The organism is Sorangium sp. So ce381, assembly GCF_051473845.1.
Classification (GTDB): domain Bacteria; phylum Myxococcota_A; class Polyangia; order Polyangiales; family Polyangiaceae; genus Sorangium; species Sorangium atrum.
Window position 1 is genome coordinate 7,884,730 of record NZ_CP150336.1, and the last position, 57,671, is coordinate 7,942,400.

At 69.9% G+C, this 57,671-nt stretch carries 35 protein-coding genes (2 of these 35 only partly in view); 19 read left to right on the forward strand and 16 right to left on the reverse strand.

Annotated features, from left to right (window positions below; translation table 11 throughout):
- Positions 1–509: the 3' portion of an alpha/beta fold hydrolase gene (locus WMF29_RS29245; RefSeq protein ID WP_437323427.1), read on the forward strand. The gene continues 1,165 nt to the left of window position 1, outside the view; the window shows 509 of its 1,674 coding nt (coding positions 1,166–1,674); the start codon falls outside the window, past its left edge; it ends in the stop codon at positions 507–509.
- 265 nt (positions 510–774) lie between these two features.
- Here the strand turns inward: WMF29_RS29245 and WMF29_RS29250 are convergent, their stop codons facing one another.
- The 3 genes from WMF29_RS29250 to WMF29_RS29260 form a co-directional block, all read right to left on the reverse strand.
- A complete protein-coding gene (locus WMF29_RS29250; RefSeq protein WP_437323428.1) occupies positions 775–2,247 on the reverse strand; it encodes a protein adenylyltransferase SelO in 1,473 nt (490 codons plus the stop codon).
- A gap of 169 nt (positions 2,248–2,416) precedes the next feature.
- Positions 2,417–4,111, reverse strand: a complete 1,695-nt coding sequence (locus tag WMF29_RS29255) for a DUF1592 domain-containing protein (RefSeq protein WP_437323429.1) — start codon at positions 4,109–4,111, stop codon at positions 2,417–2,419.
- Between the two features lie 78 nt (positions 4,112–4,189).
- Entirely contained in the window at positions 4,190–5,386 is a 1,197-nt protein-coding gene (locus tag WMF29_RS29260; protein ID WP_437323430.1) for a hypothetical protein, read from the reverse strand.
- Between the two features lie 307 nt (positions 5,387–5,693).
- Between WMF29_RS29260 and WMF29_RS29265 the strand changes: the two genes are divergently transcribed.
- Complete coding sequence (locus WMF29_RS29265) at positions 5,694–7,556, forward strand: vWA domain-containing protein (protein WP_437323431.1); 1,863 nt, start codon at positions 5,694–5,696, stop codon at positions 7,554–7,556.
- A gap of 140 nt (positions 7,557–7,696) precedes the next feature.
- Here the strand turns inward: WMF29_RS29265 and WMF29_RS29270 are convergent, their stop codons facing one another.
- The gene (locus WMF29_RS29270) at positions 7,697–8,635 is read right to left on the reverse strand and encodes a LysR family transcriptional regulator (protein WP_437323432.1); all 939 of its coding nucleotides are present in this window, start codon (positions 8,633–8,635) and stop codon (positions 7,697–7,699) included.
- Positions 8,636–8,806: 171 nt separating this feature from the next.
- Between WMF29_RS29270 and WMF29_RS29275 the strand changes: the two genes are divergently transcribed.
- Entirely contained in the window at positions 8,807–9,250 is a 444-nt protein-coding gene (locus WMF29_RS29275) for a DoxX family protein (protein ID WP_437323433.1), read from the forward strand.
- A gap of 34 nt (positions 9,251–9,284) precedes the next feature.
- Here the strand turns inward: WMF29_RS29275 and WMF29_RS29280 are convergent, their stop codons facing one another.
- Both WMF29_RS29280 and WMF29_RS29285 read right to left on the reverse strand, forming a co-directional pair.
- Complete coding sequence (locus WMF29_RS29280; RefSeq protein WP_437323434.1) at positions 9,285–11,729, reverse strand: substrate-binding domain-containing protein; 2,445 nt, start codon at positions 11,727–11,729, stop codon at positions 9,285–9,287.
- Positions 11,730–11,925: 196 nt separating this feature from the next.
- A complete protein-coding gene (locus WMF29_RS29285; RefSeq protein ID WP_437323435.1) occupies positions 11,926–13,116 on the reverse strand; it encodes a hypothetical protein in 1,191 nt (396 codons plus the stop codon).
- Between the two features lie 1,271 nt (positions 13,117–14,387).
- Between WMF29_RS29285 and xylA the strand changes: the two genes are divergently transcribed.
- Positions 14,388–15,719: a xylose isomerase gene (gene xylA / locus WMF29_RS29290; protein WP_437323436.1), complete on the forward strand. Its 1,332-nt coding sequence runs from the start codon at positions 14,388–14,390 to the stop codon at positions 15,717–15,719.
- Here xylA and WMF29_RS29295 read toward each other — a convergent pair.
- The 4 genes from WMF29_RS29295 to WMF29_RS29310 form a co-directional block, all read right to left on the reverse strand.
- Positions 15,700–16,431, reverse strand: coding sequence for a DUF2306 domain-containing protein (locus WMF29_RS29295; RefSeq protein ID WP_437323437.1), 732 nt, complete (start codon positions 16,429–16,431; stop codon positions 15,700–15,702). The two genes, xylA and WMF29_RS29295, sit on opposite strands and share 20 nt — an antisense overlap.
- A gap of 130 nt (positions 16,432–16,561) precedes the next feature.
- A complete protein-coding gene (locus WMF29_RS29300; protein ID WP_437323438.1) occupies positions 16,562–17,218 on the reverse strand; it encodes a response regulator in 657 nt (218 codons plus the stop codon).
- Entirely contained in the window at positions 17,215–18,372 is a 1,158-nt protein-coding gene (locus WMF29_RS29305) for a sensor histidine kinase (RefSeq protein ID WP_437323439.1), read from the reverse strand. The genes WMF29_RS29300 and WMF29_RS29305 overlap by 4 nt, the downstream gene beginning before the upstream one ends.
- 194 nt (positions 18,373–18,566) lie before the next feature.
- Entirely contained in the window at positions 18,567–18,845 is a 279-nt protein-coding gene (locus WMF29_RS29310) for a hypothetical protein (protein WP_437323440.1), read from the reverse strand.
- Between the two features lie 283 nt (positions 18,846–19,128).
- Here WMF29_RS29310 and WMF29_RS29315 point away from each other — a divergent pair, with 283 nt between their 5' ends.
- From WMF29_RS29315 to WMF29_RS29325, 3 genes are all read left to right on the forward strand, one after another.
- Positions 19,129–20,550 carry a hypothetical protein gene (locus WMF29_RS29315; protein WP_437323441.1) on the forward strand — a complete coding sequence of 474 codons (1,422 nt, stop codon included), beginning with the start codon at positions 19,129–19,131 and terminating at the stop codon, positions 20,548–20,550.
- A gap of 390 nt (positions 20,551–20,940) precedes the next feature.
- Positions 20,941–22,023 (forward strand): FG-GAP repeat domain-containing protein, encoded by a 1,083-nt coding sequence (locus WMF29_RS29320; protein WP_437323442.1) that lies wholly within the window; start codon positions 20,941–20,943, stop codon positions 22,021–22,023.
- A 418-nt stretch (positions 22,024–22,441) separates the two neighbouring features.
- A complete protein-coding gene (locus WMF29_RS29325) occupies positions 22,442–23,347 on the forward strand; it encodes a hypothetical protein (RefSeq protein ID WP_437323443.1) in 906 nt (301 codons plus the stop codon).
- Positions 23,348–23,467: 120 nt separating this feature from the next.
- Here the strand turns inward: WMF29_RS29325 and WMF29_RS29330 are convergent, their stop codons facing one another.
- The 3 genes from WMF29_RS29330 to WMF29_RS29340 all read right to left on the reverse strand — a co-directional run bounded on the left by WMF29_RS29330 (position 23,468) and on the right by WMF29_RS29340 (position 26,710).
- Positions 23,468–23,605 (reverse strand): hypothetical protein, encoded by a 138-nt coding sequence (locus WMF29_RS29330; RefSeq protein WP_437323444.1) that lies wholly within the window; start codon positions 23,603–23,605, stop codon positions 23,468–23,470.
- A gap of 113 nt (positions 23,606–23,718) precedes the next feature.
- Positions 23,719–25,230, reverse strand: a complete 1,512-nt coding sequence (locus WMF29_RS29335) for a glucuronyl esterase domain-containing protein (protein ID WP_437323445.1) — start codon at positions 25,228–25,230, stop codon at positions 23,719–23,721.
- Between the two features lie 364 nt (positions 25,231–25,594).
- Complete coding sequence (locus WMF29_RS29340) at positions 25,595–26,710, reverse strand: glucuronyl esterase domain-containing protein (protein ID WP_437323446.1); 1,116 nt, start codon at positions 26,708–26,710, stop codon at positions 25,595–25,597.
- Between the two features lie 777 nt (positions 26,711–27,487).
- Between WMF29_RS29340 and WMF29_RS29345 the strand changes: the two genes are divergently transcribed.
- From WMF29_RS29345 to WMF29_RS29355, 3 genes are all read left to right on the forward strand, one after another.
- Positions 27,488–28,831 (forward strand): erythromycin esterase family protein, encoded by a 1,344-nt coding sequence (locus tag WMF29_RS29345; RefSeq protein ID WP_437323447.1) that lies wholly within the window; start codon positions 27,488–27,490, stop codon positions 28,829–28,831.
- 75 nt (positions 28,832–28,906) lie between these two features.
- Entirely contained in the window at positions 28,907–29,587 is a 681-nt protein-coding gene (locus WMF29_RS29350) for an HAD family hydrolase (RefSeq protein ID WP_437323448.1), read from the forward strand.
- A gap of 82 nt (positions 29,588–29,669) precedes the next feature.
- Positions 29,670–30,149, forward strand: a complete 480-nt coding sequence (locus WMF29_RS29355; protein WP_437323449.1) for a YbhB/YbcL family Raf kinase inhibitor-like protein — start codon at positions 29,670–29,672, stop codon at positions 30,147–30,149.
- 30 nt (positions 30,150–30,179) lie between these two features.
- Here the strand turns inward: WMF29_RS29355 and WMF29_RS29360 are convergent, their stop codons facing one another.
- Positions 30,180–30,473, reverse strand: a complete 294-nt coding sequence (locus WMF29_RS29360) for a hypothetical protein (RefSeq protein WP_437323450.1) — start codon at positions 30,471–30,473, stop codon at positions 30,180–30,182.
- 575 nt (positions 30,474–31,048) lie between these two features.
- Here WMF29_RS29360 and WMF29_RS29365 point away from each other — a divergent pair.
- The 3 genes from WMF29_RS29365 (at position 31,049) to WMF29_RS29375 (ending at position 33,339) form a co-directional block, all read left to right on the forward strand.
- The gene (locus WMF29_RS29365) at positions 31,049–31,444 is read left to right on the forward strand and encodes a hypothetical protein (protein ID WP_437323451.1); all 396 of its coding nucleotides are present in this window, start codon (positions 31,049–31,051) and stop codon (positions 31,442–31,444) included.
- 115 nt (positions 31,445–31,559) lie between these two features.
- Positions 31,560–32,348, forward strand: a complete 789-nt coding sequence (locus WMF29_RS29370) for a DUF5819 family protein (protein ID WP_437323452.1) — start codon at positions 31,560–31,562, stop codon at positions 32,346–32,348.
- 4 nt (positions 32,349–32,352) lie between these two features.
- On the forward strand, positions 32,353–33,339 hold the full coding sequence (locus WMF29_RS29375; RefSeq protein ID WP_437323453.1) for an HTTM domain-containing protein: 987 nt from the start codon (positions 32,353–32,355) through the stop codon (positions 33,337–33,339).
- Positions 33,340–33,415: 76 nt separating this feature from the next.
- On the opposite strand, the gene WMF29_RS29380 is transcribed toward WMF29_RS29375, so the two are convergent.
- On the reverse strand, positions 33,416–34,411 hold the full coding sequence (locus tag WMF29_RS29380) for a quinone oxidoreductase family protein (RefSeq protein WP_437323454.1): 996 nt from the start codon (positions 34,409–34,411) through the stop codon (positions 33,416–33,418).
- A gap of 81 nt (positions 34,412–34,492) precedes the next feature.
- On the opposite strand from WMF29_RS29380, the gene WMF29_RS29385 reads away from it, so the two are divergent.
- Positions 34,493–35,353 (forward strand): helix-turn-helix domain-containing protein, encoded by an 861-nt coding sequence (locus tag WMF29_RS29385; protein WP_437323455.1) that lies wholly within the window; start codon positions 34,493–34,495, stop codon positions 35,351–35,353.
- A gap of 98 nt (positions 35,354–35,451) precedes the next feature.
- Here the strand turns inward: WMF29_RS29385 and WMF29_RS29390 are convergent, their stop codons facing one another.
- The gene (locus tag WMF29_RS29390; protein ID WP_437323456.1) at positions 35,452–36,729 is read right to left on the reverse strand and encodes a PAS domain-containing protein; all 1,278 of its coding nucleotides are present in this window, start codon (positions 36,727–36,729) and stop codon (positions 35,452–35,454) included.
- 477 nt (positions 36,730–37,206) lie between these two features.
- Here WMF29_RS29390 and WMF29_RS29395 point away from each other — a divergent pair, with 477 nt between their 5' ends.
- The 5 genes from WMF29_RS29395 to WMF29_RS29415 all read left to right on the forward strand — a co-directional run.
- Entirely contained in the window at positions 37,207–38,292 is a 1,086-nt protein-coding gene (locus WMF29_RS29395) for a P1 family peptidase (RefSeq protein WP_437323457.1), read from the forward strand.
- A gap of 134 nt (positions 38,293–38,426) precedes the next feature.
- A complete protein-coding gene (locus WMF29_RS29400) occupies positions 38,427–44,444 on the forward strand; it encodes an AAA family ATPase (protein WP_437323458.1) in 6,018 nt (2,005 codons plus the stop codon).
- 128 nt (positions 44,445–44,572) lie between these two features.
- Positions 44,573–50,638, forward strand: coding sequence for a sensor histidine kinase (locus tag WMF29_RS29405; protein WP_437323459.1), 6,066 nt, complete (start codon positions 44,573–44,575; stop codon positions 50,636–50,638).
- Positions 50,639–50,798: 160 nt separating this feature from the next.
- A complete protein-coding gene (locus tag WMF29_RS29410; protein ID WP_437323460.1) occupies positions 50,799–56,843 on the forward strand; it encodes an AAA family ATPase in 6,045 nt (2,014 codons plus the stop codon).
- A gap of 212 nt (positions 56,844–57,055) precedes the next feature.
- On the forward strand, positions 57,056–57,671 hold the beginning of the coding sequence (locus tag WMF29_RS29415) for an AAA family ATPase (RefSeq protein ID WP_437323461.1). Its footprint extends 5,435 nt past the window's final position; the window shows 616 of its 6,051 coding nt (coding positions 1–616); its start codon is at positions 57,056–57,058; its stop codon lies beyond the right edge, outside the window.

Below are 57,671 nucleotides of genomic sequence, written 5' to 3' on the forward strand. Positions count from 1 at the left end.
TCTGCCCGCGGGAGGCGCTGGAGCTCGGCCAGCTCTACGAGGCCTGGCCGCGCTACCCGCACGACCGGTTCTGGAGCGGGTGGCCGGGCTCCACCGTGCCCATCCTGGCGATGAACGGCCTGCTCGACCCGCAGACGCCCATCGATCTGGCGGAGCTCTCGGCCGACGAGCTCACCGCGCCTCATCAGACGTTCGTGGCCGTGCCCTGGAGCCCGCACGGGGTCGCGTTCGAGTCCCCCGTGAAGACCGCCGGCGCGGCGCCGTGCGGCACGCAGATGATGGCGAAATTCATCGCGGACCCCGAGGCTCCCATCGATACCACGTGCCTCGACGACCTCGTACCTGTCGCGTGGGACGAGGACCCGGCCGTTGTCGAGGTGCTCTTCGGCGCGAAGGACATGTGGGAAAACACGGCTTCGCCCGCCCACGAGCTGCGGAGAGCGGCGCCGATCGACTGGGCCGCGGTCGCGCGCCTCGCGCGTGAGAGGACGCGCTGGCTCGGGCGGTGAATGACGCACGCCTCACTGGCCTGCCTGGCGGCTGAGCCCGTATCGCACGAACCTGCACCCCGCTGCAGGCCGGCGCTGATGGCGTGGACGCCGCGAATGGGCTCCATGAACGAACGCCCCCCACGCCGCGCGCCAGGAACGCGGCGCGCGCCTCGGGGTCCCGCAGCCTGGTCGAGCACTCTCCCGCGTCGAGCGAGTGCGACCGAGAGGACGCCATACCACCACCAGGATCGATTCCCTGCGATTCTTCACCCTTGAAGGATAATCAGGTCCCGCAGAACGTGTATTGCACACGCTCGTCCAGCTGCGGGGGCTCGCTCAGATGAGCGCTCTCCGGCTGATCGTCGTACGGTCGCTCGAGCACCCGCACCAGCGTCTCGAACGGCTCGAAGTCGTCACGCAGAATGGCCGCCTGGATGAGCGCCTCGATCCGGTGATTGCGCGGGATGAACGCCGGGTTGACGAGCCTCATCGCGCTCGCGCGCGCCTCGGCCGTGCTCTCCTCCCGGGCGAGCCGCCGGCGCCACGACTCGGCCCAGTCGCGGAAAGCGCCGGGCTCCGCGAACAGGGCGGCCACCTGCGTATCGGCCGCTGGATCCGCCGCTGAAGCGCAGAGCCGGCGAAAGAAGACCGTGTAATCGACGCCGTTCGACGCGAGCCGCTCCAGCAGATCCGCGGCGAGCGCGAGATCGCCCTCCTCCTCGCGCGCGAGCCCCAGCTTGGCCCGCAGGACGCGCTCGTGCGCTGCGACGAAGAGCGCGGAGAAGCGCTCCACGCGCGCGGTCGCCACGCGGATGGCCTCCTCCTCGCCCTCGGCCAGGAGGGGCAGGAGCGCCTCGGCGAGCCGCGCCATGTTCCACTGCGCGATGCGCGGCTGGTTCCCGAAGGCATACCGGCCGCCCCGATCGATCGAGCTGAACTTCTTCGCGGGATCGTACTCGTCGAGGAACGCGCACGGCCCGTAATCGATGGTCTCCCCGGAGATCGACGTATTGTCGGTGTTCATCACGCCGTGCACGAAGCCGACGCCGAGCCAGCGCGCGACAAGGGTCGCCTGCGCTTCGACGACGCGCTCGAGCAGCGCCAGGGCGTCATTGCCGCTGCCCACCGCCTCGGGGTAGTGCCGGGCGAGCGCGTACGACGCCAGGGTGGCCAGCGCCTCGCGGTCGCCCCGCGCGGCGAAGAACTGGAACGTGCCCACGCGGATGTGGCTCGCGGCCACGCGCGTGAGCACCGCGCCGGGGAGCACCTCCTCGCGATAGACCGGCTCGCCCGTCGTCACCGCGGCGAGCGCGCGCGTCGTCGGCACGCCGAGCGCCGCCATGGCCTCGCTCACGACGTACTCGCGCAGCACCGGCCCGAGCGCCGCGCGCCCGTCCCCGCCCCGCGAGAACGGCGTCCGCCCCGCGCCCTTGAGCTGGAGATCGCGCCGCTTGCCGTCCTTGCCGACGACCTCGCCGAGCAGGATGGCCCGCCCGTCCCCGAGCTGGCTCACGAAGCTGCCGAACTGGTGCCCCGCGTACGCGAGCGCGATCGGCTCCGCGCCCTCGGCCAGCGCGTTGCCCGCGAGCACCTCGGCCCCCTCCGCCGAGGCGAGCTGCTCCGCGTCGAGCCCGAGCACCTCCGCGAGCGCGCGGTTGACCTTCACGATGCGCGGCGCGCGGACCCGGGCAGGGGAGACGCGCGCGTGGAAGCGGTCGGGAAGGCGGGCGTAGGTGTTGTCGAACGGGAGCTTCATCGGCGAACCTTACGCGCGGAGGTGCCGCTGCTCAAGCCGCCGGAAGAGCCCGTCACCGGCTGCGCCAGGACGCCGCGGGAAGCCGTCGGCGCCGGCCTTCACGCCGATGGCGTTCGTCAGGTTGCAGAGGTACTCGCGGACAGGCTCTTCGTCATCCCGTATTCCCTCCTCAGTCTCCCGCGACGCGCAGGCGGAAAGAGTCCGTCTGGGTGAGATCGGTGAGCAGATCGAGGAGGGTATAGCCGTCGACAGACAGGCTGGCGCTGAGCCCGTCGACGTCGCAGGCGTCGTTCCCGTTGGGCGCCCGCCCGGTGGCAAAGGCGACCCACCGCTCGGCATAATGGCGCCTGGCGCCCGGATCGGCGGCGAGCTCGTTCATCAGCTCGATGGGTGACGTGATCCTCTTGACGTTGTTGGCGCCGAAGGTGACGTCGGCGGTCCCGTCGATGGCGCCGCCGAGCGGATCGATGGTCTGCACCTTGCCGACGGCGTCGTACCTCTCGAGCACGAAGCCCGGCGGGTTGACGTACGTGTCGTGGCATACCGCGCAGTTCGTCGAGGAGGTCAGCGCCTCGGCGACCTCACGCTCCGTGGAGAACTCGCCCGGAGGCCGCGGCGTCTCGCTCGCGCCGGGCACGGGGGCCAGGTTGACCCCGAGCAGCCTGGTGGAGACGAACGCCCCCCGAAGGATCGGGCTCGTGGCGTCATTGCGCGAGTAGGAGCTCAAGAATCCGACGCGGGTCAAGAAGCCCGGCCGCTCGTTCGGATCGAGCTCCACCCGCGTCAGCTCCGCGCCGTAGTCCGCCGCATCGAGCCCATAGAGCGGGGCGGTGTCCTGATTGACGTAACCGACGTTGCTCAGAAAGAGGTCCTTGAACGCCCCCCCCTCGAACGCCACATCCTCGAAGAGGGCGTCCATCTCTGCCATCATCGGAGCGACGACATCCGGGGAGTAGTCGGGGAACCGGGTCGTGTCGTGTTCGACCGCTCCCCAGCGCGAACCCGTGCGAATGTCCGCATAAACACGATGGAACTGGGCCACGACCGGCGCCGTCTTCTCGCGGTCCTGGATCATCCGCTGGGCCTGCGCCAGGATCTGCGCCTTGGTGGCGAGCTGACCAGCGTCGGCCGCGGCGTCCAGGATGTCATCTGGAATGGAATCCCACAGCAGGAACGAGAGCCTGGCCGCCACTTCGTGGCTGGAGAGCTTGATCGCGTCTCCTTCGCGGTCCTGCGTCAGCTCGGGGCGCATGAGGAACGAGGGCGAAGCGAGGAAGGCGAAGAGGATGGCCTCGGCGATCTCATCGGGCGTGCCCCGGGGCTCCACGGCGGTGAGCCGCAGCAGGCTCTGCACCTCTTCTTCGAGCAGAGGACGGCGGAACGCCCTGCGACCAAAGGTGATGATCGTCTCTTCCAGGCACGTCGGCGCCGCCGGATCACAGGCGAGGAACCTGGGTTTGTTCGGCCCGCCCATCACCTCGGCGGCGACGTGTTCGGCGGCCGCGAGATAGCCGTTCCATGCAGGGTCTGTCATGTCCCCCTCGAAGTCGGGGACGAGGAGCGCAGACGGCGGGAGGTCGCCGGCGCTCGCCAGCGTCGTCACGCCGAGCAGATCCCGCACCACCGCGTCGTATTGCCGATCGAGCAGGCGCGGGATCTGGGACGTCACCGGGATGCCGGGGAAGCAGGGGTCCCCCCCTCCGACGCCCGATCCCGCCCCGACGCCGGCCGCTGTGCCGCTGCCGCCGCCGCTCTGCTCGTCGGCGTCGGTGCCCTTGCCCAGGATCGTGATCCCGCACCCAGGGGCGATGAGCGAGAGCGCCGCGAAGCAGCAGAGCGAAGATACGGCGTGCAAGAGCCTCATGACAAAGCCTCCCGCCGTAGCAATCTCCGAGTCTCTCCCCGGGGATCACAATTTCGTCGCGCGCCGGGCGGCCGGTGATCAGAGCGAGAGACCGGCGCCGACGCGGAGCGTCCACGTGACCGCGGGCACCTCGTGGATGAGCTGCGCGGGGTTCTCGAACACGAACGATCGCCGCACCAGCGGAAATTCCGGTCCACCTTGCGCGTCGACCCGCACGAGGTCCCCGAGCGAGGCGGTCGCGCGCGCGAGGAGCCCGAGGCTGGCCCAGGGGACGGTGCCCTCCTCCACGTCGGAGATCGCCTTGCCGACCAGCCCGCTGCCGTGAAGGAAGCCGCCCTCCGCGCCCACGCAGGGCCCGAGCGAGAGCCGGCGTGCCGGGCGGAAGAGGTCCGCGCAGGCGTCGACCCGGCCGATCCCGCGCAGGAAGCGGGCGCCGCCCGGCCCGGCATCGACCGCGCCGGTGGAGGCCACCTCGGCAGCGACGCGGAACGCCGCGCCGAGGCCCAGATCGGCGCGCAGCTCGACGAAGGGCCCCCCGCCGAGCAGCGCCTCGGGGGCGACCCCGGAGACCGCGCTCCCCTGGAGGCCGAGCGTCCACGGGCGCTCCACGGGCCGTCGCGGCTGCGGAGAGCGCGAGGCCCCCGCGACGGGTGACGGCAGGCCGATCGGCGCGGTCACGGGGCGCGCGGCCGGGGGCGGCGAGGCCGGGGGCGGCGGCGCAAGCTGCGGCGGGCTCCCCGCGCCGGGCGCTCCTTCGGCGGAGACGCCGGCCGCGGCCGGCCGCGCAGGACCGCCTGGATCCGCGGCGGCGGGTGGAGCGGCGTCCGGCGCCCCTCCGGCGTCCGGAGCCTCGGACGAGCGCGGCCCAGCGGCCGGCGGTTGCGGATCGAGAGACGCGGTGGGGTCGACCCGGAGGGCCGTGATGAGCGCGAGGGCCGCGACGACCTCGCCGCACGTCGCGCCGTCGACCTCGCGGACACGCGCGTCCTCGCCCTTGCCGAGCGTGATCCGGCCACGGCTCCTGCCCTCGCTCGAGGTGATGCGCACGCGCACGTCGAGCGCCGCTTCGTCCGCCGCGGCGGCGCGGGCGCGGTCCGTGCGCGCTGTCACCTCGCGCAGGAACGCCTCGGCGTCGGGACAGCCGTCGTGCGCCTCGTACGCGATGCGCAGGCGCTGGGCCTCCGCCCAGGCGTCACCCCCCGTCAGGGCGCCTGCGAGCACGACGACGGCTGCGAGCCAGCGCGGGTGGAGCACGGCACTCTCGAACGCACGCACGGCGCGGGAGGGTACACCGAGCCACCATCCGCGGCGGCATTGCGGTGCATTGCGGTCATCGCCGCGCCCTTCTCGCGCTCGATCCCGGGCCATGTGGCGCCTCCGTGTGGCCCGGAGCCGTGAGGGCGCTCGGCTCCCCTCCTCGCCGGCGCGCGGCTGACGCGCCCCATCGCACATTGGCACACCTCGAATCGATTCAGGCCACTATGAGCCGAACACCGTGGCGCAACGAGGTGTCCATCGCCGGAATGATTGACGATTTACCTGGCACCCCCCGTGCGAGAGCGCACGGCCCGTGGAGGTGTTCATGGCACAGTTTCAGCGTACAGCGCTCGCTCTCATCATCCCCGCCTCGTTGTCGATCGCCTGCTCCTCGTCGAGCGACGCGCCGCCGCACGAGCCGCTCCAGCTGGGCGAGGCGCCGGCGGCGATCTGCGGCGGCGGCGCGACCCGCGAGGGGGACGGCTCCGGGCGCGACCCGGTGGCGGGCGTGGGCGCGGGCACGGGCACGGGCACGGGCGCGAGCGCAGGCTCGAGCGCGAGCGGCGGCTTCACGGACCCCAACGGCGAGCCGCCGGTGGGTGAAGGAGGCACCACGGGCAGCGGGGGTTCCGGGGGCAGCAGCGGCGGCTCCGGGGGCGGGTGCGCCGAAGGCGGGGCCGGCGGCGGCGGCGACGGCGACGGCGGGTGCGGCGACGAGGCAGGCAGCAGCGGCTCCGCCGGCGGCAGCGGCGGCTCGGGCGGCAGCGGCGGCTCGGGCGGTGCGGCGACCGGCGGCGGCGCAACGGCGGGCAGCGGGGCCGGCAGCTCACGGGACGCCGGGCCCCGGCTCACGCCGCAGGCCAGCGGCGGCTCGTGCGCGGGGGTCAACCTCTCCACGCCGCTCACGCTCTACCTCTCGTCGGACGACTCGAACTCGATGGCATCTCCGGTCATCGTCCGCCGCCAGATCGAGCGCGGCGCGCCGCAGGTCGACCCCTATGTCGTCCGCACGCACGAGTTCCTCAATTACTACCGGTACTCGTTCGCCCCGGCCGAGCCGGGAGAGCTCTCGATCGTATCGCAGCTCGGCTCCTGCGTGCTGACGGGCGATCTGGCGCTCCAGATCGCGGTGCAGTCGAGCCGGGCGCCCGCCGCGCGAGAGCCCATGACGATCACGCTCGTGCTCGACACGTCGGGATCGATGTCGGGAGAGCCGATCGAGCTCGAGAGGGCCGCCGTCCGGGCCATCGCGTCGACGCTCGTCGAGGGCGACGTCGTGAACGCCGTCACGTGGAATACGGGGCAGAGCCCCGTGCTCGAAGGCCACGTCGCCTCGGGCCCCGACGACCCCGTCCTCCTCGGCGTCGCGAGCGCGATCGAGGCCGATGGAGGCACCGACCTGAACAGCGGCCTCGCCGCGGGCTACGCGCTCGCCAACGCGCACAGGACCGCGGGCGGCATCAACCGCGTCGTGCTGATCAGCGATGGACAGGCCAACGCCGGTGTGACCGAGGAAGCGATCATCGGGGCGAACGCCGAGGACGCGGACGGAGAAGGCATCTACCTCGTCGGCGTCGGCGTCGGCGACGGCGTGAACGACACCCTCATGGACGTGGTCACCGACGCCGGCCGCGGCGCGTATGTCTATCTCGACAGCGCCGACGAGGCGAGGCGGGTCTTCGTCGACCGGTTCGCCGAGACGCTCCTCGTCGCCGCGCGCGACGTGAGGATCGAGCTGACGCTCCCGCCGTACTTCGGCATCCAGAAGTTCTACGGAGAGGAGTACTCGCCCGATCCGGCCAAGGTGCGCACGCAGCACCTCGCCCCGAACGACTCGATGATGCTGTATCAGATCCTCCGCCCGTGCGACCCGTCGCTGCCGAGCGCGAACGACCCTTACCGGGTCCGCGTCACCTGGCGCGACGCGACGACCGGCGAGGCCAGGGAGGCCGTGCAGCAAACCACGCTCGGAGGGCTCGGGATCGACGACGGCAACCTCACGAAGGCGGCGGCGATCATCGCGTATGCCGAGGCCCTCAAGCAGCTCGTCGAGCTCGACGCCGGAGGGCGCGCGAGCGCGCTCTCGGCCGCCCGGGAGACCGTCCTCGCCGCGAACACGACAGGCGCGGACGCCGATCTCCTCGAGATTGCCGCGACCCTCCAGAAGATGATCGACAACCAGCCATAGAGCTCCGAGCGTCGCAGAGCGGCGGTCACCCGCACAGGAGACGGGCCCAGATCGGCGTTTTCGGCGCGGAAGCGCACTCCCGTGCGCTGAGCACCGAAAACGCCGAGGTGGGCCCGTATCCGAAGCGGGTGGCCGCCGCTCTAGCAGGCGAGCCGCTTCACCCAGGCAAGGACGAAGTCGCGGAACACCACCACGTTCCGCGGCACGTGCCGCGCGCTCGGATAGACGAGGTACACCGTCCCGGCGCGCTGCGACCACTCCGGCAGCACGTGGACGAGGCGCCCGCTCGCCAGCTCGGGCGCGGCGAGGACGCGCGGGAGCGGCCCGATACCGCCCCCCGCCCGGAGCAGCGAGCGGATGAGCTGGAAGTCGTCGGTCGCGATGCGCCCGGTCGCCATCGCGTCGCGCACCGCGCGGGCGCCGTCGACGGGCTGCTGGCCGCGCCGTGCATCGGGGAGGAACACCACCCGCTCGTGGTCGGCGAGCTCCTCCAGCGCGCGGGGCATGCCGCGGCGCGCGAGGTACGAAGGAGCAGCGAAGAGCTGCACGTAGGAGTCGAGCAGCTTGCGCACGACGAGCGAGGAGTCCGGGAGCTCGCGCATCGCCCGGATCGCCACGTCGAAGCCCTCGCGCAGGAGGTCCACCCGGCGAGTGGACATGTCGACCTCCACCGACAGCAGCGGGTAACGTGCGCCGAACTCGACGAGCATCTCGCCGAGGAAAGACTCCCCACCATCCGGGGGAGCGCTCAGCCGTATCGTGCCCTGAGGCTGCCCCTGATAGGCGTCCAGCGCCTGCGCCGCGTCGCGGAGACCGGCGATGTGGGGCGCCACGTCGCCGAAGAAGCGACGGCCCGCGTCGGTCAGCGCCACGGCGCGCGGCGACCGCTGGAGGAGACGCACCTTGAGGCCGTCCTCGAGCCGCGTCACCGCGCGGCTCACCGTCGATTTCGGGACCCCGAGCTGCTCCGCCGCGGCGGTGAACGAGCCCAGCTCCGCCACCCTGGCGAACGCGGCGATCTCATCGAGCTGGGGCGCCCGGGCAGGGCGCGCTCGGGCTGCCGCGCGGGGGCTGGGCATGATAGGACCTCACGAGGGGTGGGCGGCGTCGGTCGAGGGCTCATGCCAGGTTGCGCCAGCGCAACGTTGAGTTGAGCCGTTGCACGATAGCACCGGGCGTCGCGAGGGCGCATCAGGAAAGGCGTGGGCGCTCCGCTCGGGAGAGCCCGCCACACCTCAGCGAGGCTCATCATGAACAACGTCAAGCGTTTCGCCCCCGCCGCTGCCCGCATCCTGCTAGGGCTCGTGTTCTTCGTGTTCGGGCTCAACGGCTTCTTGCATTTCCTGCCGCAGCCCCCGGCTCCGGAGGCCGCGGCCAGCTTCGGGGGCGCGCTCGCGGCGACCGGGTACATGTTCCCGCTCATCAAGGGGACCGAGGTCGTCGCAGGCGCGCTGCTGCTCTCGAACCGCTACGTCCCCCTCGCGCTCGCGCTCCTCGCGCCCATCGTCGTGAACATCGTCGCCTTCCACACGTTCCTGGCGCCGGGGAACCCGCTCGCGTGGTTCATCCTCGCCATCGAGCTCTACCTCGCCTTCGCGTACCGCGCCGCGTTCCGCCCGATGCTCGCGGCGCGCGTCGACGCGAGCGTCGGCGCGGAGCAGGGCAAGCTCCGGCCGGTCGAGAGCGCGGCTTGAGCCGCCCGACCGGCGCTCCCCCGCTCGGCCCCCGTCACCGCCGCGGTGAGCCCTGGTAAAGGATGCGGCCGCCGGTCTTCGCCAGGGCGTACCGGAAGCCGCGCGCCAGGTCGACGTGCGTGACCATCGCGCCGACGTCCAGGCCCTGGGCGACCATCATCTGCGCCGCTCCCGCGGTCACGCCGACGAGCACCGCCTCCGCGCCGAGCAGCGCCGCCGCCTGCGCCGCCCGGACGAGCTGGTTCGCCGCCGTGGCGTCGACCACCGCCATCCCCGTGACGTCGATCAGCACCACCTGCGCGTCGTGCTCGTGGATCTCCTTCAGCAGCGACGCGATGAAGCGGCTCGAGCGCTGGGCATCCATCGTGCCCACCACGGGCATGACAAGGATTCCATCGGCGATCGGCACCACGGGGCTCGACAGCTCATGGATCGTCCGGAGCATCGACTCCTGGAGCTCGTTGGCCCGCTCTAGCTCGGCGGTCCGCTCGGAGATCCGGCTGAACAGCCGGGCGTTCTCGATGGCCACGGCCGCGGTGCCGGCCACGCGCTCGAGGAACGGCACGTCGTCGCTCCCGCAGGCGTCCTCACGCTCGCTGCTCAGGACGAGGACGCCGACGACGCTGCCCCGCGCCCGCAGCGGCACGCCGACGAGCGTCCGCGCGCCGGCGTGCTCGCGGAGGAGGGAGGCGTCCTCTCGCCCGTCGTGCCCGGCCGGATCGATCACGATCGGGCGGCCGGCATCGAGCACGCGGCCGACAAGCGAGCGCGGCGAGAAGCGCACGCGGTCCTCGACGATGGGCTCGCTGCGCGCCGCCACGCCGATCAACAGCACCTCGATCGGCCGGCCGGTCGGGTCGCAATCGATGCGCCGGCTCGTGACGCGGCGGGCCGCGTCGAGCGCGAGGTGATCGCTGAGCGTCGTGGACCACGGCGTGTGCTCGAGGGTGACGCAATCGACGCCGGTATGGATGATGCGCGAGGCCGGCAGCTCCGCGAGGGTCGCCTCGACGCCGTGGGTGAGCATCCGGTGGACGATCTCGGCGGCGCGATACCCCATATCGTACTCGCGCTGCACGATCGTCGCGTGGATCGCGCCCCGGCGGAGCAGCGCGACCGTCGCGGAGAAGAGATCGAACGCGACGATCTTGAGCTCTCCGCCCCTGCCGATCTCCCTCGCGGCGCGGCCCCAGGCCGGCCCGCCGCCGCCCGCCACCCCGAAGGCGCCGGCGATGTCCGGCCGCTGCTGGAGGGCCGCCCGCGCGAGCACCGTCCCGAGCTCCTGGTCGTGGTCGTTGTCCTGGTGGGGGGGCAGCACGGTGAACTCCGCCCCTTCCATCGCCGCGCAAAACCCCTCGATGCGCTCGCGCGTGTTGATCGCGTCCTTCGTGGGCCGCTGCGGCGCCACGACCCCGCCGCTCGGCAGCAGCCGGCGCATCACCTCGCCCGCCAGCCTGCCCGCCGCCACGTTGTCCGTGCCGATATAAAGGGGGGCCCGGCTGCCCGGCACCGGCGGCGTGTCGACGACGACCACCGGGATACCCGCCTCCGCCGCCCGCCGGAACCCCTCCTCGGCCTCCTCGGGGGCGCCCGGAGCGATGATGATGCCGTCCACGCCCCGGCGGATGCCGTCCTCGAGGATCTCGCTCTGGCCTCCCGGGCCGCTGGCGGGGCCGACGCGGAAATCCACGGAGATGCCCAGGCAGCGCGCGGCGTCGACCGCGCCGTCGCGCATGTTGTGGAAGTACGTCATGGGGGCCGAACGCCGGGCCCGGAACACGCGGGCTTCCTGCTCGCCCGAAGCGGCCGCGGCGCCCTCTCCACCGCCGGCGTCCTCGACCAGCCACAGATCCACAGAGGCCCATTGCTGGTCGATCTGCACGCTCTTGATGCCGTGAGCGAGGGTGTCCAGGAGGTGGCGCGGCTCCACCGTGGTGCCCACCGCGTTCAGCACCTGCTCGAGAAGGCGAATCTCCTGTGCCAATCTCGCCTTCTCGTCATAGAGCCTGTGCCGCTCCAGCGCGGCCCCGGCGGCGTCCAGGAACACCTCCAGCATCGCGCGGCGCTCGCCCTGCGGAGGCTCGAGGGTCGCCTGCTCCAGGGCGAGGTAGCCTGCCGGCGCTCCCCGGACGACGACGGGCGCGACAAGCACCCCCGCGTCGGCGGGCACGGCCCCCTCCGCCGCGATCGCGAGAGGAAGGTGCGCTTCATACCACGCACGTGCGCTGACGACGCACATCCCGCCCGCCGCCTCTGGCGCCGCGCGCGGGGCGCGCAGACCGCTCTCGCTGGCGAGGCACGCTTCGGTCGAGAGGATCACCCCCTGCGGAGCGAGCGCGTCGAACCCCTCGAGCGCCCTGTAGACGAGGCGGTGCCCTTCGCAGAGGAGCAGGCTGCCGCGCGGCGCCCGCGGCGCGATCGCCATGGCCCGTCGCACGATCTGCTGCAATGTCGCGAAGAGATCCACTCCATGGCGCATACGGGTCCCGCTCGATCCGCCGTCACGACGCGCGACGCGGTGGTCCAGAAAGCGCGATCGACCACAGTTCTGTCAAGGTCGATTTGCCCCTCTCCCCAGGCGTGCGGGCCGGCTCGCGGCCCGCCGTCGGCGGCCGGGGGCGTCGCGGCGCGCGCCGCGTCGTTGTGGAGGTGGCGAGTCGCCCGCGCGGCGCGCGTTACTCGCAGGGCAGGATGCGCAGAACGCGGATCGAGGTGTTCGTGCTGCCGGGCGCGGCGAAGGCCACGCTCCCATCGGGGAACGCGACGAAGTCCTGGTAGCGATTGCCGAGCACGTCGACCTCCAGCGGCTCGCCCTCGGCCTCGCCGGTGGCGCGATCGCGCGTCTGCAGGTACAGCGCGCGCGCCGCGTCGTTGCGGGCGATATCGCCGGCCTTCGTCGTCGTCTCCCAGGCCGCGAGCATGCGGGAGCGGCCATAGGCGGCCAGGTGCGGAGCGCGGTGGTTCATACCCGCCTCGCTGGCGATCGTGAGGTCCTTGTCCGCGGCGCCGTCGGTGAAGTGGAGCAGCCGGACGTCCGCGAGCCCGTTCGCGCCCGCCGGCTGGCCCGAGCGGATATTGCTCGCCGTGAGCCAGTAGCCGCCGCCGGCCGCCGTGACGAGGTTTCCAAGGTTCGAGTAGGCGAGATCGACCGGATAGATGGTCTTGTAATTCGGCGCGAACGCGATGCGGTTGTTGTTGTCGGTCTTGCACACCGTCACGAACTTCCGGGCGCTGTCGTCCCAGAGGATGCGCTCGTAACCGCTGTGGCTGCATCCCCAGTCGAAGCCGTCCCGCTGCAGCTCCCCGCTCGCGTCGACGACCTTCATGCGATCGCCCTGATGGATGTTGATGCACCCGCCTTGCGAGACGCTGATCGCGGCGCCGAAATAGCCCGCATAGCGCGAGCCGTCGAAGGCGATGCGGCCGTGGTGCGCGTACCACCAGATCATGTACACCTCGGGCCCGGCGGGTCCGGTCGAGTAGGGCGGCAGCGCGGCGCTCGAGCTCGTGAGCTTCGTCGCCCAGGTCGCGCGCTCGCCGTCGAAGCGGACCATGTACATGTCGTGACAGGCGATCGGTGGGGACGGCGGCGTACCGCACAGGTTCGAGGGCGTTCCGCAATTCAGTGTCCCGCCGCCCTCGGCATCGCGGGTCAGCAGCAGCACGCCGCCGCTGTCGTCAGCGTAGAGGTCGGCGAAGTCGTTCGCCGGCAACCCGAACGAGCGCCCCGCGGCCTTGTCATCGGCGTCGAGCTGGAGGACGTGGACCTGTCCGTCGTCGCTCATCCATGCCAGGCGCGACCCGCCGGACGGAATCGGCGAGATGACGAGCGGCTTCAGCGCGGCCTCGTCTTCGTTGTTGATCACGCGGCCCCCGACGTCGACCTCGGTGATACGGACGCGGTCCCGGGTGACGCCGCACGCGCCAGGTCCCGGATCCCCGCCCGCACCTCCCCCGCTGGCGCCCGACGCTCCACCGCCAGTCGCGCTCGATGCCCCTCCCCCGCTGGCGCTCGACGCTCCACCGCCGCTCGCGCTCGACGCCCCTCCCCCGCTCCCGCTCGACGCTCCAACGCCGGTCGCGCTCGATGCCCCTCCCCCGCTCCCGCTCGACGCTCCACCGCCGCTCCCGCTCGACGCTCCGCCGCTCGCGCTCGATGTGCCTCCAGCACTGTCACTGCCCGACTCGCCGACGCAGCCCGGGGGCAGGGAGACGAGAACCAAAGACCAGATGATTCGCATGCATCGTCTCGACATCTCGCCACGCTACCGCGCTGACCGGCCCCTCATGGGGCAGAATCTCCGCTCGGCGCGGAGGAGCGCTCCCGGGCTCTCCGCTTCCTGTGCGGAGATCTCGCCGGCCGGGAAACCACGCCAGCACCCTGGACCAGAACAGCCATCGATGGCGGACATCCGCTCACCCACCGCCGCCCCATGATTCCCAGGACAGTCTCAGGCGCCCCAGAGCACCGACCGCCCCCTCGTGGCGCGGGTCCTGGCGAGCGTTGACACGCACACGCTGGCCTGGTAGGTGACCCAAGCGTCCGTGCGAGCGCGGCTGGTGGCAAAAGATGCGGGTGAGCTCTTGTCTCGCGAGGCGACCGACGCGCAACGCTTGGCCCCGCCCAGGCGCCGTCCACGTCGAGTTCCGCCGCCAGTCGCTTTAGTGCCATGTCGCTGTAAGAGACCACCACCGCGAACCGGCTCGCTCAGGACGGCCGGCGTCGCAGAGGGCGGCAGCACGAGCGCCTCGACGGATCCAGCGAGGGAAACGCAGGCACCCTCGGTAAGGTTTCGCGGCCCATCCGCGCGGGGCAGGTTGACGCGGCACAGCTAGCCAGAGTCGACGGTGCGAGGCCCCGGCGCCGGAGGCCCGCCCTAGCCTCCGACCCGGCACCATGTTATTGCTAGCCCGCCGATTCCGCCACGCGCGCAATTGATGCGCGCCGGTGGTTCGCCTGACTTGAGGAGCGCTGGAGCCACAACAAACGCAACATGCCTGGAAGCCCAACTCGGGCGTGGAGACGCCGCCTCCACCCTGGCCCGCAGACCAGAGCCCTGGGGCTTGCCGCGGACACCGTTGTCGAAAGCGCCCTCTGAACTAAGGCACACGCAAACCACGAGCTGGAGATCCGTTTATGACCGTTGTCACTGGAGACAGAGAGTACTTCCCGGGTGTTGGCAAGATCCCCTACGAGGGGCCCGAGTCCGACAACCCCCTCGCCTTCAAGTGGTACGACGCTAACCGCGTCGTTGCCGGCAAGGCCATGAAGGATCACTTCAAGTTTGCCGTGTGTTACTGGCACACGTTCTGCGGACGTGGGCACGATCCGTTCGGCCCGGGGACGATCAACTTCCCCTGGGATGAGGGCAAGGACGCGCTGGCCCGCGCTCGCATGAAGATGGACGCGAACTTCGAGTTCATCACCAAGCTGGGCGCGACGCACTACTGTTTCCACGACATCGACCTCGTCGAAGAGGGCGAGAACCGCGCCGAGACGTCGCGTCGCCTCCAGAGCATCGTCGAGTACGCCAAGCAGAAGCAGGCGCAGTCGGGCGTCAAGCTGCTGTGGGGCACGGCGAACCTGTTCTCCAACCCGCGTTACATGAACGGCGCCTCCACGAACCCTGATTTCTCCGTGCTGGCCTACGCCGGCGCGCAGCTCAAGGACGCCCTCGACGCGACCATCGCGTTGAACGGCGAGAACTACGTGTTCTGGGGCGGCCGCGAAGGCTACATGAGCCTGCTGAACACGGACATGAAGCGCGAGAAGGCGCACTTCGCCCGCTTCTTGACCATCGCTCGCGACTACGCGCGCTCGCGCGGCTTCAAGGGGGTCTTCTTCATCGAGCCCAAGCCGATGGAGCCCTCCAAGCACCAGTACGACTTCGACGCCGAGACCGTGATCGGGTTCCTGCGCCAGCACGGCCTGGACAAGGACTTCAAGCTCAACCTCGAGACGAACCACGCGACGCTCGCCGGCCACACCATGGACCACGAGATGCAGGTGGCCGCGGACAACGGCATGCTCGGCAGCATCGACGCGAACCGCGGCGACTACCAGAACGCGTGGGACACCGATCAGTTCCCCTACAACATCAACGAGACGGTCGAGATGATGCTCATCCTGCTCCGCAGCGGTGGGTTCCAGGGCGGCGGCGTCAACTTCGACGCCAAGCGCCGCCGCAACTCGAGCGATCTCATCGACACCTTCCACGGGCACATCGGCGGCATGGATGTGTTCGCCCGCTCGCTCCTCATCGCCGATGACCTGATCCGCAAGTCGCCGCTCGAGGCGATGCGCAAGGCGCGTTACGCGTCCTTCGACGGCGGCAAGGGCGCCGAGTTCGAGCAGGGCAAGCTGACGCTGGAGCAGCTGGCCGAGATCGGCAACGCCGGCGGTGAGGTCAAGCTCACGAGCGGTCAGCAAGAGCTGTACGAAAACATCGTCAATCGCTGGATCCGATAAGTCGAGCGATCGCGGGAACGACGGCCGGGCGACGCAGCTGCGCGCCCGGCTGTTTTTCTTTCCGAGGAGATGTCGCTCTCCTGCGGATGATCCGCTCCGCGACGGCGACGTTGATCACCCAGCCGGCGCCCATCAGGAGCGCTCTGACGCCCTCGCCCGGCACGCCGACGAGCAACACCCACGGTACGTGGGTCAGCACCTGAGTCCCCGCGCCCAGACCGATCGCATAGCCTCGCAGCATCCAGGCGCCGTGACCGACGAAGTCGCGCCGCCCGATGGCGACGAGGCCGAGCACGAGCGACGCGAACATGGCAGAGCCGAACAGCACCCGGAGGACGGCGAGGGCGTCGCCGTCCCCCTTGGGGAGCTCGTAGGAAGCCTGCATCCACAGACCCGAAGCGGCAGCGACGAGCCCCGACGGGGCCACGGCCCACCCGGCCATGCGATGCCAGCGAGGCTTCCGGCGGCGAAAGCCCGAGGAGAACTGGAACGCACCCAGGACCGAAAATACGGTTACACTGAAAATATGCAGGACGATGGGCACGGGCGCAGCGAAGAAACGGGCGTTGTCCGGGGTGACCTTGGCGCCGACGCTCAGCTCGGCCAGGCGGAAGGCGCCGGCCACTACAGGGACCGCCGTGAGGCCGAGCAGAAGCGCGGGTACGAGCCAGTCTCGCTTCGCCGAGGAAGTCGTGGTGCTCTCGTTCGTCATGCCGCCAAGCTAGGGACGGCCATGGTTGCGTCGCAATTGGCGCAAATGTCGGATCCGAGTCGGCCGATTGCCCGATGGGGCGACCGTACTTTCGGCCAGGTGCACCGCCACGTCGCCCCGGGCCGACGGGTCAGTTCCGGACGCGGCCGGTCTCGTAGGCCCAGATGGCGATCTCGACCCGGTTGCGCGCGCCGAGCTTGGTCATGAGGCTGGCGATGTGCGCCTTGACGGTGCTCAGGCTGATGTGGAGCTCGTCGGCGATCTCGGCGTTGGTTCGACCGCGGGCCACGGTGAGGAGGACCTCCTCTTCGCGGGCGGTGAGGGCCTCCCCGGGCTGCGCTCGCGGCAGCTGGGGCCTGGAGGCGGCGAACGTGGAGAGGAGGCGGGCGGTGATGCGTGGAGCGATCAAGGCGTCGCCGCTCGCGGCGGCGCGGATGGCCTGCGCGAGCAGGTCGGGACCGGCGTCTTTCAGCAGGAAGCCGCGGGCGCCGGCCTTGAGGGCGCCAACCACGTACTCGTCATGATCGAAGGTGGTGATCACCACGACCGCCAGGGGATGATCGACCGCCGGGCCGGCGAGCCGTCGGGTCGCCTCGATGCCGTCGATCCCGGGCATGCGAATGTCGAACAGGCACACGTCGGGACGGAGAGCGAGCGCCAGCTCGACCGCCTTGTTTCCATTGTCGGCGACGCCCACGACCTCGATGTCGGGCTGGGCGTCGAGGATGATGCTGAGCCCGGTGCGGACGATCTCCTGATCGTCGGCGACGATGACGCGAATGCTCAACTGGGTTGTCCTTTCCGAGGCAGTACGGCCGTCACCGTCCAGCCGCGCTCCGGGCCCGGGCCCGCATGGCACGTGCCCCCGAGCAGCGTCGCTCGTTCGATCATACCGACCAACCCGTATCCCGTCGACGTCGACTGGCCGCCGTGGGCTCCCTGGCCGTCGTCGGTGACCCGCAAACGTACGGACGTGTCGTCGGCCGTGACCTCCACGTCGATCCGGGTCGCGTGGCGAGCATGTCGGCGAGCGTTGGTGATCGACTCCTGCGCGAGGCGAAAGATCGCGGCGGAGACCGACGATGGCAGGTCATCGAAGCTCCCGGTCAACTTCACCTCGACGGAAGCCCCCGTGGCGGACGGGCCCGCGAGCTGTCCGAGGTCGGCGACCCGCGGGCTCGGCGCGAGCTCGGCCGACTCGCCGCGACGCAGGAGCCGGACCATCGTCCGCATCTCGCCGAGGGCGCGAGATGCCTCGTCCGCGATCACGCGGAGCGCGTCGACGGGAGCCTCGGGGCGAGCCGACGCGGCGACCAGGCCGGCCTGCGCGCGGATCGCGATCGCCGAGACATGGTGGGCGACGGTGTCGTGCAGATCGCGGGCGATACGCTCTCGCTCGGCCAGCTTGGCTTCATCGAGCTCTCGCAGACGCACGCGATCCCGATAGCGCACCGCCGCGCCGAGCGCCATCGTGGAGAGCAGGACGGCGTAGCCCCCGATGACATCGCCCGTCCTGGCATGGGAACGGATCATGTCGAGCGCCGCCGAGGTCACCATGATCGGCAGCCCGATCATCGCTTCACGCCCCGTACCCCACCGGAACAACGAATAGGGCAGCAGCACCATGTAGACCATCGCGTACAGCCCTGGCGACGCGCTGCCGGTCACCATCACGACGAGCTGTATCGCCATGAGGACGCCGAACGCGATCACGACCATCTGCAGCGGCCTGGTCCTCCGCCAGAGCAGCGTCGGCAAGAGCCCGAGGCAAAGGACCAGCGAAGCGATCCGCCACGGCAGGTCGCGCCGGATCGCGACCTCGAGAGACCCGAGCGCGGCGAACGCGGCCAGGAGCACCCAGTCCATCCGGACGCGTCGAGGGGGGTGCGGTGCTCGTGGCTCGGACCACACGGATCGAAAGAACTCGCGCACCTGCCTCATACCGTGTCGCCCGCGCTGGCGCTGTGCCCATCGCCCGAACCGCACGCGACGAACGGTGATACCGCGGCCATCAGCGTCGGCCGGCCGAACCACAAACGGACCGCCCCCCGGGCTATCGCGCCTTGGCCGAAAGTTCCGGCGGCTGAATTCATACCACTCATGAGAGAGAAGGAAATCCAAACGCTTCGAGGACGTCAAGCCCCAGGAGTGAGCCTCCGGGCTGGCTTGTGACCCCAGTCTCGGAGCAGGTACGGGATGAGGAGCACGACGAGCGCGGGCAGCGCGCTCCCGTCCCCGCTCGTGTCGCCCCGCGTGACCATCCAGATCGTCGTCAGCGCGCAGGCGAGCCACGCGAGCCCGAAGACGGCGGCGAGGTCCGCGTCGGTCCGGGGTTCATCTCCCGAGGTCGACGGGTCGTCTTTTTTAGCATGCACCCTGAAGGGCGTGGAGAGAAAGGCTATCGGCGATTTCATGCTGCGCTCCGTGGATGTCCGCCAGCCGGCGATGGCGACAACGTAACCCTCGCCGCGTCAAGATCTCCTCAGGACGCAATTGCCCCGCGTAAAGACCGCATCGATGACGCCGCCAGGCGTCCCGGCCGCCGCGAGGACACCGGCGCTCGCACGCCCTCGCGCGTCTGGCCTCCCCGAGCTCGTCGCCGAGCCCGCGAGCGCACTCTGCTTGACGACTTCTTGACGCCGCCCGAACGACTCTTGACGTTTTCCTGAAGCCGGCGGCCCTAGCTTTGGGGCTGTCATGCAGAACAGGCCACCACTCTTCGTCATCCCCACGTACCGGTTGCGCGACGTGGGCGAGACCATCCACCTCTACGACGAGCACTTCTGGCGCAACGGACATGCGATCCCGATGGTCGTCTTCGACGACTCGAACGTCCACAACCAGCAGAAATACTACGCGCTGCTCGAGGCGACGGCGACCTACAACGACCTCTACTACGTCGGTCCGCGCGAGAAGGAGGCGTTCATCGCATACATCAACCAGCGGCTCCGCGACCGCAAGCTCGAGCCGCTCGTCAGGAATTTGTTTAGGCCGAGCTACGGCGGGAACCGCAACTACACCCTGATGTACACGCTGGGAGCCCGCATGCTGAGCGCCGACGACGACATGCGCCCTTACGCGCTGGTCGAGCACAGCCCGGAGTCGCTCGAGCGGGACGAGGTCTGCCGTGGCAAGCTCCTGAAGGCGAGCGGCGACGGCTTCACCCGCAAGTCGTTCGACATCCTAACCGCGTTCCTCGACGTGCTGGGCAGGCGCGTCGCGGACGTCCCGGCCAACCACGCGCGCGGCGAGCTGCTCCGCGACAGCGCCATGGACCTCGAGACCAACGCCACGCAGGGCCTCGTCCGCGAGAACTCGCTGCTGCTCGACTCGGGCGAGGTGCCCGACGACGCGGTGGTCAAGGTCGCGCAGACGTTCCGGTCCGGGACGAACGACATCGACGCCATCGATTACGTGGAGATGTTCCTCGACGACGAGGGGCAGGTGGAGCTCGATGAGCTGAACGACGTCTACGTCCTCGTCAACTTCCGCCCCGCGGTCACCAACAAGAACTGGCGCATCGACTGCGGGGTGGCCGGCTATGACAACAGCTTCGGTCTCCCGCCGTTCTTCCCGACGCGGCTCAGGTTCGAGGACTACATCTACCGGCTCTGGATCCAGCAGCAAGGCGTGGCCGCCGCCCACGTCGACGCCGCCCAGACGCACATCAAGAGCAACTACATGCGGAGCCCGCTCGCGGCGGAGGTGTTCAACGAGGAGGTGTCGAACCTCCTCAAGCTGAAGATCAAGTCGACCCTCTCGAAGGTCGAGGACCTCAGCATCAGCTTCGACTACGGCGGCGAGGTGACCGCGGAGGACTGCGACCGCATCCTCGGGCGAATCACCGCGCTCCATGCGCGGGTGCAGGGCGCGGCAGCGACGACGGTGAATCACGAGCGCGCCGACGCCCTGCGCCGGTTCGCCGTGACCCTCGAGAAGACATTTTATGGGTTCGAGCACGATTTCTTCCAGCAGAACCTCGTCCGCATCGTCGACGACGTGATCAGCCAGTTCAAGGGCTCGCTCGAGCTGTGGCCGACGCTCGTCGAGATCTGCTACCTCCAGAAGAGCCGCGCCGGACTGCCGCAGTCGCGCGTCCAGAACAAGCGGCGGCACTGACCCGCGGCCGCCGTCGCGGGCCCCGGCGCGCGACGGCGCCGTGCCGCATGCCATCCCAGGCCCCGGCATCACTGGGTGCCTCCGGGGGTCGCCGCCGAAGCGGAGGAGGATCACGAGGTCGTCGTGATGACCTCGAACGGGTGGCTCTTCACCACGTTGCTCGCACACCGCAACGAGGGCTCGGGTGGCGTTGCCGGCCGCGTTGCACCATATTTGCTGATATCGATGTAGCACACCGCTCGGCACGAGTGGTCGCTGGTGAGAGATGATCGCGTGGCCACCGCGACGCACAGCGCGCACAGGAGCGACAGCGTCATCTTTGCGCGTTGGCTATTCTGGCAAATATGGACCGCTTGGAGCCAGTGCACGAACGCAAAAGGAAGGCGGGGCATGCGACTCGTCATGGTGGCCAATCTCATGAGTACAATCCCTGTACTATGCGCCACGTGGGCCTGCGCGTTTGGCACCGGGCGCGAAGCAAGCGGTCCGCACCTCGAAGGCCAGAGCCCATCGCCCGGCGTGGCGTCGCCGCGGTCGGACGGCAACGGGTGGAAGACCATCTACCCAGCCGACTTCAATAACGACGGCATGGTGGACGTGCTCTGGCAGCGCACCCGCCAGAACCTGATGGCCGTGTGGCTGATGAACGGCAGCCAGCTCCTTGCGCCGGGGCCGGTCATCCCCGGACCGATAGGTGATGGGTGGACGGCGATTTCGGCTGGTGATTTCAACGAGGACCACATGGCGGACGTGTTCTGGTACAACAGCCCACGGAACCTGATTGCCATATGGCTGATGAACGGCGGCCAGCTCCTTGCGCCGGGGCCGGTCATCCCCGGACCGATCGGAGACGGGTGGGTGGCTGTAACGAGCGCTGCCGACTTCAACTCTGACGGAATGAATGACGTGGTCTTGAACAATCCCCGCCAGAATCTGATGACCGTGTGGCTGATGAACGGCAGCCAGCTCCTTGCGCCGGGGCCGGCCATCCCCGGACCGATCGGAGACGGATGGATCGCCTCTTCCACGGCCGACTTCAACGTCGACGGTATGGCGGACGTGCTATGGAACAATCCCAGACGGAACCTGATGGCGGTATGGCTGATGAACGGCACGCAGCTGCTCGCGCCGGGGCCGAACATCCCCGGACCCATCGGAGACGGGTGGGTCACCATCACGGCGTTCGACTTCAACGTCGACGGTATGGCGGACGTGCTGTGGCATAACGCCGGACAGAACCTGATGGCCGTGTGGCTGATGGACGGCAGCCAGCTGCTCGCGCCGGGGCCGAACATCCCCGGACCCAGCGGCCATGGGTGGGTGCCCGCGCAGGGCGCTGCTGATTTCAACTTCGATGGCACGGCGGACGTGCTGTGGAACAATGCCGCGCAGAACCTGATGGCGGTGTGGCTGATGGACGGCAGCCAGCTGCTTGCGCCCGGTCCGAACATTCCGGGACCGTTCGAGAACTAGCGTTTGAGTTGCGACGTACCGCTGGGAGGATCCTGCCCAGCTGCTCACGTTGGCGGAGGGGCGCCGCCCGCGGACGCTCGACGCCGCCATGCCGGCGAGCGTCGAGCCCTCGGTGGCCATCGAGAGCACCATTTCACCCACGGCCCGCCGCGATGACGGGCACGCTGTGACGATATTTTTTCTTTCTCCCGGATGAGCATTCGAAAGATGCGCGGGGGCAATATGATCGAGATAACCTTGACGTGCCGGCGCGGGAGATGTAGCCGAGGACATGGCTGACCACGGCATGAGATTCAGGCTCTCTGCGCGTCGCTCCCTCCTTGGCTGCCTGCCGCTGCTTGCGCTCTTCGCCTGCGGCGGAGACGGCGATAGCACGCCGGCGCCGGCGGAAACGAGCGGCAGCAGCAGCAGCAGCGGAATGGGCACAACGTCAACCGGTGAGGGCGTCGGCACGACGGGCAGCGGCGGAGCCGGTGAGTCGTCGGCCAGCGGGACCGGTGGGGGAGGATTGTCCGCTGGAGGCGGGGGCGGCAGCGCGACCACCGGGACAGGCGGAGGCGGGAGTTCCACGGCTTGCACGCGCGAGCTCCTGAAGAGCACGATCGACGCTTATTTCGAAGCGCTCGCGGCGCACGATCCGTCGACATTGCCCCTCGCCGACAGCGTAAAATTCACGGAAAACGGCAAAGCCCTGACGCTCGGCCAAGAAGGGCTCTGGAAGACCGCCGGGGCGCTCAAATATGCTCACAGCGCGCTCGACACCGAGACCTGTAGCTCCGCGAGCCAGGCCGTGGTGCCGGACGGCAGCATGGACATCCCGCTCGCCGTTCGCCTCAAGCTCCAGGGCCAGGAGATCACCGAGATCGAGACCATCGCCGTGCGGCCGGGGGACTACAAGGTCTCCGGGCAGAATTTTGCCTCGAACACCGGCGCCATCATCGCGAGCGGGGATACCGTCAAGTGGGAGGAGCCCGTTCCGGAGAGCGAGCGCAACTCGCGGGACGAGCTCGAGGGCTGGATGGAGAAGTACTTCTGGATGTTCCCGCGCGGCGTCTGCAACACGGTCAGCAACTGCAAGCGCATCGAGAACGGCGGCGGGTCGTTCACGTGCAGCGCCGGCGCGAGCTGCGATCCTGGCCAGCCGGGCTCGGGGTCACCCGCGCTGCCCCCTCGCCTCATCTTCGCCGACGTCGAGAGGGGAATCGGGGTCGGGTTCACCATGTTCATGGGGAACACCGACATGCACATGTTCAAGATGCGCGGCGGCCAGGTCTACGGCGTGAGCGCGTTCCTGGGCGCGGCCACCAGCTCCGGCTGGGAGTGAACGAGCTTCGTCTCCGCTCGTTCCTATCGGTCCGCTGATCGGACCGTGAGCCCGCATACGCGTTAACCAAGCTTCGCGCCGCGTTCTCCTACCTCCGAACGTTTACGTTTACGTGAACGTTTACGTAGTCGTGGTCGTGGTCGTAGTCGTGGTCGTGGTCGTGGTCGTGGTCGTCAACGACAGGCCGTGAACGACCACGACCACGACCACGTTCACGTTCACGACCACGTAAACGTTCACGTTCACGTTCACGTTCACGTTAGCGTTGGTGATCGATGGTGGGGTCGACGGGCGGTTCGGCCATGCCTCGCAGAGCGGACGGGCCCCTCACCTTCGGTGCTCGGGGCCCTTCACTCAGCCACGACGTTCCGTCACGGGATCGTCGGGGCCGTCCACTCCACCCACTTCGCCTTGTCGAGCTCGTTCTTCGGCTTCCAGACGTCGGTGTTCGCGCTGGCGTCGTTGAGCAGGAACTTCTTGACGAAGGCGTCGATCGCGGCCTGCTCGCCGTTCTTGTAGTCCGTGCCGCAGTGGTTGTGCCCGCTGTCGACGTACCCGATGTTCTGCTTCACGCCGAGGGCCTCGTAGACCAGCCTGGCGGCTCCGCCGGCCTGGTCTGCGTTGTTCGTGCTCAGCCACTCGTAGTTGAGGTTCCCGAGGATCAGGAGGCCGCGAGGCGCCACCATGCTGACCAGCTGGTGGTGGTCGAGCGGGAGCTTGGTCACCGCGCTGCCGAACTGCTCGATCGTCTTGCTGAACCACTTCTGCTCGCCGTAAGTCCTCGTGAGGTTCTGGACGCCGGCGCTGCCGGTCTGGCCCTTGTTATCGACCTCCGAGACGCGCCACGCCGCCACGCCGCCCGAGCCAGACTCCTGCGGGATCGTCAGCGCGAAGCGCGAATCCATCGCGCCGACCATCAGCGCGCCCTTGCCGTTGCGGGAGCAGCCCGTGATGGCGAGCCGCTTCGGATCGATCTGCGCGTCGGGCGTGGACTCGAGGGCATCGATGATGCGGCTCGCGCCCCAGGCCCAGGCGATCAGGGCGCCGCTCTCCGCGTTCCCGTGGAACTTGGAGAAGATGCCGCCGCTCCGGTCGCTCTCCGGCTGCACACCGTTGTGATCGTAGTTGATGATCGCGACGCCCATCTGCTTCAGATGGTTGTTGTCGAGCGAGCCGTTGCTGAGCCCGATCAGCGCAGGGTAGGGAGGTGAACCGGTGCTGGGCAGGGAGATGCTCACAGAGAAGGAGACATCCTGGGCGCCGCCGCTCACGTTGATCGTCAGCTTGCCGCCGGCGAAGCTGCCCTTGACGGTGGCCTTCTTCACCTCCTTCGGACCGGTCTCCCAGTGCTGGACCAGCTCGGAGATCTCACGATGCCGGCACACCCACTGCGCGCGTGTCGTCACCTTCGTACCATCCATCATGGTGAAGGGATCGTGCAGCTTGTCGTACGCCTTCAGCTCGCCGAAGGAGGGCATGTTCGGCACAGCACAGTCCTCGCCGGGGGTCTCGACCCCGACCAGCGTCGTGTCCCCGCCGCCCGTCGGGTTCGAGCCGCCGGCGCCCGTCGGGTCCGAGCCGCCGGCGCCCGTCGGATCCGCGCCGCCGGCCCCCGTCGGGTCCGACCCACCGGCCCCCGAAACGCTCGTCGACGGACCGCCCGTTCCCGAGGTCACGCCGCTGGTGCTACCGCCGCCGGTGCCGGACACGGACGACGTGTTGCCAGCCGACGAGGAGCCGCTGGTCTGGCCGCCGGAGCTGGTGGTGGTGGTGTCATCCTCATCAACTGTGACGCCACCATCGCTGGGGCCGCACGCGACGAACAGGGGGAGGAGGGCGGTCAGGGGGAGAAGCTGGGAGAAGTTTGGTCGGAACGACATCATGGGACGCCCATTCCCAGCGGACGACGGTTCGATCACGCTTACCGCTGGGAATCGCATTGCCGGCGTGGGAGGCCTTCAATCCAGCCGCAAATATCCATCATACATGCAGCCGATGTAATCCATCCTGATCGGCTCTGGGAACGCCTCGCACCAAGTGGCGCTTGGGGGGGCATCCGATGAGGCGACATTTTTCGAGCAGGCTTCTCCCCTCGCGATCTCGCAGCGTCTGATCGTCTGCTCGTGCTCGTGCTCGTGCTCGTCGCCGGCGAGCGAGCCGGGCCTGGCCGGCGAATGACCGACGCCCGGGAACCACGCCGAATGGGGGGCAAGGCCAGAACGGCTTTCATGCCCCCCAAGGGCATCACTACTGCAGCACGGTATCCATATCCCAGTCAATCCACATGTCTTTCCATTCGCTGACCGGCTGCTGAACGCCATTGTCCATGATGTTCAGCACGTCCGTGTTTGCGCTGGTATTGCCTTCGAACGCTCGCTTGAACATTTCGCCTGCAAGGGCGGTTTGAGAGGCCGATGCGCCGCAGTGGTTTGCGCTGTACATCTGAAAACCCATGCGCTCCGGGACACCGAGCGCTTTCCATACCGGTTTTGCTGCCCATGCGGAGAGCGCCTCACAGGTTCCACCCAGGTGACACCATGAGTTCTTGCCATTGGCATTCGTGAAGTGCACCAGATACCGTGGAGCGATGGTCGCCAGGAGCATATGCGTATCGAAGGGGAGGTTGTACACCTTCGAGGGGTCGCTTCGGAGCCAGCGGGCCGCACCGGTCACCCAGGGTCCGCAGATGCCGCTGTCTTCGAGGTTGTCGATGCTCTGAGGCTTGGCGTCTGAGCACTGCCAAACAGAACCACCTTCACCGTGCCTGAACCACTCTGCCTGACGCAGGTTGGCTACACCACCACCGCCCGACTCCACGATGACGACCACCGGTGCACGACTGAAGACACCCGCCAGGTAAGCACCTTTTCCACATCCGGAGCACCCCGACACCATCACCTTCGTGGGATCGTGCCCGCTGCCCGGGTTCTGCTCCAGCACGTCCATCACCCGGTCAATCATCCACCCGTTGGCGATATTCGTGTTGAGCTCGGACAAGCCGAAGAGTTTTTTTATCTTGTCCTCGAAGCCGCTCCCAAACGACAGCGCTTTACTGCCTGACGGGAAAATTCCACCCGACAACTTGAGGGCGATCACACTACCGGATCCACTGATACTCGCCGAAAAGCTCTCTGTTTTTCCACCCACCTTGGCGGTGATTGAAACGTTACCTCCGGATACGGTTCCGGTCACCTCATCCGGCTCGGCGGGAACTGGACCGTAGAGGTACTTGGCTGCCATTGCCAGGATTTCCTTGCGGCGGCACTCCCACTGCTCCTTGGTGGTGACCTTCGTTCCGTTGAAGAACGTAAACGGATCCGGGAGTTTCTCGTTTACCTCGGTCAGACCGCTCGGCTCAGGCAACGTGGGCAGGGTACACGTGAAGGCGCCGCCGCCAGTCCCGCTGGTCGCGCTGGCCCCGCCAGTCCCGCTGGTCGCGCTGGCCCCGCCAGTCGGGGAGCCGCCCGTGCCGGCGCCGCCCGTCGGAGCACCGCCGCCCGTGCTGGCGGCTCCGCTGGTCGCGGAAGCACCGCTGGTCGCGGAGCCTCCACCCGTGGTGACTCCCCCGCTCCCGCTCGGCATCCCGCCGCCTGTGCCCGAAGCATCTCCCCCGGCACCTCCGGATCCTACTTCTGAAGCGCAGCCAGGGAAGTTCAAGAGGGCGAGGACGGGAATCGCGAGAGCGGTTAACTTGCGCGAGGCACGAGAACGGACAGACATGAAGGCCTCCATGTTTCGAGTGCACATTCCCGGCGGAGGGCGGTTCGATCACGCTTATCGCTATGAATCGTACGACCGGAGCAGGCAGCGTTTGGTCAGGATGCAAATGTTCAACAAACTTGTAGTCGATGTCATCCATCCGGTTCGTCTCCGGGAACACATCACGAAAGCTCGCACCTGCGGGACATCCGAGGACGCGACACTTTTTGGGCAAGACTCGTTTCGTCGCGTCGCGTTCACGTAGAGTCTGATCGTCTGCTCGTGATCGAAGGACGGACCTGACTCCGGCGGCGATGTGCTTGCGGAGGCACGGGCTCGGCGGCACCGGGCGGCCCTTTTTCCGCCGCCGGGCGGCCTGCACGCTCGCCCTTACCCGGCGCGAGCTTGCCGTTCCGCCGCGGTGCCCCAGAGGATCCCATCATGGCGCGACTGCGACGCCTCATCGAGCCGGGGACGCGCGCGACGCCCGACCTCCTGGCCGGGCTCCGCGCGCTGGCCCGGCCGCTGCGCTCCACGGCCGATCTCGACCCCTTGATCGAGCGCATCGGCGACGCGCGCTGCGCGCTCCTCGGCGAGGCGACGCACGGGACGCGCGAGTTCTACACGTGGCGCGCAGAGCTCTCCAGGCGGCTGATCGTCGAGGCGGGCGCCTCCTTCATCGCCGTCGAGGGCGACTGGCCCGATTGCTACCGCGTCAACCGGTATGTGAAGGGGTACGCGGACGCGGGGAGCAGCGCCCGCGCGGTGCTGCGCGCCTTCGATCGCTGGCCGACCTGGATGTGGGCCAACGAGGAGGTCGCCGACCTCATCGAGTGGCTGCGCAGGCACAACGAGGGTCGGCCCGAGGAGCAGCGGGTCGGCTTCTACGGGCTCGACGTCTACAGCCTCTGGGACTCGCTCCGCGAGGTCATGCGCTACCTGGAGGGGGCCGCCCCCGACGCGCTGCCGGCCGCGCGGCGCGCGCTGCGCTGCTTCGAGCCGTATGCCGACGATGCCCAGGAGTACGCCCGGGCGACGGTGCTCGTACCGGAGTCGTGCCAGGCGGAGGCCGTCTGGCTGCTCGCCGAGGTGCGCAGGAGAGCGCCGGCGTTCGGCGCCGACGGGCGCGACGGGCACTTCGTCGCCGAGCAGAACGCGCTCGTGGTCAAGAACGCCGAGGCCTACTACCGGGCGATGGTGCGCAGCGACGCGGAGTCCTGGAACGTCCGCGATCGGCACATGGCCGAGACGCTCGATCGGCTGCTCGCGCAGCACGGCCCGCGCGGGCGCGCGATCGTCTGGGCGCACAACTCGCACATCGGCGACGCGCGCTTCACCGACATGGCGGAGCGGGGCGAGGTGAACCTCGGCCAGCTCGCCCGCGAGCGCCACGGAGAGGAGCGCGTCGCGCTCGTCGCCTTCGGCACCCACCGCGGCACGGTGATCGCCGCCCGGGAGTGGGACGCGCCGATGGAGGTGATGCGCTTGCCGGTCGGGCGGCCCGAGAGCTGGGAGGACCTGCTGCACGAGACGGGCGGCCGGGATCAGCTGCTGATCTTCGAGTCGGGGCGGCTGCCGCAGGAGTCGCTGGCCTGGCGCGGCCACCGCGCCGTCGGCGTCGTCTACCACCCCGAGTACGACTGGCACGGGAACTACGTGCCGACGGTGCTGCCGCGCCGCTATGACGCGCTCCTCTTCGTGGACGAGTCACAGGCCGTCCGGCCCCTGCACCTCGCGCCGCGGGCAGAGAGGGAGCCGCCGGAGACCTACCCCACCGGCGTGTGACGCCGGCGGCATGGCGCGCGCAGTGCAAAGCGCGCTGGGGGCGCGGGCATCCCGGCGCCGGAGGAGGTGAATCCAGTGAACCGCGAGAGCGCTGTGTACGCGATCCTCTTCGACCTCGACGGGACCCTGGTGGACACGGTCTACGCCCACGTCCTGTCGTGGCAGCGCGCGTTCGCCGAGGCGGGCATACCGATCGACGCCTGGCGGGTGCACCGGCGCATCGGGATGAGCGGCGGGCTCTTCGCTCGCGCGGTCGCGCGCGAGGTCGGCTATCCGCTGGCGGCCGAGCGGGCGCGCTTCGTCCAGGAACGCCACGGCGAGATCTTCCAGCAGATCCTGCCGGAGCGACGCCCGCTGCCGGGGGCCGTCGCGCTGCTCCGTCAGCTGCGCGAGGCGGGCGTGCCGCACGGCATCGCCACCTCCGGACGGCGGCCGGAGATCGACGCCTCGCTCGCGGCGCTCGAGCTCCCGCCGGACATGGTCGTCGTCGCTCGCGGTGACGTGAGCCGCGCGAAGCCGGCGCCCGATCTCTTCTTCGCTTGCCAGCAGCGCCTCGGGGTGGCGGCCGAGGACTGCTACGTTGTCGGTGACTCCGTATGGGACCTGCTCGCCGCGCGCCGAGCCCGCATGTTCGGGGTCGGCTTGCTCTCCGGTGGGTACGGGCAGGACGAGCTGCTCGCGGCGGGGGCGTACCGCGTATACCGCGATCCCGCGGAGCTCGGCGCCGCGCTCGACGAGCTCGGCGTCCTGCCCTGAGGGCCGCCTGGTGGAGGCGGTCCGCGCGCGGCGGCGGGGATCAGGCATGGGCCTCAGGAGGCTCTGAAGGCGAGGTGATCCGATGCTCTCGTTACAATCTCCCGATTTCCACGATGGCGATGTGATCCCGATCGTGCACACCTGCGAGGGCAAGGACGTGCCGCCCGCGCTCTCCTGGTCGGGTGTCCCCGGCGGCACGAGGAGCCTTGCGCTCATCGTCGACGACCCGGACGCGCCCGATCCGCGCGCCCCCAAGACGACATGGGTCCACTGGGTGCTCTACAACATCCCGCCCGACGCCGGCGGCCTGCCCGAGGGCGCGCGCAAGGCCAACCTGCCGGCGGGCACGCTCGAGGGGAGGAACGACTGGAAGCGCGCCGGCTACGGCGGCCCGTGCCCGCCGATCGGCAAACACCGTTACTTCTTCAAGCTGTATGCGCTCGACACGGTGCTGCCCCCGCGAGACGGGCTCACGAAGGTGGAGGTCGAGAAGGCGATGGAGGGACACGTCCTCGCGCGCGTCGAGCTCGTAGGCACGTATCAGAAGCGGGGCCGCCCGTAGTACATGGACGCGCCTCGGGCGCGCGCGCGCTCAACCGCACTTGCAGACCGGGCGACCGTCATCGTCACAGTGGCACTGACATACTCCCTCGGGACACGTGACGACTTTATCGCCCTTCGGGCAGGTGGCGACGCACGAGGCGATCGAGGCCTCCTCGGCGCCCGCCGCGACCTCGACGTCGCTGGCCTGCGAAGGATCAGGCGCCTCGGCGTCGACCGACGCCGCCGCGCTGCGGTTTACAGCCTCCGCGCCCGCGCTCGTCCAGAGCGCCGCGGAAGCGGGCAGCATCGACAACCCGAACACCGATAACAGCGTACCGCGCATCTTCACTCCTCCTGATCAGCGATGCTTCCATGAATGGGCATCATGGATCGCCAGGGGCCGAGGCACGCGGCGTGCCGAATGGCGCGGTCGGCGGCCGAGCTCGCGGCGCCGCGACGGGTACGGGAGCGCTGCCCCGCGTGTGTCCGCGGTGTTCGGGCGGTAGAGCCAGCCCGGCTGCGCTGTTTGAGCTCGCCTGTCATGCCGCATCTTCACCAGAAGCGGCGAGATCGCCGCCTCGAACGCGATGATTCGAGCAAACCGTTGCGCGCGATGGTTTGCTCGAACACGCAAACCGTCCGCTGGCGGGCGGCGCCGCCGAGCGGCCGCGGCCTCACATCGGCGCGGCGAGAGCGCGCGGCGCGCGCTGCACCAGCGGTGAGCACGGCTGGCACGACGAGTGCTCTTCCGCCAAGGAGCAGGCACACACAGGGGCGGATGGCCTGCGAGCCGGCGCGATGCACCGAGTCCTGCGGAGCTGCTCGAACACAGGGGCTCCGCGCGGTCGGCAAACGCAGCTGGCGTGTCTGGCCTCTCTGACCGTCAACCATCACAAGATCGAACGAAAGAGGAAGAACATGACACGAAAGATCATCACCGCGTTCGCTGGGTTGTCGCTGTTCGTCGGCGTGGCGATGGCCCACGCGGCGACGCTGCCCACCTCGAGCCTGAAGGGCCGCTCAGTCCTCCAGACCAACGCGAGCGCCGGGATCCCCGAGAAGGTGGCCTATTACTGCGGGTTCCCGGGGGCCAACGTGGCCACCACGACGAACATCGGCATCGCGGGCATCGCCATCGGGACCTCGGGGTCCGTCGCCCAGTCGTCGGTCGCCCAGGCCGGCGGGTTCGGCAACCTCGGCCTCGCGACGGCCAACGCAGGGGGCTTCCACGGCCGCGGCCCTGGAGGCTGGAGGAGCGTCGCGCTGAACGACGCGCCGGCGCCGGGTCAAGCCGACATCCTCTTCGACAACTAGCGCTCCGCCCGCCCCGGCCGGCCCGCTGGGGCCGGAGCATCCACGGGCCGCGCGCGGCGCTCCGGCCGCGCGCGGCCTTCTCTCCGACGACCCCGAACCCGGGATGGACGAAACCATGCGCCGTTTACTCCGTGTGCTCTCGACGTCCGCGCCCGCGCTGCTCGCCGCGGCGCTCTGTTTTCATTTCGCGATGACAGTCGCCTACCTGACGCCGCAGAACCCGCTCCAGCTCCGCTTCGCGCGGCTCATCAGCGGGTACATGAACCCGTTCCTCCAGCAGAACTGGCACCTCTTCGCCCCCGATCCCATCACCGACACGCGATTCGTGATGGTCGCCTGCCGCCTGCGCGAGCCGGACGGGAGCACGACCGAGACCGGGTGGACCGATATCACGACCCCTTACTGGGAATCCCATTTGGAGAACCGCCTCGGCCCCGCGACGCGCCTCGGACGATCGGTGACGGGCGCTGCGCGCATGATCTACACCGTCGATCCGACGTCGCTTCAGATGGCGAAGAAGCTCGATCAGCAGCGCGCCCGCGCGCAGGCGGGCGGAGGCGGCGCCGAGGCCGCCGATGCTCAGGTGGTCGACATGCTCAGGGACGAGGTGAAGAAGGAGCAGGACGCCGGCTTTCAGCTCGGCAAGACCGTCCTGGAGCGGGCGGGCTCCGCGCACTGTGACAGCCTGTACGGCCCGAACCGCACCGCCGCGGTGCGGCTGCGCCTGGCGGTGCTGAAGTTCCCGCGCTTCTCCCGGCGCGACCTGCCCGACGCGAAGGGTGACATGACGTACTACGATTTCGACTGGGCTCCGTATCAGCCGGTGGCGCCGCTGGAGGCGGCGACCGAGGACAGACGCCAGACGCCCGTGGCCCTCGGGGCAGCGGCCGTGGAGGAGAGGTGACGCCATGCTGAGCAAGCTGAACGCACGCTGGCGCCGCATCGTGGAGCTCGCGAGCCGCGAGCGCTGCCTGATCGGGGCCAGCCTCTTCCGGATCGTCGCCGGGTTGACCATCCTCCACCTCTACCTGGCCAACTATTTCCAGCGCCATTACCTCTACGGCCCCGAGGGGGTGTGGCCATTCGCGCGGTCGCTCGAGGAGGCCCACAGCACCGGCGCGTTCTCGATTTACCTGCTCAGCAGGTCACCGCTCTACTTCGAGGTCGTCTTCCACCTGGCCATGCTGTTCGCGGCGCTGTGGGTCATCGGCTTCCGCACCCGTCTCATGTCGCTGCTCACGTATGTCGGGCTCTGGTCGCTGCACCAGCGGAACCCCGTCCTGCTCGACGGCGGCGACAACCTCGTCCGGCTCGCGCTCCTGTATGGCATCTTCGCCGAGCTCGGCGCCTACTTCTCGCTCGACGCCGACCGCCTCCGCGCGCAGCGGGAGCGCGGCGGGGACCTCCAGCGGATCAAGGGGATGCTCCACAACGCGGCGATCCTCGCCTGCGCCGTCCAGGTGTGCCTGGTCTACGGGGTCGCAGGGCTCTACAAGGTGCAGGGGGAGCTGTGGCAGAACGGGACGGCCCTTTATTACATCACCCGCGTCGGCGAGTTCACCTGGCCCGGCCACAGCGACAGCCTCTCCCGCAGCGTCGCGGTGGTGACGGCGCTGACCTACGCGACGGTCGGGTTCCAGCTCAGCTTCCCGTTCCTGTTCGCCCTGAACCGGCACACACGCAGGCTCTCGCTCGCCGCGGCGTTCCTGTTCCACGCCGGCATCGCCGTCATGATGGGGCTCGGCACGTTCGCCGCGTTCATGATCAGCGTCGAGCTGGCGCTCATCGCGGACGCGGAGTACCGGGCGATCGGCGCGTTCGCCAGGCGGCTCGTGTCCATCGAGGCGCCCGCGCTCCGGCGCTTCCTGCCCGCGCGGCGGATCCAGACGAAGTAGCGCGGCGTGGCGCGGGCGCGCTCGAGCGCCCGCGCCATGTCCCTCCCGCCGGCGTCCCGGCGCTCCCCGCCCAGCCTCACCAGCCTTCCGCCACGCGGATCGCGATCTTCCCGATCGTGCGGCCCGACTCGATGGCGCGGTGGGCCTGCGAGAGCTCGCGCACCGGGTAGCTCGCGCTGACGATGGGCCTGATGTGGCCTTGCGCCGCCAGCTCCGCCACCGCGGCGAGCGCGCGGCCCTGCGCGTGCGGGTCGAGCCGCCAGATCGTGGCAGCGCCCATCACATGATAGATGAGCGACGCCGCCTTCATGAACAGCCGGTCCGCGACCGGCGCGGGCGTCGGCACGATGCTCACCACGGTGCCCATCGGCGCCACGGCGTCGAGCGCCTGATCCAGCGCGCGGCCACCGGCGTTGTCGAAGGCCACCGCGACGCCCGCCCCACCGGTCAGATCCCGGCACGCCTTGCCCACGTCCTGCGTCGTGTGATCGAGCACGACCGCGGCGCCGAGCTCGCGGCAGAGCGCCGTCGACTCGGGTCGGCTGGCGGTCGCCACCACCCGTAGCCCGAGGTGACGCGAGAGCTGCAGCTGCAGATGCCCCACGCCGCCTGCGCCCGCGGTGACAAGCACCGCGGCGCCGGGCGCGGGCCGCGCGCGCGAGAGGCATTCCCAGGCCGTGACGCCCGCGAGCGACAGGCATGCGGCCTGCTCATGGGAGAGGGCCGCCGGTTTGCGCGCGAGGGTGCGGCTGTCGGCCACCACCCGCTCCGCGTTCGCGCCCTGCCCGAACAGGCTGGGTGAGCCGAACACCTCGTCTCCGACCGCGAGCTCGTCGACGCCGGGGCCGACCGCGTCGACGATCCCGGAGACGTCGTAGCCGAGCACCAGCGGGAACTGCCGCTCGATGCGGCGGGGCCCGGGCGCCGCCGATCGCGCCCGGATGTCCGCCGGGTTGACCGACGACGCGATCACCCGCACCCTCACCTGGTGAGGTCCGGGCGATGGCTCGGGCAGCTCCAGCGGCACGAGCTGCGAGGCGTCGCCATGGTGATGGATTCCGATTGCCTTCATTCGCTGCAGTCCTCTCGAACGACGCCGGCGCGCGGCGGCGCAGGCGCAGTGTGCCCGCCGGCGGCGGCCCTGTATTGAACGATGTCGACATCGACGCTCACCATCGCCAGGAGCCCCCTCCGCGCGCCGCAGCTGGCCGCGCATGCCGCGCCCGGGGGCGGCCAGCGCGGCGTCACCGGGCTCGTCGACGTGGCGGGGCGGGTCGCGTCGTGGGGCCCGCCGGCGCCGTGCGCCTTGCCGTCGCTGCACGCGGTGCTGAGCATCGGCCTGCTCGGCGAGATCCAGAGCGAGCGCGACGACCGCGCGGGGGGCGCGGTGTGGCTGTCCGGCGTCGCGACCCGGCCGTTCAGCTACCGGCTGTCGGCCGAGCTGCACGCCGTGATCGTCCTGATCGAGCCCTGGGCGATCTCCGAGTGGTTCGGCGTCGACGCCGCCTGCCTCGTCGATCGCCGCGTCGATCTGCGCGACGTCCTCGGCGCCCCGCCGGTGGCGAGGTTGCTACCGGCGGTGCAGCGCGCCGGCACGGCGCAGGGCCGCCTGCTGGCGGTGCGGCGCTGGCTGGCCGCGCTGACGCCGCGCGCGGCGGCGCCAGCCCCGCTGCGAGACGCCCGGCTCGCCGACCGGGACGCGGCCGGCCTGGCCCGCGCGCTGGGCGTCTCGCTGCGCCAGTCCGAGCGGCTGCTGCGGCGCCACCACGGGGTGACGCTGCGGGAGATGAAGGGTATCCGGCGCTTCCAGCGCGCGCTGGAGCGCCTCGATCAGGACCTGTCGTGGGCCGCGCTGAGCGCCGACGCCGGGTTCGCCGACCAGAGCCACCTTTGCCGCGCCGTGCGGCGGTATGCCGGCATGACGCCCGCCGCGCTGCGCGGCGCGACCGGGGCGAGCCTGATCGCGCCGGTGTACCGGCCGCTGGGTTGCCAGGACCGGTTCGTCGCGATCTGACGCCGCCATCCAGGGGGTTCGCTCGAGACTCGGTCGCCCAGCCCCCCCGTCGCGCCTTCATGGCTCCAGCCTGGCGCCGGGCGAGCCGCGGCGTGAGATCAGCGGCGCTCGCGCCGCTGCTGGACGATCGCCTTGCCCTGACGGGCGAGGGCATAGAGGATCCCGGCCTGGAGATCGCGCTGCGTCAGGAGGTTGCCCAGATCGATCCCCTGCGCGACAAGCGTCCGGGCGACGTCGGGTGACGCCCCGACGAGGACGCACGTGGCGCCGAGGAGCGCGGCGGCCCGCGTGGCCTGGAGGAGGCGGGCAGCCACGTCGGCGTCGAGGACCGGCACGCCCGTGACGTCGATGAGCACCGTCTCGGCCCGGTGGCGCTCGATGCCCTGGAGGAGCGTCTCCAGGAGCTGGGCGCCGCGGGCGGAGTCGATGGTCCCCACGAGGGGCACCACGAGGATGCCTTCGTGGACCGGGATGACCGGCGTGGACAGCTCCTGGATGACGTCGAGGAGCTGCCGCTGCGTCGCGAACCACGCGAGCTCCTTCTGCACGGCCTCGTCGGCGCGCTTCTTCTCCGTGATGTCCTCGATCATGACAAGGAGATAGCGGCAGACGCCGTGCTCGTCTTTGAGGGGCACCTTCACCATGTGAAGCCATCGCTCCCCGGTCGGCGTGGCGATGCGCGACTCGGGTATGTCCACGATCTCGCCCTTCTCGATCACGTCGCGATCCATGCGATCGAGCCACCTGGCCTCCTCCAGTCGATGCGGGAAGAGGTCGAAGACGTTCTTGCCGAGAACGCCGCTCCGCGGGGTGCCGAAGACCTTCTCGTAATGGCCGTTCATCCGGACGAGGCGGAATTCCGTCACCTCCTTGATGAAGACCGAGACCGGCACGTGCTCGATGATGGTGTCGAGGAAGCTCTCGATAGGCACCGTCCCCGGCTTGCCGCGCGGCGCAGCCGGGTCGTGGACGCAGACGAGCGCGCCGCGCGCGCCATCGACGCGGAGCTGCGTGACCGAGATCCCGCAGGACGGCGCGCCGGGCGCGCCGCCCCGGAGCTCGATGCCGGCCTGCTCGCGCTCGCCTTCGAGGACGGCGCGGATGGCTGCGAGCACCTCCTGCGCCTCACCGGCGAGCCCCTCGGGCGACGCGGGCAGGACGGCCGGCGCGTGCGCGGGGGACACCGGCCAGGCGGGGAGCGCGCCCTCCGCGAGGATCTGCTCGAGGCGAGGATTGGCGCACCGGAGCGCTCCCTTTGCATCGAAGACGGCGGCGCCTACCGGGAGCGCGCAGAGGAGCGGCAGGGGGTCGACGCCAGCGTGCGGCAGGGGACCAGCGCCGACGTGCGGGCCGGGCCCATCGAGATCTAGGGTCATTCGGGATCCTTCCACGCGACACGAGCTGCCCAGCGCTCTCCGAGCCGGACGACCCGTCGAATACCCCAACCTTTCAACGCGCTCTCCGGGAATCGTGATGCGCTCACCATCATGTAATACATCTAACAATTTCGTACAGATAGCGCCGTAGCTCCCCCGAAAGACCGATCGTTGATCAAACCCTGTTCAGGCGCGCAGACTCCGCTCGACCCCTGCTCGGGTCGCTCGCGGTGCACCGGCAAGGACACGGCCTGATCGGGCGGCATCCAACGCGCGTGGCACGGAGGTTGATACCGTTTGTATCGATGATATCGATGCTCCCCGTGGATGCCGAACACCTCTCTCGGCCGCCTGCCGCCACCGGGCCGCACGCCGCGCCCGGCCTCCTCGTCCTGCCGCTGCCCGATCGCTCGGTGCCCGGACGAGGCGGGCAGCGCGCCGTTCGCGCCCGGATCCCCGGAGCCAGCGGGAGACGCCGTGCGCGCGCGTGATCTCGGCGTCGCGCCTGGCATCTTCGATCCGGGCCCGCTAAACGCGATCACCGACGTGGGCGGCGTGCGCGTCGGGCACGCCACGGTGATCGAGGGGGACGCGATCCGCACCGGCGTCACCGCCGTATTCCCCCATGGAGGGAACCTCTACCTCGATCGCGTCCCCGCGGCGATCCATGTGGGCAACGGGTTTGGCAAGCTCGTCGGCGCGACCCAGGTCCGCGAGCTGGGTGAGCTGGAGACTCCCATTCTCCTCACGACCACGCTTTGCGTGTTCCGGGCCGCCGACGCGCTCGTCGAATGGATGCTGGCGCAGCCGGGCATGGAGGAGGTGCGCTCGCTCAACCCGGTCGTCGGCGAGACCAACGACGGCGCGCTCAACGCGGTCCGGCTCCGTCCGATCACCGCCGAGCACGTGCGCGCGGCGCTGGGCTCGGCGCGGGAGGGGCCCACGCTGGAGGGGTGCGTCGGCGCGGGTACGGGCACCGTCGCCTTCGGATGGAAGGGGGGGATCGGCACCGCCTCGCGGGTGCTGCCAGCGTCGCTCGGCGGGGCCTGCGTCGGCGTGCTCGTCCAGTCGAACTTCGGCGGCGTGCTGCAGGTGATGGGCGCGCCCGTCGGCCAGGAGCTCGGCCGGTACGCTTTCCGGTCGCAGGTCGAGGCGGCGGCGGGGGACGGCTCCATCCTCATCCTCGTCGCGACGGACGCGCCGCTGTCGGATCGCAACCTCGGGCGACTCGCTGCCCGCGCGATCCTGGGCCTGGCACGCACCGGATCCTCCGGCGCGAACGGCTCCGGCGACTACGCGATCGCCTTCTCGACGAGCGCCTCGGTGCGGCGCCGCTCCGGCGCGAAGCGGCTCGCGATCACGGAGCTCTCGAACCAGGAGACGTCCGCCCTCTTCCAGGCCGTGATCGAGGCGACGGAGGAGGCCATCTACAACTCGCTCTTCACGGCCGAGACCACCACGGGGAGCGGTCGCACCGTGGACGCCATTCCGCTGGATCGGGTCCGTGAGGTGCTGTCGAGGCACGGCGTCCAGCGGCCGTCCGGCCGCTCCCGCCCTGCATGACGCAAGAGACCGCCGCAGGCGGGCCGGCGCGAGAGCTCGCCGCCATTTCCCGTGGCGCAACGAGGTGCTTTTGGCAACATCACGAATCGACCCGGCGCCTCGGAGACCGATCCGGCCTTGGACACCCTCCCTTTATGACCGACAGTCCACGTTACCGCGTGCTGGGGGTGCTGCACCAAGGTGCGGACACGATCCTCTACCGCGCGCGGCGCGAGAAGGACGGCCGGCCGGTGGTGCTCAAGGCCCTGCGGCGCGACCACGCAAGCCCCCGCGCCCTCGGCAGGCTCCAGCACGAGCTCGAGGTCGCCAGGGCGCTGAGATCGCCCGCGGTCGTCAAGGCCTGTGGGATCGAGCCGTTCCGCGACCAGGTGACCCTGGTCCTCGAGGACTTCGGCGGCCGCTCGCTCGACCGGTTGCTCGATGACGATGGGCCGATTCCGCTCGAGCGCTTCTTCCCCCTCGCCCTCCGCCTCGCCGCCGCCCTCGCCGAGCTCCACCGGCACCACGTCATCCACAAGGACATCAAGCCCCAGAACCTGCTCTACAACCCCGACACCGGCGAGGTGAAGATCACCGATCTCGGCATCGCCTCCCTCTCTCTCCGCGGCGCCCAGGAGCTCACACGCGACGGCCTCATCGAGGGCACGCTGGCTTACATGGCGCCAGAGCAGACGGGCCGCATGAACCGCCGGGTCGACGAGCGGACCGACCTGTACTCCCTCGGCGTCACCTTCTACGAGATGCTGACTGGCACCCTGCCCTTCCAGGCCAGCGACCCCGTCGAATGGGTCTATTGCCACATCGCGCAGAGCCCGGTCCCACCCCACACGCTCGTCCCCTCGATTCCACCAGTCCTGTCCGAGGTCGTGCTCAAGCTGCTCTCCAAGGCCGCCGAGGAGCGTTACCAGAGCGCCCTCGGCCTGCACCACGACCTCGAACGGTGCTCTTCCCAGCTGCGCCAGAGCGGCGCCATCGAGGCCTTCCCGCTCGGACAGCGCGACGTCTCCGACAGGCTCCAGATCCCGCAGCGGCTCTACGGCCGCGAGCGCGAGCTCGAGGCGCTGCGCGCCGCCTTCGAGCGCGTGGTCGCGAACGGCCGGCCAGAGCTCGTGCTCGTCTCCGGCTACTCGGGCATCGGCAAGTCCTCGCTCGTCGCCGAGCTGCACGGGCCTGTCGTGCGCGAGCGCGGCTCCTTCCTCTCCGGCAAATTCGATCAGCTCAAGCGCGACGTCCCCTATCGCCCCCTCCTTCACGCCTTCCGGGGGCTCGTGCAGGAGATCCTCAGCGCCAGCGAGCAGCAGGTCGAGCGCTGGAGAGAGCGCCTCCGCGAGGCCCTCGGCGCGAGCGGCGGGTTGCTCACCGACATGCTCCCCGAGCTCGCCCTGCTCCTCGGCCCGCAGCCGCCCGTGCCCGAGCTCCCGCCCGCCGAGGCCCAGAGCCGGCTCCTCGCCACGCTCCAGCGCTTCGTCGCCGCCTGCGCCCGCAAGGAGCACCCCGTCGCCCTCTTCCTCGACGACCTGCAATGGGCCGACCCCGGCAGCCTCCTTTTGCTCGAGCAGCTCGCCACCCTCGCAGGTGACGCGCACCTCCTCGTGATAGGCGCTTATCGCGACAACGAGGTCGGCCCCGCGCACCCGCTCCGGCTCACGCTCGCCGAGGCCCAGAAGCGCGGCGCCGCCGTCTCCGAGCTCGTCCTCGCGCCGCTCTCCGCCGCCCACGTCGGGGCGCTCGTCGCCGAGACGGTCCACGCGCCCGAAGCGCAAGTCGAGCCGCTCTCGCAGCTCGTCCACGAGAAGACCGGCGGCAACCCGTTCTTCGTGCTCCAGTTCCTCATCACCCTGCACGACGAGGGGCTCATCACCTTCGATGCCGACGAGGGCGCATGGCGCTGGGACAGCGCCGCCATCCGCGACAAGGGCTTCACCGACAACGTCGTCGAGCTGATGGTGGGCAAGCTCAATCGGCTCTCGGTCCCGACGCGCGACGCCCTCAAGCTCGCCGCCTGCCTCGGTGGCAGCCTGACCCTCGACGCCCTCGCGGTGGTCGCGAGGCGGCCGACCGAGGAGCTCCGCGAGGCGCTCGAGGAGGCCGCGCGGGAGGGTCTGCTGCTCCGCCGGGACAGCGCCTATCGCTTCCTCCATGACCGGGTGCAGCAGGCGGCTTATTCGCTCATTCCGCCAGGACAGCTCGCCGAGGTGCACCTCGGGATCGGCCAGCTGCTCTTGAAGGCGCAGCGCGCCGAAGAGCGCGACGACACGCTGTTCGAGATCGTCGGCCACCTCAACCGCGGCTCCGCGCTCCTCCGTTCCCAGGCCGAGCGCGACGAGCTCGCCGCCCTCAACCTCCGCGCCGGCAGGAAGGCCAAGGCCGCCGCCGCCTACCAGTCCGCCGCCGCCCTCTTCGCCGCCGGCCTGGCCCTCCTCGCGAGAGATCCCCACGAGCGCTGGGAGACTCGGTACGATCTGGCCTATCCCCTGAGCCTCGAGCGCGCTCACGCCGCCTACGTCATCGGCAGCTTCGAGGAGGCCGATCGGCTGCTCGCGGAGCTCATGGGGCGCACGAGGAACGAGCTCGATCGCGCCGCGGTCGTCGAGCTCGCCGTCACCTTCTACCAGACCCGAGGCCGGTCCGACCACGCCGTCGAGCTCGGGCTCGCGTGGCTCCGCGCCTCGGATATCGATCTTCCTCTCCACCCCACCGACGCGCAGGTCGAGGAAGAGACCGAGGGCCTCTGGCAAGCTCTGGGCGACCGGGCGATCGAGGACCTCATCCACCTGCCCCCCATGGAGCACCCGGAGTGCAAGGTCGTGATGGCGGTGCTGCAAGCCGTGGCCGGCCCCGCGATCTTCGTGGACCAGGACCTGCACTACCTCATCGTCCTGCGCCAGGTGAAGCTCGGCCTGCGCCACGGCAACGCGGAGAGCTCCGCCCACGCGTATGCGGCCTTCGCGCGGATGTTCGGCCCGCGGTTCGGGCGATACAAGGAGGCCTACAAGTTCGGAAAGCTCGGCTACGACCTCGCGGACAGGAGCGACCTCCTCACCGTGAAGTCGCTGGTATTCACCCTCTTCGGGCAGCAAGTCGTCTTCTGGACACGCCATTACCGGGAGACGTACCCCTACACGCGCGCCGGGTTCAGCGCCGCGGTCGAGTCCGGCGATATGCGCATGGCGTGCTTCAACTGCGTCTGGGCTCCGCTGTTCCCGCTGCTCGCCGGCGAGCCGCTGGAGGACGTCCTCCACGAGGTCGAGGAGCGCAGCCGCTTCGTGCGCAAGGCCGGCTACGAGTTCGCCCACGGCGTCCTGGCCAGCGCCCGCGCCCTCATCCAGACGCTGCGCGGGAGGCCGGTCCGCTTCTCGAAGCTCGACGGCTCCGAGCTGGATAGGCAGGCCTTCGAGGCGGGGCTCGATGAGGGGGACATGAGGGGCGCCCGCGGCCTCCATTACAGCATGAAGGCGCGCGCCCTCTTCATACTCGGCTCCCACGACGAAGCGCTCGCCGCGGCGACGCGCGTGATCGTCGACCACCCCTTCAAGAGAGAGCCTTACGCGCTCATCGCCGAGAACTGCTATTTTCATGCGCTCGCGCTCGCGGCCCTCGCAGACGAGGGCGCGCGCGGAGCGCGGCGGTCGCCGGCGCAGGAGCTCCCCGAGGGCCTCCTCGACGGCGAGCGGCAGCTCGGCGCGTGGGCCGCGAGCTGCCCCGACAACTTCCTCCACAAACACGCCCTGGTCCGCGCCGAGATCGCCCGGCTCCTCGGGAACGAGCCCGAGGCCATCCGGCTCTACGAGCAGGCCATCTCCTCGGCGCGGGAGAACGGCTTCGTCCAGCAGGAGGCCATCGCCTGCGAGCTCGCCGCCCGGTTCTACCGCAACCGCGGCCTGTCCACGCCCGCCGACGCCTACCTGCGGGACGCCCGCGCCGCCTATTTCCGCTGGGGCGCGCACGCCAAGGTCGAGCAGCTCGACCAGCGTTATCCCTTCCTCGTCGAGCGAAAGCCGATCGCCCCCACCGTCACCTTCGCCGTCCGCGCCGAGCAGTTCGACGTCCTGTCCGTCGTCAAGGCCTCTCAGAGCATCTCCGGCGAGCTCAAGCTCCCGCGCCTGCTCGAGATGCTCCTGCGCATCGTGGTCGAGCACGCGGGCGCCGGAGAGGGGGTCGTGCTCTTGGTCCGGGAGGAGCGCCTGTCGACGGCGGCGGCGATCGCGACGTCCAGGGGCGCCGCGCGGCTGCTCGACGCGGGCGAGGCGTCGACGGCGCTGCCGCAATCCATTCTCAACTATGTCCTCCGCAGCCACGAGCGCGTGCTGCTCGACGACGCGGCGGCCAGGCACCCGTTCTCGGAGGACGAGTATTTCCGCCGCAAGAGGCCGAGGTCCGTGCTGTGCCTGCCGATCATGCGGCAGGCCCGGCTGCTCGGCGTGCTCTACCTGGAGAACGGGCTCGTGGCCGGGGCGTTCACCCCCGGGCGGCTCACCGTGCTCGAGCTGCTCACCTCGCAGTCGGCCATCTCGCTCGAGAACGCCATGCTCTATGCCGATATCGAGCAGGAGAACACCGAGCGGCGCCGGGCAGAGCAGGCGCTGCAGGCGAACCAGGCGACGCTGCAGGCCATCGTCGACAACTCCGCCGCGACCATCTTCCTCAAGGATCGCGAGGGCCGGTATCTGCTCGCCAACCGCCACGCGGGGAACGTCGCCGGCGTGCCGAGCCAAGAGCTCCTCGGAAAGACCGACGACGAGCTCTTCCAGGGTTCCAACGCCGAGGTCCTCCGAGACAACGACCGGCGGGTGCTCGACGCGGGCGAGCCGCTGGAGTTCGAGGAGGTGGTGATGCAAGAGGGCGAGCCGCGCACCTACCTGTCCCTCAAGTTCCCGCTCGGCGAGGGCGTCATGCCCGGCGTGGTCTGCGGCATCTGCACCGACATCACCGAGCGCAAGCGCGCCGAGCTCGCCGAGCGCTTCCTCGCCGAGGCGAGCCGCAGGCTCATGGCCCTCGGCTACGGCGCCACCCTCGAGAGCGTCGCGCAGCTCGCGTTGCCAGCGCTGGCCGACCGGTGCGTCATCGACGTGGACCTCGCCCGGGACGCCCCGGGGCGGACGGTCACCGCGGGGATGCCGGCCGAGCTCGCAGGCGCGGTGACGGACGCGCTGCGGCCTCTGACAGCGACGTCGCCGGACCAGCCCGAGATAGGCGACATCCGCGCCGCGCCTCTCCTCGATCCGCTCGGCGTTCACTCCTTCCTCCGGGTCCCGCTCCTCGCGCGCGACCGGCGCTTCGGGGTCATGACCCTGCTGGCGGCCGCGCCCCGGCACCGTTACGGCCCTGCCGACCTGTGGCTGGCCCAGGAGCTGGCGGGCCGCGCTGCGCTCGCCCTCGACAACAGCCGCCTGTTCGCCGAGGCCCAGCAGGCGATCGAGCGCCGCGACGAGTTCCTCCTCGTCGCATCCCACGAGCTCAAGACGCCGCTCACCTCGCTGAAGATGCAGGCCCACCTCCTCGCTCGGCTCCTGCCCCGCCTCCAGCGCGGAGAGGTCGCCCCGGAGCGCATCGACGCCGCGCTCCAGCTCCTCGATCGCCAGATCGCGCGCCTCGCCCACCTGGTCAACGAGCTGCTCGACGTGACCCGCCTGAACGCCGGCCAGCTCTCGCTCGCGCGCGCGCCCGTCGATCTGGCCGCCCTGGCGCGCGAGGTCGTCGAGCGGATGCACCAGCAGCTCGCCGACGCCCGCTGCCGCACCCGGCTCGAGCTGGACGAGCCCGTGACTGGACACTGGGATCCTTCCCGCATGGAGCAGGTCCTCATCAACCTCCTGTCCAACGCGATCAAGTACGGCGCGGGAGGCCTCATTCACGTCATCGTGCGCCGCGAGGGCGCTCGCGCGGTGCTCGTCGTCCGCGATCATGGCATGGGCATCGCGGAGGCCGATCAGGCAAGGATCTTCGAGCGCTTCGAGCGCGCCGTCTCCGTCCGCAACTTCGGAGGCCTCGGCCTCGGCCTCTACATCGTTCGATGGATCGTCACCTCCCATGGCGGCACCATCCGCGTCGAGAGCAAGCCGGGCGCGGGCGCCACCTTCATCGTCGAGCTGCCTTTGCACCTGCCGGAGGCGGAGACGGAAGGCCAGGGCACCTTTCTCCCCCCGGCGTGAGCGTTCTCCGGGAGCCTCAGCGGGCGCTGACGCGCCGCCGTTTGCTCGTGACGGGTCGCAGCGCTTTTGGCAATGTACCAAGTTGAACCGCAGCACGCTGCAGACGCTCCGGGTTCAAAGGTCCTCCTATGCCCCATAGTCCACGTTACCGCGTTCTGGAGGTGCTGCACCACGGTGCGGACACGATCCTCTACCGCGCGCGGCGCGAGGAGGACGGCCGGCCGGTGGTGCTCAAGGTCCTGCGACGCGACCACGCAAGCCCTCGCGCCCTCGGCAGGCTCCAGCACGAGCTCGAGGTCGCGACGGCGCTCGCTTCGCCGGTCATCGCCAAGGCCTACGGGATCGAGCCGTTCCGCGACCAGATGACCCTGGTCCTGGAGGACTTCGGCGGCCGCTCGCTCGACCGGCTGCTCGATGGCGACGGGCCGATGCGCGCGATGGGCGGGATGCGCGGGATGGGCGGGATGCCGATCGAGCGCTTCTTCCCCCTCGCCCTCCGCCTCGCCGCCGCGCTCGCCGAGCTCCACCGACACCACGTCATCCACAAGGACATCAAGCCTCAGAACCTGCTCTACAACCCCGACACCGGCGAGGTGAAGATCACCGATCTCGGCATCGCCTCCCTCTCTCACCGCGGCGCCCAGGAGCTCGCTCACGACGGCCTCATCGAGGGCACGCTCGCCTACATGGCGCCCGAGCAGACGGGCCGCATGAACCGCCGGGTCGACGAGCGGACCGACCTGTACTCCCTCGGCGTCACCTTCTACGAGATGCTGACTGGCACCCTGCCCTTCCAGGCCAGCGACCCCGTCGAATGGGTCTATTGCCACATCGCCCAGGCGCCGCAGCCGCCGCACGCGCTCGTCCCCTCGATTCCACCGCAGCTCTCCGCCATCGTCCTCAAGCTGCTCTCCAAGGCCGCCGAGGAGCGTTACCAGAGCGCCCTCGGCCTGCACCACGACCTCGAACGGTGCTCTTCCCAGCTGCGCCAGAGCGGCGCCATCGAGGCCTTCCCGCTCGGACAGCGCGACGTCTCCGACAGGCTCCAGATCCCGCAGCGGCTCTACGGCCGCGAGCGCGAGCTCGAGGCGCTGCGCGCCGCCTTCGAGCGCGTGGTCGCCAGCGGCCGGCCAGAGCTCGTGCTCGTCTCCGGCTACTCGGGCATCGGCAAGTCCTCGCTCGTCGCCGAGCTGCACGGGCCTGTCGTGCGCGAGCGCGGCTTCTTTCTCTCCGGCAAGTTCGATCAGCTCAAGCGCGACGTCCCCTACCGCCCCCTCCTTCACGCCTTCCGGGGGCTCGTGCAGGAGATCCTCGGCGCCAGCGAGCAGCAGGTCGAGCGCTGGAGAGAGCGCCTCCGCGAGGCCCTCGGCGCGAGCGGCGGATTGCTCACCGACATGCTTCCGGAGATCGAGCGCCTCCTCGGCCCGCAGCCGCCCGTGCCCGAGCTCCCGCCCGCCGAGGCCCAGAGCCGGCTGCTCGCCACGCTCCAGCGCTTCGTCGCCGCCTGCGCCCGCAAGGAGCACCCCGTCGCCCTCTTCCTCGACGACCTGCAATGGGCCGACCCCGGCAGCCTCCTTTTGCTCGAGCAGCTCGCCACCCTCGCAGGTGACGCGCACCTCCTCGTGATAGGCGCTTATCGCGACAACGAGGTCGGCCCCGCGCACCCGCTCCGGCTCACGCTCGCCGAGGCCCAGAAGCGCGGCGCCGCCGTCGGCAACATCGTCCTCGCGCCGCTCTCCGCAGCCCACGTCGGCGCGCTCATCGCCGAGACGGTCCACGCGCCCGAAGCGCAAGTCGAGCCGCTCGCCCGGCTCGTCCACGAGAAGACCGGCGGCAACCCCTTCTTCGTGATCCAGTTCCTCATCACCCTGCACGACGAGGGGCTCATCACCTTCGATGCCGACGAGGGCGCATGGCGCTGGGACAGCGCCGCCATCCGCGACAAGGGCTTCACCGACAACGTCGTCGAGCTGATGGTGGGCAAGCTCAATCGGCTCTCGGTCCCGACGCGCGACGCCCTCAAGCTCGCCGCCTGCCTCGGTGGCAGCCTGACCCTCGACGCCCTCGCGGTGGTCGCGAGGCGGCCGACCGAGGAGCTCCGCGAGGCGCTCGAGGAGGCCGCGCGGGAGGGTCTGCTGCTCCGCCGGGACAGCGCCTATCGCTTCCTCCATGACCGGGTGCAGCAGGCGGCTTATTCGCTCATTCCGCCAGGACAGCTCGCCGAGGTGCACCTCGGGATCGGCCAGCTGCTCTTGAAGGCGCAGCGCGCCGAAGAGCGCGACGACACGCTGTTCGAGATCGTCGGCCACCTCAACCGCGGCTCCGCGCTCCTCCGTTCCCAGGCCGAGCGCGACGAGCTCGCCGCCCTCAACCTCCGCGCCGGCAGGAAGGCCAAGGCCGCCGCCGCTTACCAGTCCGCCGCCGCCCTCTTCGCCGCCGGCGCGGCCCTCCTCGCGAACGAGCCGCAGGAACGCTGGGAGACGCAGTACGCGCTGACCCACGCCCTGAACTTCGAGCGAGCGCACTGCGCGTACATCATCGGCAACTTCGATGAAGCCGAGCGGCTGCTCGAGGAGCTCACGGATCGCTCGATGACCAAGATCGAGAGGGCGGCCGTCGTCGAGCTCGCTGTCGCCTTGCACGTGACCCGCGGGCAGAGCGCACGCGCAGTGGAGCTCGGTCTCTCCTTCCTGCGCTCCTACGACATCCATCTGCCGACCCACCTCACCGACGCGCGCATCGAACAAGAGACAGAGAGCGTATGGCGGGCCCTGGGCGACCGGGCGATCGAGGACCTCATCCACCTGCCCCCCATGACGCACCCGGAGATCAAGATCGCGATGAGCATCTTGAAGAGCGTGTCCGTCGCTGCGTATTTCGTGAACCAGAACCTGCATCATCTGGTCCTCGAGCGCATGGTCACGCTCAGCCTTCACCATGGCAACGCCGAGAGCTCCGCCCATGCGTACACCGCCTTCGCGCGGGTGCTCGGCCCGCGGTTCGGGAGATACAAGGAGGCTTACCTGTTCGGAAAGCTCGGCTACGACCTCGCGGAGAGGAGCGACCACCTCGCCGCGAAGCCCACCGTGATCTTCCTGTTCGGGCAGCTGACCGTCTTCTGGACGCGCCATTACAGAGAGACCTACCCCTACAATCGCCTCGGCTTCAACGTCGCCGTGGAGTGCGGCGATCTGAACAACGCATGTTTCCATTGCGTCTGGGCATCGGTGTTCCCCCTGCTCTGCGGGGAGCCGCTGGAGGACGTCCTCCACCTGACCGAGGAGCGCCTCGGCTTCGTGCGCAAGGCCGGTTACGCGTTCATCCATGGCATCCTCCTCAGCGTCCGGTACCTCATCCAGACGCTGCGCGGGAGGCCGGCCCATTACGCGATGCTGGATGGCTCCGAGCTGGATCAGGAGGCCTTCGAGGCGGGGCTCCCTCCGGGGTCCTCGTACGGAGCTCATAGCTTGTACTACTGCCTGAAGGCGCAGGCGCTGCTCCTTCTCGGCTCTCCCCGGGAGGCGCTCGCGGCGTCGACCCGCGTCGTCGTCGATTACGACTGGAGGATGGACGCATGCGCGGAGATCCCCGAGACCTTCTATGTTCACGCGCTCGCGCTCGCCGCGTTATTCGACGACCCGCACGGCGCGCACGACACGCACGACGCGCCGCCGTTGCCAGAGCGGGAGCTCCCCGAAGGGCTCCTCGCGTGCGAGCGGCAGCTCGGCGTGTGGGCCGCGAGCTGCCCCGACAACTACCTCCACAAGCACGCCCTGGTCCGCGCCGAGATCGCCCGGCTCCTCGGGAACGAGCCCGAGGCCATCCGGCTCTACGAGCAGGCCATCTCCTCGGCGCAAGAGGGCGGCTTCGTCCAGCACGAGGCCATCGCCTGCGAGCTCGCCGCCCGGTTCTACGGCAACCGCGGCCTGTCCACGCCCGCCGTCGCCCACCTGCAGCGGGCGCGCGCCGCCTACTTCCGCTGGGGCGCGCACGCCAAGGTCGAGCAGCTCGACCAGCGTTATCCCTTCCTCGTGGAGCGAAGGCCGATCGCGCCCACCGTCACCTTCGCCGTCCGCGCCGAGCAGTTCGACGTCCTGTCCATCGTCAAGGCCTCTCAGAGCATCTCCGGAGAGCTCAAGCTCCCGCGCCTGCTGGAGACGCTGCTGCGCATCGTGGTCGAGCACGCGGGCGCCGGAGAGGGGGTTGCGCTCCTGGTCCGGGAAGATCGCGTGTCGACCGCGGCGATCACGGCGTCCGGGAGCGCGGCGCGGCTGCTCGACGCGGGCGAGGCCGTGGCGGCGCTGCCGCAATCCATCCTCAACTATGTCCTCCGCAGCCACGAGCGCGTGCTGCTCGCCGACGCCGCCGCGAGGCACCCGTTCTCGGACGACGCGTATTTCGGCCGCAAGAGGCCGAGGTCGGTGCTGTGCCTCCCGATCGTGCGGCAAACGCGGCTGCTCGGCCTGCTCTACCTGGAGAACAACCTCGTCACCGGCGCGTTCACCCCGGGGCGGCTCACCGTGCTCGAGCTGCTCGCCTCGCAGTCGGCCATCTCCCTCGAGAACGCCATGCTCTATACCGACATCGAGCAGGAGAACGCCGAGCGGCGCCGGGCGGAGCGCGAGCTCCGTGAAAGCCAGGCCACGCTGCAGGCCATCGTCGACAACTCCGCCGCCGCCATCTACCTCAAGGATCACGACGGCCGGTTCCTGCTCGTCAACCGGCGCGTGAGCCGCGCCCTCGGCAGGCCGGCCGAGCAGATCCTCGGAAAGACGAGCGCCGAGCTCTTGCCTGCCACCGCCACCGCGATCATCGAAGAACACGACCGGCGGGTGTTCGAGGCGGGCGAGCCGCTGGAGTTCGAGGAGGAGGTGCTGCTGGAGGGCGAGCTGCGCACCTACCTGTCGCTCAAGTTCCCGCTCGGCAAGAGCGTCATGCCCGGCGTGCTCTGCGGGATCTCCACCGACATCACCGAGCGCAAGCGGGCCGAGCTCGCCGAGCGCTTCCTGGCCGACGCGAGCCGCAAGCTCATGGCCCTCGGCTACGGCGCCACCCTCGAGAGCGTGGCGCAGCTCGTCGTGCCCGAGCTGGCCGACCGGTGCGTCATCCACGTGGACCTCGCCCAGGACGCCCCGGGGCAGACGGTCACCGCGGGCGTGCCGGCCGAGCTCGCAGGCTCGGTGATGGACGCGCTGCGGCCCCTGGCAGCGAGCTCTCCGGATCACGCCGAGGTGGGCGACATCCGCGCTGCGCCCCTTCTGGAGCCGCTCGGCGTTCACTCCTTCCTCCGCGTCCCGCTCCTCGCCCGCGACCGGCGCTTCGGGGTCATGACCCTGCTGGCGGCCGCGCCCCGGCGCCGTTACCGCCCCGCCGACCTGTGGCTCGCCGAGGAGCTGGCGAGCCGCGCCGCGCTCGCCCTCGACAACAGCCGCCTGTTCGCCGAGGCCCAGCAGGCGATCGAGCGCCGCGACGAGTTCCTCCTCGTCGCATCCCACGAGCTCAAGACACCGCTCACCTCGCTCACGATGCAAGCGCACCTCCTCGCCCGGCTCCTGCCCCGCCTCCAGCGCGCCGAGGTCGCTCCGGAGCGCATCGACGCCGCGATCCAGCTCCTCAACCGACAGATCGCGCGGCTCGGCCACCTGGTCAACGAGCTGCTCGACGTCACCCGCCTGAACGCCGGCCGGCTCTCCCTCGCGCGCGCGCCCCTCGACCTGGCCGCCCTGGCGCGTGATGTCGTCGAGCGGATGCACCAGCAGCTCGCCGACGCCCGCTGCCGCACCCAGCTCGACCTGGACGGGCCCGTGGTGGGCAACTGGGACGCTTCCCGCATGGAGCAGATCCTCATCAACCTCCTGTCCAACGCGCTCAAATATGGCGCGGGGGGCCCCATTCACGTCGTCGTGCGCAGCCTGGCCAGCCGCGCGGTGCTCGTCGTCCGCGATCATGGCATGGGCATCGCGGAGGCCGATCAGGCCAGGATCTTCGAGCGCTTCGAGCGCGCCGTCTCCGTCCGCAACTTCGGCGGCCTCGGCCTCGGCCTCTACATCGTTCGATGGATCGTCACCTCCCATGACGGCACCATCCGCGTCGAGAGCAAGCCAGGCGCGGGCGCCACCTTCATCGTCGAGCTGCCTTTGCGCTCGCCGGACACGGAGACGGACGTCCAGGGCACCTTCCTCCCGCAGGCGTAGGCGCGGCAGGCGCAGGCGCGCGCTGCGCACTCGCCGCCGACGGCTGCCTCATCGGGCGCTGACGCGCCGCCGTTTGCTCGTGACGGGTCGCAGCGCTTTTGGCAGTGTATCGAATTGAACCGCAGCACGCCGCCGACGCCCCGGGTTCAAAGATCCTCCTATGCCCCATAGTCCACGTTACCGCGTGCTGGAGGTGCTGCACCACGGTGCAGATACCCTCCTCTACCGCGCGCGGAGCGAGGAGGACGGCCGATCGGTGGTGCTCAAGGTCCTGCGGCGCGACCACACGAGCCCCCATGCTCTCGGGCGGCTCCAGCACGAGCACGAGATCGCCAGCGCGCTCGATACGGCGGTCGTCGTCAAGGCCTACGCGATGGAATCGCTCGGCGACCAGGCCGCGCTGGTCCTGGAGGACTTCGGTGGCCGCTCGCTCGACCGGCTGCTGGATGGCGACGGACCGATGCGCGGGATGGGCGGGATGCGCGGGATGCGCGGGATGACGATCGAGCGCTTCCTCCCCCTCGCCCTCCGCCTCGCCGCCGCGCTCGCCGAGCTCCACCGACACCACGTCATCCACAAGGACATCAAGCCCCAGAACCTGCTCTACAACCCCGACACCGGCGAGGTGAAGATCACCGATCTCGGCATCGCCTCCCTCTCCCCCCGCGAATCCCAGGACCTCGTCCACAGCAGCCTCATCGAGGGGACGCTGGCTTACATGGCGCCTGAGCAAACAGGCCGCATGAACCGCTGGATCGACGAGCGGACCGACCTGTACTCCCTCGGCGTCACCTTCTACGAGATGCTGACGGGCGCCCTGCCCTTCCAGGCCAGCGATCCCGTCGAGTGGGTCTATTGCCATATCGCGCAGAGCCCGGTCCCACCCCACGCGCTCGTCCCCTCGATTCCACCGGTCCTGTCCGAGGTCGTCCTCAAGCTGCTCTCCAAGGCCGCCGAGGAGCGCTACCAGAGCGCCCTCGGCCTGCGCCACGACCTGGACGAGTGCTTCGCGAGGTGGCGGGCGACCGGCGAGATTCAGCCCTTCGCGCTCGGAGAGCGCGATCTCTCCGACCGGTTCCGCGTCCCGCAGCGGCTCTACGGCCGCGAGCGCGACGTGGAGGCGCTGCTCGCCGCGTTCGAGCGCGTGGTCGCGAACGGCCGGCCAGAGCTCGCGCTCGTCTCGGGCTACTCGGGCATCGGCAAGTCCTCGCTCGTCGCCGAGCTGCACAGGCCCGTCGTGCGCGAGCGCGGCTTCTTCCTCTCCGGAAAGTTCGATCAGACCGCGAGAGATGTCCCCTACCTCCCTTTCCTGCAGGCGTTCCGGGCGCTGTTTCAGGAGATCCTCGGCACGAGCGAGGAGCAGGTAGAGCGCTGGCGAGCGCGCCTCCGCGAGGCCCTCGACCAGAACGGCAGGCTGCTCGCCGACGTGCTCCCCGAGGTCGAGCTGCTCCTCGGCCCGCAGCCGCCCGTGCCCGAGCTCCCGCCCACCGAGGCACAGGCCCGGCTGCACGCGACGCTCCAGCGCTTCGTCGCCGCGTGCGCCCGGAAGGAGCACCCCATGGCGCTCTTCCTCGATGATCTCCAGTGGGCCGACGCGGCCAGCCTCCTCTTGCTAGAGCACCTCGCCACCCATGCCGGCGGCGCGCACCTGCTGCTGATCGGCGCCTACCGGGACAACGAGGTCGGCCCAGCGCACCCGCTCCGGCTCACGCTCGCCGAGGCCCGGAAGCGCGGCGCCGCCGTCTCCGAGCTCTTCCTCGAGCCGCTCTCCGCCGCCCATGTCCGGGCGCTCGTCGCCGAGGCGGTCCACGCGCCCGAAGCGCAGGTCGAGCCGCTCTCGCAGCTCGTCCACGAGAAGACCGGCGGCAACCCCTTCTTCGTGCTCCAGTTCCTGATCGCGCTGCACGAAGACGGGCTCATCGCCGTCGACGCAGAGCAGCGCATGTGGCGGTGGGACATCGCCGCGATCCGCGACAAAGGCTTCACCGACAACGTCATCGAGCTGATGGCCGGCAAGCTGAACCGGCTCTCGGTCCCGACGCGCGACGCGCTCAAGCTCGCCGCGTGCCTCGGCAGCAGCCTGGACCTCGACACCCTCGCGCTGCTCGCGCGCCGTAGCCCGGCGGAGCTCCGCGACGCGCTCGAGGAGGCCGTCCGGGAGGGGCTGCTCCTGCGCCAGAGCAACGGAGTTCGATTTCTCCACGACCGGGTGCAGCAGGCCGCAACTTCGCTCATCCCGGCAGAGCAGCTCGCCGAGGTGCACCTCCGGATTGGCCAGCTCCTGTTGAAGGGGCGGCGCCAGGACGAGCGCGACGCGTCGCTCTTCGACGTCGTCGGCCACCTCAACCGCGGCGCCGCGCTCCTCCGTTCCCGGGCCGAGCGGGACGAGGTCGCCGCGCTGAACCTCCGCGCCGGCAGGAAGGCCAAGGCCGCCGCGGCCTTCCAGTCCGCCGCCGCGCTCTTCGCCGCGGGCCTCTCCCTGCTCGCGCCGGATTCCTGGGAGACGCAGCACGAGCTGACCTACGGCCTGACCTTCGAGCGCGCGCACGTCGCGTACATCACCGGCGCCATCGACGACGCCGAGCGGCTCCTCGAGGCGCTCGAGGAGCGCGCGAGGACCAGGAGCGAGACGGCCGCCGTCGTCGAGCTCGTCATCACGCTGAAGGTCACCCGCGGGCAATACGCCCGCGCGGCGGAGATCGGGCTCGCGTGGCTCCGCACCTACGACATCGATCTTCCCTTCCTCCCCACCGACGCACAGCTCGAAGAGGAGACGAAGAGCGTCTGGCAGGCCCTGGGCGACCGGGCGATCGAGGACCTGATCCATCTGCCCCCCATGACGCACCCGGAGGTCAAGGCCACGATGAGCGTGCTGCTGGGCGCTGGCATCCCCGCGTCCTTCGTGAACTCGAACCTGCCCTTTCTCATCGTCCTGCGCATGGTCCAGCTCAGCCTGCGCCACGGCAACGCCGAGAGCTCGCCTCACGCGTACACGTCCTTCGCGAGGATGTTCGGCCCGAAGTTCGGGCGATACAAGGAGGCCTATCGGTTCGGAAAGCTCGGCTGCGACCTCGCGGACAGGAGCGGCCTCCTCACCACGAAGTCGATGGCGTTCACGATCTTCGGACAGCACGTCGTCTTCTGGACACGCCACTACCGAGAGACGTATCCCTACTCGCGCGCCGGCTTCAGCGCCGCGGTCGAGTCGGGCGATCTGAACCACGCGTGCTTCAACCGCATGTGGGACGCGGTGTTCCGGCTGCTCTCCGGCGAGCCGCTCGCGGACGTGATCCATCCGATCGACGAGCGCCTCGGCTTCGTGCGCAGCGCCGGTCACCCGTTCGCCCATGGCATCCTCCTCGGCGCGCGCGGCATGATCCAGATGCTGCGAGGGAGGCCGGTCCGCCTCTCGATGCTCGATGGATCCGAGCTGGATCTGCCGGCCTTCGAGGCGCGGCTCGGCGAGGGGGACCTGCAGAACGTTCAAAGCTTCTATCATGAAATGAAGGCCCAGGCGCTCTTCGTGCTCGGCGCTCCCGGAGAGGCGCTCGAGGCGGCGGCCCGCGCGATGATCGAGCATGGACACGGGGTCGTGCCGACCGCCCTCGTCGCCGAGAACTTCTATTATTCCGCGCTCGCGCTCGCGGCCCTCCTCGACGCGCCGCACGCGGAGCGGGAATCCCCGCCGCTGGAGCTCCCCGAGCAACTGCTCGACTGCGAGCGGCGGCTCGGAGAGTGGGCCAGGAACGGCCCGGACAACTTCCTCCACAAGCACGCCCTGGTCCGCGCCGAGATAGCCCGGCTCCGCGGGCAGGAATCGGAGGCGATCCGGCTCTACGAGCAGGCCATCTCCTCGGCGCAAGAGGGCGGCTTCGTCCAGCACGAGGCCATCGCCTGCGAGCTGGCTGCCCGGTTCTACCACGCGCGCGGCCTCGCCACGCCCGCCGACGCTTACCTGGAGAAGGCCCGCGCCGCCTATTTTCGCTGGGGCGCCCACGCCAAGGTGGATCAGCTCGACCAGCGCTATCCCCACCTCGCCCCGCGCAAGCCGATCGCGCCCACCGTCACGTTCGCCGTGCGGGCCGAGCAGTTCGACGTCCTCTCCGTCGTGAAGGCCTCTCAGAGCATCTCCGGAGAGCTCCAGCTGCCGCGCCTGCTCGAGACGCTGCTGCGCATCGTGGTCGAGCACGCGGGCGCCGAGGAGGGTCATGTGCTCCTGGTCCGGCAAGATCGCGTGTCGACCGCGGCGGCGATCTCCGCGTCCGGCGGCGCGGCGCGGCTGCTCGACGCGGGCGAGGCGGCGGCGGCCGCGCTGCCGCAGTCGATCCTCAACTACGTTCGCCGCAGCCACGAGCGCGTGCTGCTCGCCGACGCCGCCGCGAGGCACCCGTTCATGGAGGACGAGTATTTCGGTCGCAAGAGGCCGAGATCGGTGCTGTGCCTCCCGATCGTGCACCGGGCCCGGCTGCTCGGCCTGCTCTACCTGGAGAACAGGCTCGTCACCGGCGCGTTCACCCCAGGGCGGCTCACCGTGCTCGAGCTGCTCGCCTCGCAGTCGGCCATCTCCCTCGAGAACGCCATGCTCTATACCGACATCGAGCAGGAGAACGCCGAGCGGCGCCGGGCGGAGCGCGAGCTCCGTGAGAGCCAGGCCACGCTGCAGGCCATCGTCGACAACTCCGCCGCCGCCATCTACCTCAAGGATCGCGACGGCCGGTACCTGCTCGCCAACCGGCGGGCGTGCCGCAACATCGGCATGAAGGCCGAGCAGGTCATCGGCAAGACGGGCGCCGAGCTCTTGCCCGCTGCGTTCCTCGAGGCCACCAGCGACCACGACCGCAACGTGCTCGAGGCGGGCGTGCCGATGGAGTTCGAGGAAGAGATCCCGATAGACGGGGAGCTGCGCACCCACCTGTCGATCAAGTTCCCGCTCGGCGAGGACGTCATGCCCGGCGTGCTCTGCGGCATCTCCACCGACATCACCGAGCGCAAGCGCGCCGAGCGCGCCGAGCGCTTCCTGGCCGAGGCGAGCCGCAGGCTCATGTCCCTCGGCTACGGCGCGACCCTCGACAGCGTGGCGCAGCTCGTCGTGCCCGAGCTGGCCGATCACTGCGTCATCGACACGGGCCTCGCTCACGGCGACCCGGGACACGCGGTCACCGCGGGCGTGCCGCAGGAGCTCGCAGGCGCGTTGATGGACGCGCTGCGGCCCCTGGCAGCGAGCTCCCTCGACGGCCCCGAGGTGGGCGAGCTCCGCGCTGCGCCGCTGCTCGAGCAGCTCGGCATTCACTCCTTCCTCCGGGTCCCGCTCCTCGCGCGCGACCGGCGCTTCGGGGTCATGACCCTGCTGGCGACCGCGCCACGGCGCCGCTACGGCCCCGCTGACCTGTGGCTCGCCGAGGAGCTCGGGTTACGCGCGGCGCTCGCGCTCGACAACACCCGCCTGTTCGCCGAGGCCCAGGTGGCGATCGAGCGCCGGGACGAGTTCCTCCTCGTCGCATCCCACGAGCTCAAGACGCCGCTCACCTCGCTCACGATGCAAGCGCACCTCCTCGCTCGGCTCTTGCCCCGCGTCCAGCGCGCCGAGGTCTCTCCGGAGCGCATCGACGCGGCGATCCAGGTCCTGAGCCGCCAGATTGCGCGCCTCGGCCACCTGGTCAACGAGCTGCTCGACGTCACCCGCCTGAACGCCGGCCACCTGACCCTCGCGCGCGCGCCGGTCGATCTGGCCGCCCTGGCGCGTGAGGTGTTCGAGCGGATGAAACAGCAGCTCGCCGACGCCCGCTGCCCAACGAAGCTCGATCTGGAAGGGCCCGTGGTCGGGGACTGGGATGCTTCTCGCATGGAGCAGGTCCTCATCAACCTCCTCTCCAACGCGATCAAGTACGGCGCGGGAGGCCCCGTTCACATCGTCGTGCGCGACGAGGGCGATCGCGCGCGGCTCGTCGTCCGCGATCACGGCATGGGCATCGCCGAGGCCGATCACAAAAGGATCTTCGAGCGTTTCGAGCGCGCCGTCTCCGTCCGCAACTTCGGAGGCCTCGGCCTCGGCCTCTACATCGTTCGATGGATCGTCACCTCTCACGGCGGCACCATCCGCGTCGAGAGCAAGCCGGGCGCGGGAGCCACCTTCATCGTCGAGCTGCCTTTGCGCCAGGCGGACGCCGAGACCGACACCCAGGGCGCTCCCTTCCCGCCGGAGTAAGCCTCCACCGGGCAGGCGCGCTCACTCGATCGGCCGCGACGGACACGCACCCTTTCCGTCCTGGCTTCCGCCGTGCATGACGGCTGCGCCGCCGCAGGCGAGCCAGCGCGAGATCAGGCCGCCGTTTGCTCGTGACGCGGCGCACCGCTTTTGGCAGTGTATCGAATTGGACCATGGCACGTCGCTGACGCACCGGTTTCAAAGTTCTTCCTATGCCCCATAGTCCACGTTACCGCGTGCTGGAGGTGCTGCACCAAGGTGCGGATACCCTCCTCTACCGCGCGCGGCGCGACGAGGACGGCCGGCCGGTGGTGCTCAAGGTCCTGCGGCGCGACCACGCAAGCCCCCGCGCCCTCGGCAGGCTCCAGCACGAGCTCGAGGTCGCCAGCGCGCTCGATACGGCGGCCATCGTCAAGCCGTACGCAATCGAATCGTTCGACGACCAGGCGGCGCTGGTCCTGGAGGACTTCGGCGGCCGCTCGCTCGATCAGCTGCTCGAGGGCGACGGGCCGAACCGCGGGATGGGCGGGATGCCGATCGAGCGCTTCCTCTTCCTCGCCCTTCGCCTGACAGCGGCGCTCGCCGAGCTGCACCGGCGGCACGTCATCCACAAGGACATCAAGCCCCAGAACCTGCTCTGGAATCCCAGCACCGACGAGGTGAAGATCACCGATCTCGGCATCGCCTGCCGTCTGCCCTGCGAATCCCAGGACGTCATCCACAACGGCCTCATCGAGGGGACGCTCGCCTACATGGCGCCGGAGCAGACAGGCCGAATGAACCGCCGGCTCGACGAGCGGACCGACCTGTACTCCCTCGGCGTCACCT

Bases quoted from the DNA above. Each gene is read 5' to 3' on its own strand.
- WMF29_RS29250 (WP_437323428.1), bottom strand. From the start codon at position 2,247: ATGAAGCTCCCGTTCGACAACACCTACGCCCGCCTTCCCGACCGCTTC.
- WMF29_RS29255 (WP_437323429.1), bottom strand. From the start codon at position 4,111: ATGAGGCTCTTGCACGCCGTATCTTCGCTCTGCTGCTTCGCGGCGCTC.
- WMF29_RS29265 (WP_437323431.1), top strand. From the start codon at position 5,694: ATGGCACAGTTTCAGCGTACAGCGCTCGCTCTCATCATCCCCGCCTCG.
- WMF29_RS29270 (WP_437323432.1), bottom strand. From the start codon at position 8,635: ATGCCCAGCCCCCGCGCGGCAGCCCGAGCGCGCCCTGCCCGGGCGCCC.
- WMF29_RS29275 (WP_437323433.1), top strand. From the start codon at position 8,807: ATGAACAACGTCAAGCGTTTCGCCCCCGCCGCTGCCCGCATCCTGCTA.
- WMF29_RS29280 (WP_437323434.1), bottom strand. From the start codon at position 11,729: ATGCGCCATGGAGTGGATCTCTTCGCGACATTGCAGCAGATCGTGCGA.
- xylA (WP_437323436.1), top strand. From the start codon at position 14,388: ATGACCGTTGTCACTGGAGACAGAGAGTACTTCCCGGGTGTTGGCAAG.
- WMF29_RS29295 (WP_437323437.1), bottom strand. From the start codon at position 16,431: ATGACGAACGAGAGCACCACGACTTCCTCGGCGAAGCGAGACTGGCTC.
- WMF29_RS29305 (WP_437323439.1), bottom strand. From the start codon at position 18,372: ATGAGGCAGGTGCGCGAGTTCTTTCGATCCGTGTGGTCCGAGCCACGA.
- WMF29_RS29310 (WP_437323440.1), bottom strand. From the start codon at position 18,845: ATGAAATCGCCGATAGCCTTTCTCTCCACGCCCTTCAGGGTGCATGCT.
- WMF29_RS29315 (WP_437323441.1), top strand. From the start codon at position 19,129: ATGCAGAACAGGCCACCACTCTTCGTCATCCCCACGTACCGGTTGCGC.
- WMF29_RS29320 (WP_437323442.1), top strand. From the start codon at position 20,941: ATGCGACTCGTCATGGTGGCCAATCTCATGAGTACAATCCCTGTACTA.
- WMF29_RS29325 (WP_437323443.1), top strand. From the start codon at position 22,442: ATGGGCACAACGTCAACCGGTGAGGGCGTCGGCACGACGGGCAGCGGC.
- WMF29_RS29335 (WP_437323445.1), bottom strand. From the start codon at position 25,230: ATGATGTCGTTCCGACCAAACTTCTCCCAGCTTCTCCCCCTGACCGCC.
- WMF29_RS29345 (WP_437323447.1), top strand. From the start codon at position 27,488: ATGGCGCGACTGCGACGCCTCATCGAGCCGGGGACGCGCGCGACGCCC.
- WMF29_RS29355 (WP_437323449.1), top strand. From the start codon at position 29,670: ATGCTCTCGTTACAATCTCCCGATTTCCACGATGGCGATGTGATCCCG.
- WMF29_RS29360 (WP_437323450.1), bottom strand. From the start codon at position 30,473: ATGCGCGGTACGCTGTTATCGGTGTTCGGGTTGTCGATGCTGCCCGCT.
- WMF29_RS29365 (WP_437323451.1), top strand. From the start codon at position 31,049: ATGACACGAAAGATCATCACCGCGTTCGCTGGGTTGTCGCTGTTCGTC.
- WMF29_RS29370 (WP_437323452.1), top strand. From the start codon at position 31,560: ATGCGCCGTTTACTCCGTGTGCTCTCGACGTCCGCGCCCGCGCTGCTC.
- WMF29_RS29375 (WP_437323453.1), top strand. From the start codon at position 32,353: ATGCTGAGCAAGCTGAACGCACGCTGGCGCCGCATCGTGGAGCTCGCG.
- WMF29_RS29380 (WP_437323454.1), bottom strand. From the start codon at position 34,411: ATGAAGGCAATCGGAATCCATCACCATGGCGACGCCTCGCAGCTCGTG.
- WMF29_RS29385 (WP_437323455.1), top strand. From the start codon at position 34,493: ATGTCGACATCGACGCTCACCATCGCCAGGAGCCCCCTCCGCGCGCCG.
- WMF29_RS29390 (WP_437323456.1), bottom strand. From the start codon at position 36,729: ATGACCCTAGATCTCGATGGGCCCGGCCCGCACGTCGGCGCTGGTCCC.
- WMF29_RS29400 (WP_437323458.1), top strand. From the start codon at position 38,427: ATGACCGACAGTCCACGTTACCGCGTGCTGGGGGTGCTGCACCAAGGT.
- WMF29_RS29405 (WP_437323459.1), top strand. From the start codon at position 44,573: ATGCCCCATAGTCCACGTTACCGCGTTCTGGAGGTGCTGCACCACGGT.
- WMF29_RS29410 (WP_437323460.1), top strand. From the start codon at position 50,799: ATGCCCCATAGTCCACGTTACCGCGTGCTGGAGGTGCTGCACCACGGT.